This is a genomic window from Flammeovirga aprica JL-4, from assembly GCF_012844305.1.
GTDB classification, from domain to species: Bacteria; Bacteroidota; Bacteroidia; order Cytophagales; family Flammeovirgaceae; genus Flammeovirga; species Flammeovirga aprica.
The window spans coordinates 1-41,703 of sequence record NZ_JABANE010000077.1 but is presented as its reverse complement, the minus strand read 5'-3'; the positions used below and the strand labels follow the sequence as shown (position 1 = coordinate 41,703).

Below are 41,703 nucleotides of genomic sequence, written 5' to 3'. Positions count from 1 at the left end.
TAAACCCTCTTACTAAGTAAACCTCCTTCTTGGAATATTACAAGTAATGATTGATATACAAACCTAAGGTTCAGTCATGGTGCACGAAATTTTTGAGCCATTTCTTTTGTTACAGTACTTAAAGTACTGATCGCATTGTTAGGTAAGCTTTAAATTATCTGTTTTACAAATGCTTTTGGTAGTATTCTAAAATAAATAAAGTCGTTTTATCAGTCGTTAAGTGGTTTACAATCAGTTTCATATTGAAAATGTTGTATACAACTTGAAAACTACTTCAATCCTACTTCATTGAAATAATAGCAATTTCATTTAAAACGATGTCTTAATAGTGTTTATGAAGCATCGATGTAGTACATAAAACCCATGTATTTGCCCCAAAAACAAAAGGTGTACGTCAAAACTGCTCAAAATGAAGAATTGATTGCTGTAACTCTAGTAGTACTAAAATATTATTTTCTTCATTACGCATCTGTTAAGTTTGAGTCATAAGGTTAGAACAACTATCGCCTTATTTTAAATGAGTTTCAATGCTCATTCTAGCTATGAAATTTAGAAGTCCATTTCACCGGATTTCTAGTTTGTATTAAATGAAATGAAATAATCAAAATTGAAATGAAAAGACTAACGTTACTTTTTTTTACTACACTAGTAGTCTTGGGTGCGTATGCTCAAAATTGTCCACCGTCACATCCTTATGAAGCATGTGGAAGATGCTGGGAAAGTGCATCACAAGCTCAATCGGGAGGATGTAATGAAACAAATGAGCCAGATAATCCTCCTGCAGCACCTTCAAATTTGGTGTCTGCTTCAGTAACAACAACTTCAGTAAGTATTCAATGGAATGATAACAGTTCTGATGAAGAAGGTTTTGAAATTTATAGAAATAACAGTCTAGTAGCTACAGTAGGTGCTAATGTTACTTCTTATACGAGTCAAAACTTATCAAGCAGTACGACCTATTCTTTTGAAGTATTAGCTTACAATGGTAGTTTAAAATCGTCAAAATCAAACACACTTCAAGTAACAACGGAAGAGGAGCAAAGCACAGCTCCTGCAGCACCTTCTAATTTGGTGTCGACTTCAGTAACAACAACTTCAGTAGGTCTTCAGTGGAACGATAACAGTTCTGATGAAGAAGGTTTTGAAATTTACAGAAATAACAGTTTAGTAGCTACAGTAGGTGCTAATGTTACTTCTTACAACAATCAAAACTTGTCAAGCAATACTACTTACACTTTTGAAGTGTTGGCTTACAGTGGTAGTTTAAAATCGTCTAGATCAAATGCGCTTCAAGCCACGACGGAAAAAGATGATATTCCTGTGGATGAACTTGGCAATGTTTCACTTTCATCTAGAGATGAAGGTAATGGTTGGGTAGTTGAATGGAACAGCGTAACTAATGCGACAGCTTATTCATTAAACATCACAACAAAAGATGGAAACACTACACTTTCTAATGATAATATTGTAGTAACAGGACTTTCTTACTCAGAAAACAATCCTACAGAAGACATCACTTATGTTTACACGCTAACAGCATCGAATGCTACAGCAACGAAACAGTCTAATCCTGTACAGAAAATCAGATCAAGCTGTAACGGTGGTACGGCTGATGAACAAGGTAAAGTTTCTGGTAAGTTTACACCTAAGAATGGAAAAATATTAATGTTCTTAGGACAAGACAATAACTCTATCGATGAGTATGTAAACACAGGACAGTTCCCAGCAATTGGAGGTTTCACAAACTATACAAACATTTATGATTTTGCTGGTTTGGAAAACATCAATAATTATGGAAGTGGTGATATGTGTATTCAATGTGGTATCGATAAATACCCTTCAGCAGCGGTAGCGATTGGATTATATATGGTTGAAGACAATGATGGAAAAGGAGAAGATCATCCAAACGGTTTGACTGATGTGGTCAATGGTGTATATGATGCATCTATTGATAAATTTGCCAACTTTGCGAAAGCTAACCCTACAACGCCATTCTTCTTAAGAATAGGTTATGAATTTGATGGGACATGGAACTTCTATGATCCTACAAAATACATCAATGCTTACCGTTATTTAGTAGACCGATTGAATGCACAAGGCGTTGAAAATGTAGCGTATGTATGGCAGTCAGCAGCTTATGGTTTTACATATAATTCAAACCCTATTGATGCATGGTATCCAGGTGATGAGTATGTGGATTATATCGGTTTGTCTTTCTTCTTCTATGATGAAGGTTTCAATGGTCCAAACTTACAATTCTTATTGGATATGGCGAGAAACAAGCAAAAGCCAGTGATGATGGCTGAAGTTTCTGCTCAGTATTATGATTTTGATGAAAATACATTCACAACTTATGACAACCCTGGTCTAAAAACACCAATGACCGGTGAGGCAATGTGGAATCAGTATTTTGAAGATCAATTAAAGCCATTTATTGAAGGGAACGAGGATGTGATTAGAGCTATTTCTTATATCAATGCAGATTGGCAATCACAAGAACAATGGATGTGGCCCGATGCAGGAAATGGATATTGGGGTGATACAAGAGTACAGCAAAATCCTTACATAGCACAGCAATGGAACAGCTGGATTACATCAGGTCAGTTCCAGAATGGTGATGCGAACTTATATCAGATTTTAACAACAGGAGATTGCGGAACTACGACTCCACCTCCAGTAGAAGGAGTATTACCAGGGATTCCTCAAAATATAGCAGCAAGTAGTAATTCATCGTCGTCTATCAATGTAAGCTGGTCATCGGCTAGTGATGCGGAAAGCTATGTAGTGAAATATAGTGTGGCTTCAGGCAACTATACAGATTCAGTAACTACAACTTCTACTCAGACAACGATCAATAACCTCGAGGCTGAAACGAATTATTATGTGAATGTGTACGCGATTAATGCAGAAGGCTCTGGAGATTTGGGTACAGAGACTTCTGCTACTACACAAGCAGTACCTGTTCAAGGGGATAAAATTGAAGGAAAATTCACACCTAAAAATGGAAAGACAATGCTGGCAATTGGTCAGGATTTAGCAGCAATGTCGGGTTACAGAGAAGGTAATATGCCTGAGCCTGCAGCGGCCGTTGCTTATGTATCTTTCTTTATGTTGACGCAAGATAACTACGGTATCAACTATGGTGCGACAGGTATGGACAATGATGGTAATTTTACGGATGTAGATACAGACTGGGGATCAGGACCATTGAATGCATCAAGTACAGCATTAGGCTGGGATCAATCTGCTTTGATTATGGCAATGTCAATTACAGAAAACTGGAATCTGAATGGATTGCAAGGTATTGCCAACGGACAATACGAACAGCACATCGATAAATTAGCTTTATTCTGTAATACTTTCCCTGATAAGAAAATCTATTTAAGAATAGGTTACGAATTTGATGGTCGTTGGAATTCTCAAGAAACTGCAGGTGGTAACTATCCGGCAGGGTATCATAAGCAAGAAGAATACAAAGCGGCATGGCGTCATATTGTAGATGGTATGAATGCAAGAGGAGTAAATAATGTGGCGTATGTTTGGCAATCATCTACTTCACCTGTTGATGATGTATTGGACGGTTACTTCGGTTACGATGGAAACTTAGCAGCCGCTAGAGAAGACATTTCAGGTTGGTATCCAGGTGATGAGTATGTGGATTGGTGTGGTATTTCATGGTTTATTTCACCAACTGAAGCATCGAACTACTTCGGGTTTGATGATGTGCCTAATCTTCCAAATCAAGATGATTTAGCAGATGAAATGCTTGCTTTTGCGAGAGAACACAATAAGCCAGTGATGATTGCAGAGGCAACTCCTCAAGGATATGATTTAGAAATTTCAGAATACGATCCTACGCCAAGCATGATATCAAGAGCAGCGACAGGTTATACTTACGAAGGTGCCAAAACACTTTTCACAGAAGGTTTGAGTGCAGCAGAAGAGCAGTTCGCTCCAGGTACATGGTTTGGTAATTATGATGCTCAGGAAGCATGGGACAGATGGTTTACTCCATTCTTAGATTACATTCATGCTAATGATGATGTTATTCGCTCTGTCACTTATATCAATGCCAACTGGAATACTCAAGCAAAATGGGCAAGTCCATACGCTGAAGGGTATTGGGGTGACACAAGAATTGAAGCGAACCCTGCTATTAAAGCCTTATGGTTAGAAGAAACAAACTCTGATTTCTGGTTGCTAGGAAGTCCGTCGATTTCAAGTGAATTGTTTGATGATGCAAGCAATGCAAGGGAAGTTTCATTAAAAGAAGAGCTGGAAAATATAGAGGTTGTTCTTTATCCTAACCCTGTTCATCATACTTTACGCATTAAAGGAATGAAGGAAGTACCTACTATGCAACTGTACTCTTCTCAAGGAGTACTGATGAAAGAGCAGAAAGGATATTCTATTGATGTTTCACAAATGACAAGCGGTCTTTATATCCTGAAAATCAACAATGAGTTGATGAAAAAAGTAATTATAGAATAGTTGTAATATGAATTACATATTAAAATAATCATAACTCTCCATGCATATTATTTGTATGGAGAGTTTTTTCTCTATATCTTAATTAAAATTAATTATGTACTATGTTCTGTTCTAATAATTAGCAATTGAAGTTAATCGAAACCCTTCACAATTTTTTAAGGGACGTCCGTTTGATCAACTTACTTAGCGTACGATGAAATATTACTTATTAACAACTTGTTTACTCCTCTTTACGGCTTCAGTATTTTCTAAGTCAGTAAACCCTATTAATGGTGTACCTATTATCACCAAAATTCCATCTTCCATTTATAATGCAGGTTCACAAAATTGGTCTATTTCCCAAGGGAGCAAAGGCTATATGTACTTTGCCAATAACTTTGGTTTATTAGAATTTGATGGTAAAAATTGGAATACACATAAGCTCAATCAAGCCAATAGTAACCTTCTTTGTGTGAAAGCAATAGATAAAAGGGTGTATGTAGGCGGTCAGAAAGAGTTTGGTTATTTTGAGGCCGATTCACTAAACAAACTTCACTATAAATCACTTTCAGAAGATCTGCCTCAGGATATTGAGTTTGATGAAGTATGGAATATTTATGGAGGGAAAAACGATGAAATTTACTTTATCTCTCACGATTTTATTTTCTATTATGATCATACAAGAGTCACCGCTATTCAAACTAAAGAAGCCACTCGTTATTCCTTTTTCATCGACGATTATATTTACTCCTCAAGTGCAGAGTTTGGAATAGAAAAATTTGTGCCTTTGTCTCAGCAAAGAATCAAACTGACAAATGCATCTTTGCTCAAAGGAAAAAATATCAGAAAGGTATTAGAATACTCTTCAAGCAAGCGTCTTATTTTTACATTGGAAGGGGAAATCTATAAAGAAATCAATAATGTCATCTCGCCAATTGCTCAAGAATTATGGCCTGTATTAAAAAATGCCATGATCAATACAGCTTTAGTTTTACCCGAAAAAAGAATTGCAATAGGCACCCAAAACGCAGGGATTTATATTATTACTGAAACAGGAGAAAAACTGGATCATATTGTCACCGATAAAGGCCTCACAGATATTATTGTCTATGATCTTTTTATAGACAAGCAAGATAATTTATGGGTAGCTCACCGTAATGGGTTATCTTATATTGAATTGGAATCGCCTTTCAGAATGCTCAATAAATATGCAGGAATTGAAGGTGGAGGCTACACAGCTTATAAGGATAATGGAAAAATCTACTTAGGAACTTCCAACGGGTTATATGAAAGCCGTTTAACGGAAGAAGGGGTTTGCTATCATTCTATTCAAGGGGGAAGAGGACAGTCTTATTTTGTAGATAAAATTAATGATGATGTTTTTTACGGACAGCATTTAGGGTTGTATGCTATCAAAAACGGGAAAAGTACCTTAATCAATGATCAGATTGGCGCATGGAATCTAATACAAATAGAAGATAACCGTTATCTGCAGGGAGCTTATAATGGCTTATTCGTATTGACGAAAGAAGCGGGAGGATGGAAGAAGGAGAAATTAAAAGATTTTCATGAATCATCAAGACTAATGTCTCTTGATAAAAAAACGAATACACTATGGATCAGTCATGGTTTTAAGGGTGCCTATAAATTGAAAATTGATTTCGAAACGAATAAGGTAACAGAATTAAAGCACTACGGTCAGTCTGAAGGGTTTTATAGTGATGTCTTGATCAATCTCTTTAAAATAAACGGAGAGCTCGTTTTTTGTGGAGAAAGAGGCGTTTTTATTTATGATGAAGAAAATGATAAGTTTAAACTGCATAGTCTATTTACCAAGTTATTAGGTACAGATGAGAGAGTGTCTGCTATGTCAAGTGATTTTGCCGGTAATATCTATTATATTAAAAATGGAAAAGTAGGTATGATCAAAAATATTTTGAGTAACTCACCTATCATTGAAGAAAACATTTTTGGTAGAATCAACCACTTGGTAAGTGATGATTTAGAGCAGATTATACCAATTGATAAAGACCATGTGCTCATTACAGCCAAGGAAGGATTTATAGATTTCAACCCTAGATATCAGAGGTCATTTATTGAAAAAGTACCACTTTCCATAATTTCTTTTAATAGCTCAGATGGTTTGGAATCTCAGAATGAATACAACCCAAGAAAAAAAGGGGAAGTCATAGAAATACCTTATGACAGAAATACAATCAACGTGGAGTTTGTAGCTTCTTATTACGATGGAATGCACTTTAATGAGTACGAAACTTACTTGCAAGGTTTTGATAAGCAGCCTAATGAGTGGACAAAAAGTAATCATGTAAAATATACAAACCTTAAAGAAGGAAATTACACACTCATGGTCAAAGGTAAAAATATATATGGTGAGGAAAGCGCTATGACAGCAATTCAGTTTACTGTACTTCCTCCATGGAACAGAAGCGTTTATGCCTACATCGTCTATGTTTTACTGATTGGATGTTTAATCTTTGTACTTTTCCTTGCTTCCCGTTGGTCTTTCTTGAATAAAGTAAAAGGTCTTTTAGGAGAGAAGCAGATGCAACTTCATAATAAGGATATTGAAATTCAGGTTTTAAAGGAAAAGCAATTACAGCAGGATCTTGAACATAAAAATAAAGAGCTTGCGCTAAGTACAGTGCATCTCACGCAACGCAATGAATTACTCAGTAATTTAAAAGAAGACCTGCATAAAATTCTAGAGAGAATCAATAAAGGGAATTTCTCAAAGGTGCGTACTTATGACTCATTGGAGATTATCATAAAGAAAATAGGAAAGGACCTTAATGATGAAAAAGAATGGTCCCGTTTTGAAGAGCATTTTAATTTATTACACAGTGATTTCTTCAAAGTATTAAAACAACAACACCCTAATCTTAACACACAGGAATTAAAAATTTGTGCTTATATCCGTATGAATATGTCTTCGAAAGAAATGGCAACAGCTTTAAATATTTCACTGAGAGGAGTAGAAACTTCTCGTTATCGTTTAAGAAAAAAGCTGAATTTAGACAGGCACGAAAACCTTACAGATTTTATAGAAAACATCACCAAATAGGGGCGGTCTTATGTGACCGCCCAATATGGTTCAAAGCAGTTGATTTTGAACACTATAATAATTCTGTAGATAATGAAAAGCGGGTTGAAGCACAGACTCAAACACCTCATCATCATCCATAGGAATATATACCTTAGAAGCTTCCACTTTACCGTTCCCTTTCAATAAATAATGGTAGTTGACTTTATGTTTCACGAGATCATAAAGGTTCGTGATCGTATGCTCTTCAGATTTACAGATTTGATGTGCAGGAATGTTTGAAAAGAGGTTTTTTAATTCCTCATTCGCCATCAATTCATAATACAAGGTCAATAAAGCAACTTGCTCATACAGTGTGCCTTTTCCCATTTTCCATAACTTATCCACCTCTTGATCTTCCAAACTGTTATTGATCGTAAAGTCAGTTTCAGTGTTTATTCCCAATTGCAAATAAAGAGAATCAATATGAAGCGGAGTATTGTTACTGACAAAATGTTGTTGAGTGATTTTACCTAAATGAATGTCCTCTTTCATTTGAGCCGTTAATAATAACAGTGGAAGGACCGCCTTTTTATCTTTCAGCTCTTGTTCCATTCTGATATAAATTCCCTTTGCCACAGAAGCGCCAATAAAATGATTAGAAGCGATCAATTCAGCCCCAAAACGATTGTCTTTGATATTTCTTATTCCACCAGAACGAAGTACTTGTTCGTCATCCCAAATCAACTGTTTCAACCTTGGACTGTCAGTATTTTTATCTCTGAAAGCATTCATTTTTTGAAGATGTCTTAGCGAAAGAGCTTCACCATTGGGGCCAGGAGCCTCATTGTCACCAAATACTCCTTTCCAGTGACTGCTTGTACCCCAAAGCGGTTTTGGATGTGCCTCACCATGACATCTGAAACATTCTTGAGGTGCATCATGCACTTTAATTTTGGCTTGAGAAAAATCCACTTGAAAAAGCTCCCAATTACCCGTTTCCTCATTGAGTTCTATTCCATCTACTTTCTGATAAGTGGGGTCATCAAGTTTGGAGCTTATATTAAAAAGCAAGTGTCCATCTCCACCAAAAAGCACTATACGTGGATAGTCCAGATTGGATTCACCCAACGCTTTGGTGTGTTCCACCAGTGAAAAATTCTTACGATACACCTCTGGTAATTCAGAGATCAGATCTTCAATAGAAGTGATTTTTTCTTCCTCAATCCATTGCCTGATGTCACTTAAGTGTATTTGTTGTTGTGTTTGATATTTTTCATCAGAAAGCACACAGTCCTTTGCTAAATTCTCCTGAATAGTATTTTTCTGAATTTGACAACTTCCCATTATAAACGGGATCAATCCGAGTAATAATTCCTTTTTCATACTTTAATCTAAGAGGAAAATCACAGAAAAAAGACCGACTAAGTGACCGACAAACAATGACGTATTTATTTTTGAAATTTTCTTGTCATTAAGAAATTAAAATTCTTTGGAGTAAGAATGAAGACTTTAGTAATAAGTGTAAAGTGTTGGTAGGTAGTGTTTTATTGAGTTGTAGGTGTAGGTATGAAGTAGAAAAAAAAGTGAAAGAATGACTCCAAAGTAAAATTATGAAGTAGCTGAAAATTTAATATCCCCATTGCAACCTACTTATTTCGGGTATCTCAAAACTTAAAAATGAAGTGAAATGAAAACAGTTAATTCTATTCTACTACTACTATTTTCAATGTTGATGGCAGGGTGCCATACGGACCACCAGGAAGAAATTGCGCAGACGGCCTCTAACTATAGAGTAAGTTGTCCGCCATCGCACCCGTATGTGGCATGTGACCAATGTTGGGAGAATCAAGCTCAAGCTGAATCAGCAGGGTGTACAGATACAGGTTCGTCAGAAGAAACAACTGTGCCTAATGAAGGTGAAACAACAGCATCAAATAACTGTCCTTCTTCACATCCTTATGAAGCATGTGGTCAGTGCTGGGCAGATCAAGTGCAAGCTTTTAGTGCTGGATGTACAGAAGAGCCTCAAGAAGGTGGTGAAGACACAGGTTCTGGAAATGAAGGAAGCGGTAATCTTAATCCTAACAACACCACTTGTGTAACTCCTGTAGGAAACGGCAACGATGGTTGTTTGAACTCTGACGGTTACTTTGTTTCTCGTGATGGAGTAGTTAGTGATCCTGAAAATGCTCGTTTGGCAATTATTGATATCGAGATCAATCTTGGAATTGATATTGACGATCAGTTTATTGAAATGTGCGGTTACCAAGGTACAGTACCGTCTATCAACCCTACAATTACGGCCGCAGATGCTAAAGTGTACTTCAAAGCATTAATCGGTGAGGAAAAAGCACAATGGTTAATCGAAGACCTTGACACAAACGGCGATGGTATTCTAACAAGAAACGAGGCTAGTCAAGCCAAAGGTTCTGACCCAAGACAAGTTTTAAGAACTGGATTTGGACAAGAGAATGGTTTAGCAACAGACGACATTTTAGCTTACATCGGTTTATACCTTGGTGATGGTGCTATCGATAAGTACGCCGGTGATTTACTTCCTGAAGTACAGGAAAACTTAGCCAAATTCACTAGAACTTGGCAACCAGAAGTAATGAATTCAAATGGACGATATAAAAACTAACTAGAATAACACGGTCATAAGGTCATATAATGTAAAGAGGATTTGACCTTAACGTAAAATCACAATCTATCATTATTTCCCCAATTGTTCTGCAGTTGGGGAATTTTTTTTTGCCCAAAATTTGGATATATCATATTAATGTTCTAATGTTGTAGTGTAATAGTTAATTAGTACACTAAATAATTAATGAAATGATCAGTATTAACAACCTTACTTTCGGGTATTCAAGAAGGAAAATTTTATACGATAACCTTGATTTAGAGTTACAGGAAGGGAATATATATGGTTTATTAGGAGAGAATGGAGCAGGTAAGTCAACGCTATTGATGTTGATTGCAGGATTAAAAAGACCACATCATGGTACAGTAGATGTTGGAGGGCATTACGCTGCAGATGCATCACCGGAGTTTTTAAGAGAGGTCTTTTTTATTCCAGAGGAAATGACTTTCCCTAATATCTCAATTGAAAGTTATGTAGGTGTGATCGAACCTTTTTATCCGAAGTTTGACGTTACGGCATTTTTCGAAATGATTTCAGAATTTGGTTTAACACCAGATATGACACTTCACAATATGTCATACGGACAAAAGAAAAAGGCTTTAATTTCATTGGGATTAGCAAGTAATACACGTTTGCTTTTAATGGATGAACCTACTAACGGTTTAGATATTCCTTCTAAAAGTCAGTTTAGAAAATTAGTAGCCAAATATATGTCAGATGATAGAGTTTTTCTTATTTCTACTCACCAAGTAAGGGACTTAGAAAGCTTGATTGATCCGATTGTGATTGTAGACAGTGGCAAAGTAGTTTTTAATGAAACATTAGATAGTATTACAGAGCAATTACTTTTTACTACAGCAGATAAAGTAGAAGAGGAAGATGTGATTTATTTGGAAAAAGGAATTGCAGATGACAAGGTAGTAGCTAAAAATACGTTAGGGGATATCAGTAGAGTAAATCTCGAATTACTATTCAATGCTGTATTAAGCGAGAAAAATAAAATGGCAGACACATTATCAACTTCATTAAAAACTAAAAATCACCATGGAATCTAAATTTAACGTCAGAAGAATTACAAACCTTTTAAGATATGAATTGGTTTTATCAAAACAGCCATTGTTAATTGGAATATTAGGTGTAGCAGCATTTATTTTAGCCATCAGTGCAATGGCAAGTAGTGTAGAACCAAGAGGTTTGGTAAGAGCAGATACAATGAAGACAATATATATATTAATGATGTCTTTTGGAGCTGCTATCATTACAAGTTTTTCTTTTCACAGAATATCTACGAAAGGAGGTGCAATGAACTATCTGTCATTACCTGCATCTCGCGAAGAAAAGTTTTTAGTGATCTTTTTAAGTACATCTTTTATATATCCGTTAGTAGTAACATTAATATTCCTTAAAGTACAAGCAATAGCAAAATTAGGATGGATGATGACTGGAGGGGAGTTCCAACTCTATAACCCACTTATTATCAATGATTACGAAACGTTGAAATATGTAACACTTGCTTATTTTTCTATGCATGCTTACTATTTCCTAGGTTCAATTTTATTTAAAAAGTACTCATTCCTAAAGTCTACGGTGGCCTTTTTTGTATTGACATTTGTGATTTGGTTAGTAGGAGTAATTGTTTTCTTCTTAGTTGTAGGAACAATAGAGGCTCAGAATTTTAGTTTCCAATTCAATGATGAAATCATACTTGAAAAACTAGGTTTTATAGGTCAGTCAGTCATAGTGCTTATTTTCTTAGGACTTTGGGCGTTGTCGTTTTTGAAATTTAAAAAGAAGGAGGTGTAATATGGAATTTACCAGTAATAAGGCTATCTATTTACAAATAATGGATCTCATTTGCGAAAAGGTATTGAAAGGTACTTGGGGAGAAGGAGAGAAAATTCCTTCGGTAAGACAGCTGGCTGTGGAACTGGAAGTAAATCCAAACACAGTGGCAAGGTCTTACTCCTCACTCCAAGACGATGGAATTATCTTCAACAAAAGAGGAATTGGCTACTTTATCTCAGAAGAAGCATCTAAAATGGTGCAGAATGTAGAAAAATCAGCTTTTATGAAAGACGATGTCCCTGCATTCTTCAAGAAGATCCAGCTCTTAGGGGTCTCTTGGAAAGAACTATCAGATTTATATCAACAATACGAACAGCAATAAGTTTTCTACTAGTGTCAAATAAAAGAAAACATTGTGTCAGATTAATTTAAGTGTCAAATTAAAAACTAACTCACTATCAAAGGCCTGCTCATACTATAAATGAGTAGGCCCATCAAAAAAATATCAAAGTCAAATTAATACATTTATAGCTAACTAATTTAATAGTAAATATGATCAATGGAATGTTAATCACACAGGTTGTGATAGCCTTTTATAGCTTACTTTTATGCTGTATTATCTATATGGCAGTAACAAAAAAAGAGGTTAAAGTAACGAAAACTCGAAAGGTAGTAACGATCTCAACAGCCATAGTACTAGGTGTAGTGATGGGTGCTTTAAGCTCACTCCCACTTTATTTCTTAATCATCGCACCTTTATTTTTCAGCCTCTAATTCAAAAGCAAATGAAACTATTCAAACTCTTTTTAATCACATTTTCAGTAGCAACATTAGTAGTTGGAACTGGGTTTACATATTTTATTTATGATCATTTTAAAATAAATGATTTCGAACTCGATCAGCTGACCGTTCTAGATAAAAATGGGGAGAAAAAAACAATTGGTGAAATTCGAAATGGGAAAGCAATTCTCCTCAACCTCTCAGCAGCTGGGTGTACAGGATGTGAAATTGAAAAGCCTGCTTTGGTCAAGCTCTACAACAAATCACTAGAGTTAGATGATTTTATGGTTCTTTCTATTTCGAACTCAGACCTAAAGCACCAAAAGAAATTTTTAGATAAAAAAGGGCATATATTAGAGTACGCTCAACTGTTGGATTCTGCAAAATTAGGGAAACATCCAGTGCCTATTTCCTTGTTTTTCAATGCAAAAGGAGAACGTGTGAAACAAATATCTATCGGTAATAATTGGGACTCAGAAGAAGTATTAGCCTATTTTATCGAAAACAAATAACAGTAACAGAAGTTATTATCTATGAAGCATAAAAATTAAATTAAGCAATATATTGACACCTCACAGATGATGTTTGTGGGGTGTTTTTTTTAGGAAGGTATAGTATTGATTTAATATTACTTAAGAGTTAAATGTTAATATTTTTTTGGATTGATTTTATTTTTAAATGTATTATTAAACTTTAATACTAGGTTTGAAAATTTTTTCTTCAAAAGAAAGTTAATAACAAAGTTTATATTTGTTTTGTTATGAAAAATTTTCATTCCCAAATAGGATTGTCTTATTGTTAACTTAGGTTAATGAGTGGTAATGGGTAGTAAAATTAACATTTCATGTTCTAGTTTTGCACCAATATAAAATTGCAAACTAAAATAATGAGAAGCTTAATTGTACTTTTGCTATTCTCTGTAAATCTATTTGGGCAAACTTGTTTTACAAACTATACTAATTTACAGAAAATAGAGATAAAAAATGCTGGAACAATTATTAATGATTACCAATTAAAAATCACTATTAATTCTGAAGAGTTAATCTCTCAAGATATGATGAGTAGTGATGGTAGTGATATACGTTTCAAAGATCAATATGGAAATATACTTTCTTATTGGATTGAAGATGGCTCAATTAATACGAACCAAACAAATATTTGGTTAAGAGTCCCCAAAATAGAAAATGGAAGTAATCCAATCTATTTTTATTATGGAAACCCACATGCTGTTGCTCAGTCTAGTGGTGAAAACACCTTTCTTTATTTTGATGATTTTAATTTATCCTTTCTAAATCAAGAAAAATGGGATACCTCTTGTGCTACGTCTGATGCTAACTTCCACTTTAATAATGGTAAAATAGTAATAGAGGGAGGTAGTGATAATCAACCTTCAAATTTATCTATTTTACAATCAAAACAGAGTGTCAACATCCCATGTACACTTGAAGCCAAAGTAGATGGAATATCCTTGACGGGAGAAAGTGTGTTTGGTTTTAAATCAAAATATCAGGAAGGGCTTGTAATTGGAGCTAATGCAGAAACAAGCTCTGGTTTTATCAAGAGATATACAGATGATGAGTGTTTAACTGAAGATATTAATTCCTCAGGCCGATCTGTAGTTGGGGATAATGTTTGGAAATTGACTTTTGATGGAAGGCAAGCTTCCGGAAATATTGGGGAATCATTACTTTCTAATTTGTCTTCTACTTCTACTATCTCTTCTTCTTCAATTCTTCTTGGTTCTACAAAAGGTAATGCAAAAGTGATTGTAGACTATATTTTTGCAAGAAGTGAAGAAGTTGAAGGTATTACTATAGTTTATAATCAAGCTAAAAGCTTAGTTTCAGAAATAGTTGGGAATTTAGAATATTGTCAAGGACAAAATATTCAAGTGTCTGTTCCACAAATTGATGGAGCATCATACCAATGGAAATTTAATTCAAACATAATAGTTGGAAACTCAAATCAGTTGAACATTGCAAACTGTAATTTGAATCATGCTGGAAACTATAGTTTGGAAATAACTTTGGAGGATAATTGTATAATTACTAAAGATATATCATTAAGTGTTAGTTCTTTAACAGATAGCGGTGTATTGACAGGCAGTAATAGTATTTGTAGTGTTGATATGACCAAATATCAATTAGAGCTTAATAATTATGTAGGTGAAATTAAATATTGGGAATATTCAGAAACAGGGGATGCTCCTTGGATAAAAATAGATAATCAGTCTGCAATACAAGAATACAAAGGATTAAAGAAAACTCAGTACTTCAGAGTCTTCGTGGAAAGTAATAGCTGTGAAGGTAGTTATTCTAATATTCAAACTGTAGAGGTATCACCTATTGCTATTGGTGGTGATATTTTGGAAGTTTCAAGTCAGTGTCCAGATGAAAATTCAGGAACTTTAAACCTAATCAATTATCAAGGGGATATTTTAAGATGGGAGAAATCTTTAGATAATATTACTTTTTCACCTATACCGAATGTTACCAATACATTATCATTTACAGATTTGCAAAAGTCAACATATTACAGAGTTGTAGTTGAGAATGGAGCTTGTGGGAGTGTATATTCTTCTGTAAGAGAAGTGAATGTAGAAAGTAGTCCAATTACTGAATTTGATGCAACAGAAGTTTGTGAAGGCGATCCAACAGTTTTTACCCCAGATCTAATTTCAAATGATTACACTTATCAGTGGGATTTTGGCAATGGAGCTTTTTCGTCTTTAAACAAGCCTATTCATTTATATGCTAAAGCAGGACTATACAAAGTACAATTAACATTAACTTCGAAAAATGGATGTTCTTATAGCACTGTGCAAGATGTAATTGTAAAAACAGTACCAAAAGTTTCATTCAATGTAGGAGAAGTATGCGTAAATGAAAGTACAAATTTCTCTAACACTACTTTTTATGATGGTACATCAACACTTAGCTATTCGTGGGACTTTGGTGATGGTCAGACTTCAATAGAGGAAAACCCCTCACATACTTACTCTACACCTGGAGTTTACCAAGTAAGCGTGTCAGTTACAACAGATGATGGATGCTCAGCAGTAGTTACAAAAAATGTTGAATCTTTTCCAGTGCCTGAAATTGATTTTATTGTAGAAAATAGCTGTTTTGGAACACCTCTAATTATTAAAAATCTATCATCTGTTCAAGATGGTACCGTATCGTATAAATGGTATCTTAATGATGCTCTAGGTTCTGTTTCCACTTCTTTTGACCCTGTTTTTAATACCATTCCTTCAGGAGAATATGAAATTGTGTTAGAAGCAACATCGACTAAAGGTTGTGTGAAGACAATGAAGAAGCTGATTAATGTCTATCCACTTCCTACTGCTGATTTTGTAAATACAGAAGTTTGTATAGGTAGTGTAACTTCATTTACAAATCAGAGCAGTATTGATCAGAATATTTTTACGACATCTCTCCATTATTCATGGGATTTTGGAGATGGCTCAGTCTCAATAGAGGAGAATCCAACACATAAGTATGAGGCTTCTGGTTTGTATAAAGCAAAGCTCCAAATCACATCAACAGAAGGGTGTGTAGATGTTTTCGAAAAATATGTAAGAGTATGGGATACTCCTGTGTCAGCTTTTAAGCAGGAAAATGTATGCTTAGGAAATCCGATGCTTTTTACAAATCAGTCAAATACAAGTTCAGGAAAACTGACTTACCTATGGGATTTTGGAGATACTAATACAAGTACTTCTTTAAACCCAACACATAACTATGCGGCATCTGGGAAATATACTGTGATTTTGGAAGTTACAAATAGTAGCGGTTGTAAAGATTCTTATCAGCAAGAAGTAATAGTTAATGATCAACCTGTATCAGATTTTACATTTTCAAACGTATGTATTGGAAGTGAAATAGAATTTATTAATGAAAGTTTCGCTTTAGTAAGTGGTGTCAAAACAGATACCCCCTCTTCATTTAGTTATGAATGGAATTTTGGAGATGGAACAATTTCCAGAGAAAAAGATCCTCACCATCTTTATAAAAAATCTGGTTCATATACAGTGGAATTAATAATTAAAAGTGATGAAGGCTGTGAGTCATCTTCTAAAAAGGTAGTTAATATTTATCCAGAGCCAACAGTTGATTTTACTTTCACAGAATCATGCTATGGTGTAGCAACTCAATTTTATAATAATTCTGCTATTCAATCAGGTACGCTTACATATTCATGGGATTTCGGAGATGGCGTGACATCATCTGATAAGAACCCGATTCATACTTACTTATCACCTGGTAATTATGATGTGAAATTAGTAGTACAATCAGAATTCGGATGTGAAAAAGAGCTGTTCAAAGAAGTAACTGTAAATCCATTGCCAGTTTTAGATTTTATTGCACAACCTGTTTGTGATGGTCAGGAGATGGTATTTGAAAACTTGTCAACTATTTCTAATGAGGGAGAAATAACAAGCTATCAATGGAATTTTGGCGATGGAACGAATTCTATTGACTCAGCACCACGAAAATTATATACAAAAGCGGGGAAATACACGGTTACCTTAAAAGCAACATCTGATCAAGGGTGTTTCGAAGTTTTTTCAAAAGAAGTGGTAGTGAAGGAAATACCTGTGCCTGATTTTGAAGTTAAAAATGTCTGTTTTGGAGAAGCACATCAATTTACGAATACATCATGGAACATAGAAGGTACAGCAACGTATTTATGGGATTTTGGCGATGGAAAAACTTCTACAGAAGAAAATCCATCAAATACATATGTAGGTACGGGGTCTTATGAAGTAAGTCTAACAGTTACATCAGAAGGAGGCTGTACTACTGTTCAAAGAAAAATGATTGAATCTTATCCAATACCTGTCATTGATTTTACAGTTGTAAATAGTTGCGTTGGTGCTTCATTGATAATTAAGAACCTTTCAAAAGTAAAGGATGAAACGATCTCTTATAAGTGGTATCTTAATGATGCATTGAATTCAACATCGACTTCTTTTGATCCAAGTTTTAATGATGTACCATCTGGGGAGTATAAAGTTACATTGGAAGCAGTATCTAGTTATGGATGTACTGAGAAATTAACAAAAACCATTCAAATTTACCCTAAACCTATTGTTGAGTTTACAAACTCAGAAGTATGTATTGGTAACCCTACTTTATTCACAAATCAAAGCAGTATAGATCAGAGTATATTTACAACCACTCTTAACTATTCATGGGACTTTGGAGATGGATCAGTATCGTCTTTGGAAAACCCAGTACATGAATATGAAGCTTCAGGATTATATCAAGTAAAATTACAAGTGACTTCTGCAGAGGGGTGTGTCTCTTCTTTTGAAAAATATGTTAGAGTTTGGGATACTCCAGTAGCCGCTTTTACACAAGAGAATGTTTGTTTTGGTCAGACAATGATCTTTACAAATCAATCAAATACAAGTTCAGGTCAACTATCATATGTATGGGATTTTGGGGACGGAAGTTCAAGTACTTCTTTGAACCCTACTCATCAATACTCATCAACGGGTAGGTATACTGTGAGCTTAGAGGTTACGAATTCGAGTGATTGTAAAGATATTTATCAACAAGAAGTAGTAGTTAATGATCAACCTGTTTCTAGTTTTTCGTTTACGAATATTTGCATAGGAAATAAAATGGCGTTTATCAATGAAAGCTATGCAGAGATCAACGGAGAGAAAATCTATACACCATCATCATTTAGTTATGAATGGGATTTTGGAGATGGTACAACATCATTAGAAAAGGATCCTCAACACCTATACACTGAGTCAGGTGCTTATACCGTAAAATTGATTACAAAGAACAATGAAGGGTGTGAATTGTCGTCTCAATATGTTGTGAATGTCTACCCAGAACCTAAGGTTGATTTCACTTTTACGCAACCTTGTTTTGGAGAGGCAACTCAATTTTCAAATAATTCTACCATACAAACTGGTGTGATGTCTTATTTATGGGATTTTGGAGATGGAATTACATCTACAGACTTAAGTCCAAATCATATTTATAGTTCACCAGGAGCATATACTGTAAAATTAGTTGTTCAGTCTGAATATGGATGTGTAGCCGAGGTAGACCGAGAAGTGAATGTGAATCCATTACCTGTATTAGACTTTACTGCACTTCCAGTGTGTGATGGGCAGGAAATGATATTTGAGAACCAATCAAGTATCTCAAAAGATGGAAAAATAATAACTTATCAATGGAACTTTGGCGATGGTACCAATTCAATTGACGTGTCACCGCGTAAAACTTATTTAAATACTGGTAAGTACACCGTAGTATTAAAAGCGACATCTGATCAAGGTTGTGTAGAGGTATTTAGTAAGGTTGTTGAAGTAAAAGAGGTTCCAGTACCAGATTTTGACGTTGTAAATGTATGCTTTGGTGAAGCGCATCAATTCAATAACATTTCGTGGAACATTGATGGTACTGCGGCTTATCTATGGGATTTTGGAGATGGTAAGACTTCTACGTTAAAATCACCTGAACATGCTTATGACATTCCGGGAGAATATAGTGTACAATTGAAAGTAATAGCAAATGAAGGGTGTTTCGATATTATTGAAAAACCTGTAATTACCTATGGTTTACCAAAAGTGATTATTAGTGATGAAATAGAAATTAGTCAAGGTTTCTCTACACAACTAACGGCTACAGGAGGTGTAAACTATTTATGGTCTCCTGCCACAGGATTGAATAATGCTAATATTTCAAACCCTGAAGCATCACCTAAAGAGACAACAACTTATAAGGTAAGAGTGACTGACAAATATGGATGCATAACAGAAGATGAGGTGACAGTATATGTCAAAGATGATTTCCGTTTATTTCCTATGAATGTTGTCACACCTGATGGAAATGGGAAAAATGATACATGGATTGTTGAAAACATTGAAAGATACCCTGAAGCAAAGGTCCAAATATTTAATCGATTAGGTGAAAATATATATACAACAACCAATTACAAAAATGATTGGGGAGCGGTTCAAGGTACTGATATCTTACCAGATGGTTCATATTACTATATAATTACTTCTGAAAATTTCCCCAAAGTGTACAAGGGAGCTATTACAGTATTGAGAAACTCAAATAATTATAGCTCTCCACAATTTTAATAAGCATTCTATTCAATGAAAAAGTATTTAATTATTATTATAATATGTGCTTTAGTGGATCTAATTCCTGTGAAACTACATGCACAGCAGGTTGATACCTATACTCATGTCTATGATAACCTTTACTTACTGAATCCTGCAGGAGCGGGTGTTCAGAAAAAAATGAAAGCTGAAGGTGTTTATAAACGACAATGGTTAGGGTTACCTAATGGACCGGAAGATATAACGTTTAACATTGATGGTTATCTTTCAAATGAAAAAATTGGTTTGGGCGTTAATCTATATAATAGCGTAACAAATATTTTAAAGAAAACAGGAGTAGAACTAACTTATGCATATCATATTCCAATTAATTTAGACCATAATTTATCATTTGGTCTTTCACTCGGAGCAAAAAGTTTTTCTATTGATTTTTCGGAAATAAAAGCACAAGATTATTCTGACCCTACACTTTTATCTCATAATCAATCAAGGACTAATATTGATGGAAGCTTTGGTATTCTTTATAACTATAAAAAGAATTTGAATATTGGTTTTACAGCAAAACAATTATTTGGTAATGAGATCCTTTTTGAAGATCAGAAGGAAGAAAAAAGTCTGACTCATCGCTTGGTTCGACACTATTTTGCTCATATTGATTATAGTATGGCTCTTAATGATTTTTGGACAATGAAACCAATGCTGATAGTCTCTTCAACAGAAGGTATGCCCTCTAATATAAGTGCAATTGTTTCTGTTAAATATCAGGATTTTTTGAATTTAGGTGTGACTTATAGAAATCGCTCAGGTTTTGGTTTCTTTTCAAAAGTAATTGTGGATGATCAAATAGGTATCGGTTACGCTTATGAATACCCTACCACAGAGTTATCTGCTGTGAGTTCTGGTAATCATGAAATAGCCTTAAGTTATTTTATATCTAACAAAAAGAGTAAGAAAAGACAAAAAGGGAGAAGGTTAACACAAGAAGATGAAATAATTCTGACAGAGCAAGTAGATCAAGCTTCTCAGGAAGTAGAAAAGGCAAAAGAAGCTCATAAAATAGCTCAGGATAGATTAGTTGAACTTGAGGCAAAGGTTGAGAAACTTCAGGAGCTAAATAGCGAACAAGCAGTAGCACTAGAAGAGGTTAAATCGGAGTATACTGCAGAAGCACCAATAGAAACAATTGGGGTTGATGCGAAATATTATACCGTAATAGGAACTTTTGGTAAGTTGGAATTTGCTAAAGAGTATCAAAAAATCGTGAGACGTGAATTGAAGTTCCTTACAGTAGTTGTAAAAGTTCAAACTCCCTCAAACAAAACATATTTTTTTGTAGCTAGTAAGGAAACAACAAATTGGGGTGAAGCACAGGATGAAGTGAATAGGTTGAATAGAGAAGTTAAAAGCAAATTGATTTCGGGTACTCCGTGGGTGTATTTAAAGGTAAATGAATAGAATGAGACTTTTATACCACAAAAATATTAAGGAACTACTTCTTGTTTTATTGGTTTTTTTATTAAATCCTAAAATTACCTTGGCACAATTAGTACCGACCAACATTAATATAGAGACAGCAGCGGACCAATTAAAAGGATCGCCATTAGACTCTATCACCATAAATGGAGGTGTGAGGGGGAATTTTACAGTATATTCAGCCGATGGAATTGAGCAAAGAAGGGACCCTATAAACTGGCAAATTGGTGCGAACCTTTCTGTGAAAACAAAATTTTTCACTGTTCCTTTTTCAGTGCAACTAAGTCATCAGCAACGAAATTTCACACATCCTTTTCAGCAAGACTTTAATCAATTTGGTTTTAGTCCAACGTATAAAGGGGTCACACTTCATCTAGGCTATAGGAGTATGAATCTTTCAGAATTCAGCTTAGCTGGTACACAATTTTTAGGTGTTGGACTTGAGGTGAAAAAGAAAAATTTCCCTGTTAATTGTTCATTGATGTATGGTCGTATCAATAAAGCATTTGATGGCACTGAAGAACAAGCTCAGAATGTGTCATCAGATCTTGCTGTTTATGACCGTTGGGCTTATGGAGGAAGAGTGCAATGGGGTAATAATGATAATAATTTAGGTGTTTTACTTTTTAAAGCAAAAGATGATATTACATCTATTACGCCTGAGATGGCAGTTCAGCTTGGAGCAAAACCAGCAGAGAATTTAATAACCGAAATACAAGGAAAAAAAACATTCAATAAACGTTTGACACTAGCTTTTGATTATGCATTCAGTGCTTATACTAGAGATATAACCACTGAAGAAATTACGATAGATAACTATTCTTATTTAAATAATTTGGGAGGATTATTTTCTCCAAGAGCTTCTTCTGATTACAATCACGCTTTTGTAGGTGAAGCTTCGTTAGCTTTTGAAAAAATTAGATGGAATGTAAAGTATAGAAACATTGGTCCAAGTTTTAGGACCATGGGGTCTCCATTTCTAGCTAATGATTTAGATGATATAACATTAGGTACTAATTTCACTGTTAAGCAACGGTTTAATTTTGCTTTCAATGGAGGTTTACAACGTAACAATTTAAGGGAAACAAAAGCATCACAATCTGAACGTTGGATTGGAAGTGCAAATGTAGCAGTAAAGGTCTCTGATCGTTCAAATATAAATTTTAACTTTTCAAATTTTTCTACTTCTACACAAAGGGTGGTTTATGCTGAATATAATCCGCAAACAGACATGGATTCTTTATCCTTTCAACAAGTTACTCGTAATGCCAACTTGAGTTCTTCAATAGGATATGGAAAGAAAATACCAAATAATTTAAATATTTCATTGGGGTATCAAAATACATTTGATTCAGATGGCGTAAATGCCACATTTTATAATTTTAATATTAATAATGTTCTTCAATTACCCCTTTCCGGTACTCAAATTACAGTTGGAGGGAATATGAATAGAAATGAGTCCGATCAATTAGTAAGAACATTACTGGGGCCATCACTTTCTGTTTCACAACCTTTTTTCCAGAAAAAATTAAGATCTACAATTACATTTTCTGGACAACAAGCTCATGTAGAAAATATAAAAGAGAGTGAGTTTTTAAATACTAGGTTGGCTTTTTCATACAATCTTTTAAAGCAACACCGATTTTCACTGTCCACATCTTATTTAATGAGAAAAGGGTATGCGGTGAATACGCAGTCTTTTAATGAAATCAGAACAACATTTACATATTCCTATAATATTAAACTAAAGTAACAATGAATAGCTATTCAAAAATCAATAAAATGCTATTACCCTTACTATTTTTAATGTTGTGGAATAGTTTGGAGGGGTGGGCACAACAACAACCTGTCAGAGCACAACTTTTTTTAAATGCTCCTTACAGTTTGTACTTAGAGGATTATTACACTATTAATACATCAGGTATTCAAGCAAACTTGACATTAAAAGATACTTATGAAGAACAGCGTGAAGTTTATTTAAGTTTAAGAATTGAAAGTACTACAGTAAAATTAGAGACACCCTTAGGTTTTGTCCCTCAGACATCTATTATCCTTTATCCTAATACTGTAGAGACTTTAAATGGAGATCAACTCTCAGAGTACTTTCAATTAAGCAATTTAGTAGTTTCTGGTCCTCAAGGAGCAAGAGTAGCTTCATCGGGAAGGTTACCGGAAGGCTTTTATAATTTTTCAATTAAAGTAATTGATAAATTATCAGGGCAAGTACTATCTAATGAAGCTATAGCTTCGGCATGGATGCAGTTAAGCGAACCACCAATGGTAACTTCTCCAATGAATGAGTTACTTATTGATCCTCAAGACCCACAAACTGTACAGTTTTCATGGCAAATGACAGACATGATGCCAATGGGAGCTACCGGTATTGAATACAAAGTATGGTTGTATGAATTGACAGATGAAACGATTAGTAACCCAGCTTTAGCAATTTCAAATAGCAAGGCTTTACCTATTTTCGAATCTGAACCTATAACGCTGAATAATTTTACCTATGATATTTCTATGCCTGATTTAGAAAGAGGTAAGGTATATATTTATCAAATACAAGCTTATGACGTAGGTGGTAGAGCATTATTTAAGAACGCGGGAAAGTCAGTAGTACAGTGGTTCCGTTATGGATATCCTGAAGGAGGAATTATAGAAATTACTAAACCTGAAAATGAAGCCTCTTTGCCTCTAAAAGGTAAAAAGAGTTTTATTTGGTCGGCTACTGATAAAAGAATCGAAAATCAGCCATTTAATTATAAAGTCACAATTGTAGAAGTTAAAGGGGAACAGACAGCCGAGGAAGCGGTACTAAACAATCCTGTGTGGTATTCTAGTCAATTTCCAACTATGCGATCAGTTAATGGACATACTTGGAATTTTGATGAGAAATTGCCGGGAAAAGAAGTGAAATATGCATGGAAGGTAGAGTGTGTTTCAGGGGCACAGTTGGTGGCAGAAAGTGAGCCTCAATTCTTTTATGGACCACCTGTAATGGAGAGTTTCAAAATAGGAGGGCATGAAGTGAAAGTAGTTGAGGTAAAGAATAAAGATACGAACCATTTCTCAGGTACAGGTACACTTAATGTGGGAGAGAATCGTTTTGTAGAAGTTGAATTCAATGATTTATACATGAGAGATCCAGCAGGTATTGGTCGCTGGTTCGTTCAACAGGGAGAAATTTATTATGACATACCTGAAGACAGTTGGATGTCAGAATTTGAATTGTCACCTTCGGAAGAAGAAAGAAATGGAGTTTCTTATTTTAGAGCCGATTCTTTAAAACTGAATCCAAAGGGTTTATATATCAAAGGTAAAATGGATTGGCCCTTTCCACTTGCAAACATTGGAAAGTTTGATGGTTCCATTCAGACTGAAAAAGGATGGTTGATTTTTAATAATTTTTTACCTCAAGGAACGCTTCAATTTTTGACGGAGGAAAATGATCTTGAGTTGTTAGATCCAATGAATTTTGGGTTTAGATTTAGATATCCTTCTGTTGCATCTATTTTAGATAAAGAAAAGTATAAAGTATCACTGTTTGGAGATGTATTATTACCTGATAATTTAGATAGTGAAACGGGAGGAAGAATAAAAGTTCCATTTGCAGGGATAAAGCATCCCTTTTCGTTTGACTTTGTTGGAGAGTTAGAAAAATTCAGAGCTTTAAATGGTAGTGGATTTTGGATAGAGCCAACTTCTATACATATGGACCTATCAGAACAGGGATCACATGGGAAATTTGCAACTGATAAACTTTGGAAAGGTATTTACATCAAAAAATTTAAATTACATGCTTTCCAACGAATTGACCATAAAGATAGATTACGTATTGATGAAAATATTATTGTTGAAAAAGAAGATGATGATCTCACTGATGCTTGGGTAACCGGTACAGGTTTACATCTTAAATGGGAACAGTTTTATAACGACATTATTTATATGCATGGTTTTAAAGGTAATTTAAAACATGCTTCTTTGACTGTAGATAAAGGTCTTTTTAAGGCAGGTGAGGTAAATGGTGAAATTTTGTTACCAATTTTAAGTGAAGAAAAACAGTTTTCATTTACCATGAACTTAAGTGGAAGTGGTTTTAGAAACGGAGCTTTTGATGATCTTGATCAACAAGTTTTCACTATTAATAAAGGCCTTAGAGAAACAGAACTGCATTTAACTGTTCACAAACCTAAATTTTCTGGAGATGATTTTGTCGAAATGAGTCTCGATATTGATTGGCCAGAATTAAGTGCTAAAATTAAAAATGTAGGCAATTTTAGAATCTGGAGTAATTATGCAATTGGTTTTCTAGCTCCTAATGGAACAGGAGCACTCACAAACGTAATTAATACTACATTTGATAGGTATCCTATGTCTATTGAAGGAGTAGGAGTTGGAACAAGTGAAGGGGTTTATGCTATTGGTGTCACTGCGAAAGTAGTAATGGGCGATGATGTAAGTGGTAAAGATGGAGCACCTAGTGTAAATATATACAGTTCTACTCATTCTAAATATGCCCCCAAAGTACTGGGGAATACTGATATAGATTATAGTATTAAATCTCCTGAATTAGTAATAGAGGAGAAGAAATTTGAATATGAAAAGGCCCAAAAAGAATTAGAAAGTAAACTTGCGGAAGCTAAAAAAACAGCATTGGAAGGGATTCCTCAATTACCTGAGATAAGAGGCCAAATTGATGTACTTGGAAGCCTTACTGAAGCACAAGAAGAAGAAAATTTACAACAGGAAAAACTGGGCGGAGTTAGGGCATTATTGAATGATCAGCAAAGAGAAATCTTTGATGAGATTGTCGCTGCTATGGTTGATGAATTGACTAACCCAATAACCAGTAAAATAGATACCGTTGCTGGTCGGTTAGAAAGAAATGTAAATAACAAAATCAACAAATTAGTAAAAAACCAGACTCAAAAGCTAAATGTTCATATAGAATCTGTTGTATCGAAAATCGGAGGTGAGGTGAGTATTGTTGTAGAAAACACATCACCAGTTGATATTAGTACAGATATAGAGGTCATTATAAAAGGAGTTAATAGAGGTATTCAAGCCCATGTTACAAATTCTTTAGTAGATGCAGTACGTGAAAATGTGCAAGATTCTATCACTCATTTAGCAAAAACTGTTTTTGCTCTAAGGGTCAATAATAAAATTAGAAGTCTGTCTCATCAAGTAGCTTTGTCTATACTCAACGGAGCAGTTGATACAAAAGCCTTAGAGGATTCTATTACTCAGGGGGTTCCCAATATGTTGGTGGATATAGGAAATGATGTTTTACAAATGGCATCTCCTCAGAACCTCGGTCGGATGATTGAAGGTTTAGGAAAAGATGCTGTTGGTAATATGTTGGATCCAGATCGATTGTGGAATGAGATTCAAACCCAACTTCTAGTAGTCGTGAAAAAAGAGGGCTTAAATCAACTTAGTAACGTCGCTACTGAATCAATTTCTTCTATTGTTCCTGGTGATTTACAAATGGATGTCCCTTTAAACTTTAGTGGATTTATAGCCTCGGGTGATATTTCTGATGTAGTAAGTTTAGATTCAATGCCTATTCATTTAGAGTCTGCCGCATTATTGTTGACTGGCATGGTTGGATACCGGCCTGATGATGAAACGTATGGGACAGTTTTCATGGGAGATATTACGCTTATCGTTAGAGAGCCAGAAGAGTTTGCTATTAGGGGGGCATATATTAATGGACGTAAAGATGGACAGAGTTATTGGTTTGCTCAATTACAAACTGAAGATCCTGATAAAAAAGTAGGGGCACCTTTAAGTGAAAAAGCAAGTCCTTTAAAGAATCCTATCAAGTTAGGGTTTGTAAATATTGTGGCTGCATCAGGTAGGGTGATGAAGAAAATGGCAATTGGAGATAATGGGTTTCCAGTTCCAGATTTTACCAAAGATATGTCTGCTGCAATACACTTTATTGTACATGATGGCAACTCCTCAGGAGGTTTAATGAAACTTGAGGTGAGAGGTAAATATGATGTGGCAGCCAATGGAGATTACGTCATTGAGTTTGAAGGGGCGGTAGCTATAAAGAGTAGTGGAGGGGAACCTGAACCAAGTGAAAGTGCCTTTGCTTACGGAAGAGTAGAGATCCGCTATAATTCAGCAAAAAAACATTTTTATGGTTTTGCGGAAGCTTCTGTTAAAGGTCCCGTGTGTGCTTATGCAAGTTTACTCGTAGATACACAGCCGGGGAGATGGAGGGTTGCTGTAGGTACATTAGAAAAACCAGTAGTATTTACGCCAGGCTGTGTAGCCTGGGGAGTAAGAGGTTTTGTAGATGTAGATCAGGAAACGGCTGAATTTGGTTTTGGTTTGCAGTACAGTGTTTATGCCTATTATAGTTTTGGTATTGGTATAGCCGATGTAGGTATTGAAATCGATGCGGGGGTTGCAGTAGATGTTTTCGCCAAGATTAGATACAAACCTCATTTTGCTTTGATGAGAGCGGGGGTACAAATAACAGCTTGGGCAAAAATTGGTGTAGCAGTTAAGAAAAAATGGGGATCGACCAGTAGGTTTAACCTTATTGATATAAAAGTACAAGGCTTAGTTTACCTTGAATTTGAACCAGCGCCAACAAAAATGGTTGGTAAAGTAAATGGTCATGTTAGAATTTGTGGCATTGGAGCAGGCTTTAATGCGAACGTTGATATGACTATAAGTTAATTTTTTTAATCTAATTATTCTAAATCAAATGAAATTATCTAATTTTTTGATGTTTCTAATATCATTACTGGTGGTGTTAGGAAGTTGTACAAAAGAGGAAGAACGTCAAGAAGCTGTCTCTCCTTATTCTATCTCTGATTTATACATTAAGTCGGCGTCTTTATTTAATGATGGTAATGATTCCTATCGTTATGAAATGCAAATAGATTCTCTCAATGAAAATATTTCTATTGCATTACCTTTATTGAAATACGAAAATGACCTGGAAGATATAGGAATTCAATTGACAACAAATTCTGATACTGATGTTTATACAACTGATGGAGATTACCTTGGTAACGTAGATGTAAAACTTTTCTCCAGTGACATTAACTCTGATACTATGAGCATAGTGCTTAAGCACAGAGATGATGAAAATTTAAGTAGAGTTGTTCAGATTACAATTCGAAAAGGAATGAATGATGAAGGGAAAATTTACGGAATATCTTTTATAAATGATAAAAACCCAGAGCTTATTGAGAGTGAAATGGATTCTGTTATCACAGATAGCACAAAAGTCTATTTTGTTAACTCTATCTTAAAAGGGAAAAGTTTTGTTCCTGATTTTCATACCTCAAGATTTGCTTCTGTATTTATTGATGGTGAGGTATATACAGAGGGAGAAACATTGGATCTATTTTCAGAGCGAAAAGTGAAAATTATTTCTGAAGATCAATCAGATTCAACCTCTTTTACACTTCAAATACAACCCTATTTAGAACACTTTGAGTTGGTGACAGATACGGTTAGAGCTGCTAATATGGAATACTTAAAATTCTTGATCAAATCAAATTACCCAGGTAGGAAATATTTTGATGTGAAACTTTCAGATAATAAAGGGGTTACAATAGAAAGTGAACTTTTAGCAAAACCGGGAGCTACTACTGCATCGATCTATTTTTCAACAGAAGATTTTATGAAGTTTGATGGAAATGGCACTTTGAATCTTCAGGTTGAGGACGGAAAAAATGGAGAGTTTACACTAACCTCAGATATTTTTTCAATTTATACAGTAGAAGACCTAAAAAATATTTCGTTAATAAGCGGAGACTTTATTCTAAAAAATGATATTGAGGTAAATGAGGAATTTGATGATTTAGAATTGAATGGTTCTCTTGATGGAAATAATAAAACAATTACTAGTGATATCAAGGGAGAACTATTTGCCAGAGCAAGGATAAAGTTTATCAAGAACTTAAATCTCAAAAATATAAATAATAATACTGAAGAGGATTTTGTTTTTGTGAGTGTTACTTATGGAAAAGAGGATGCCTACTTTGAAAATATTAAAATATCATCAACTGGATCTGCATTTTTTACCTATCAAGCCCATGATATTAGCAGAGTGTCAGATATATCTCTGGAAAATGCTAGATTTGTAGGAACTTTTAAAAATGATCCCTATTTAATCGAAAATATTGATTTTACATATCAAAAAAGCTATAAAATCTCTAGTTTTTTTAGTATATATGATGATCATAAAACAACTATAAATAATGTTTCTGTTACTATTAATGAGGGTGATTCTTTGGTAATGAGTTCATTATTTGGAAGAATAGTTAATGATGAAATATCAAATGTTAATATAAAAGGGAAAATAACTATCACAAATTTTTTGATTTCAGGGTACAATCAAACATATGGAGCAAAGATAAGCAATATTACTGTTTCTGAGTTAGGGTCCCATGGAGATTTTATATCTCTTTTTTACAATATAGGTAATAGTGTAATTGATAATATAGAGATTGGGAAGATCAGTACTGATAGAAGAACTTATTATGGGTTATTTGCTAATGAAATTGAAAATTCTTCGATTTCAAATATTTATTTAAATGTTACAAATATTGGTACTGAATCTCGAGATTGGTGGCAACTCTATTGGAAAAGTAACATAATAAACAAAATTAATAATGTATCAATTGACAAATTTGAAATAGAAGTATCTCTTCCTGAATTTCATTCTAATTTTGTTGAGACTTCTTCAGGAAATTCGGAACTTAAAAGAGTAGCATTTCACGGAACAGTAGCTAAAAGCTATTTTTTAAGACTAATAGAGGATGCAAATTCTGATGTGAAGTTATCAGATTCTTATATGGCTTTTGACGTTGGGTTATACTCTGCTTTAAAAGCAAGAGGAACGGTTTGTCTGATTCAAAACGTATTTGTTAATGCAGATGTTAGACATTGTTTTACCACAGGCAGTTATACACATGTAGGAGATTATAACTATTATACAAGTTTGATCAATAATGTGAGTGATGAAAATAGTGGTAGTTTAGATGGTGGACAAAACTATACTACACTTTCTGCTTTACCTGTCGCGAACCGTCCTGATGGTGTGAGCGGTTTTGAGTCGCTTGCAGAATCTGATTTGAAGAAAGCAACCTCTTCATGGATTCCATTTAGTGGCTATGATCCAGCAATTTGGGATTTTGGTACTAGCGAAGACTATCCGAAGTTAAGATAATCTAGAATTATTAAAAGTACTAGTGTAAATACTAGGACAAAAGAAATGAAGAATTAAGAGGGAAGAATGAAGAATTATGGTTCTTATTGTGGGGTTTAATAACCACCATAAAAACCATTTTACGAATCATAATTCTACATTCTTAATTCTTCATTAAAAAAGTTCCATTTCTTTTGTCCTAGTACTTAAATGATATTTTCTATATCAAAAAGTCATTTACGCTGGTATTTCCCGTTCCAACTAAAACACAAACAAATTCATGCGTTTAGCACAACTTATCCTTATACTTCTTTTTGTTCAAACCACCTTTGCACAGCAAGTAGTGGTGAGAAACAAACCTTTTGATGTTGGAAAGGTGGAGGTGAAATGGTATATACCTGCCATTAAATCGAAAGCAGGAACCAAAGTATTTAGACAACAACAAGGAACTTCTAATTGGGAACTGCTTACACCCGAATGGATTTTAGGGGATACCTCTTTGGTAAAACCTTTAATACAGAATGACCCCAATATGGAGTTTTATACTGATATGGCTACTACTGATATTAAACTTGACACCTTAGACGGAATTGTATGGGGAAATATGTTGGTACAATCATTTTACAATGATCAATACTGTAAGTTGTTAGGGATTTACTATAAAGATAATAATGCCATTGAAGGGCAAACTTATCGCTATAAGGTCGTTGAGAACAAAAGCGGAAAGTCACAATTAATTGGTATTTCTGAATGGGTTACGGTAGGAGAATATCAAAAAGGGGTAGCTGTAAATGAAGTAACTGTAGAGCGTAAAGAGAAAGAGCTGATTGTCAATTGGAAAGTTGAAGAAATGCGTTTTTTCGGAGTTAATATTTATAGAAAAGATCTTGATAAAAACCATAATAGAGAAGAAAAGTTGACGGATAGGCCCATCATGTTATCAATGTATGAAGATAGCTTAGGAAATATGGTTTATCCAGATGAATTTTATAATGATGCCGATGTAAGAGAAAATCATACCTACGCCTATCGTGTGGAAGGTATTGATTTTTTTGGACAGCCACTCAATAAGTCTAAGGAAGTGGTGATAACAATGAAAGATGAAACCCCTCCACTTCCTCCCTATAACTTACGTAAAGGCAAAGTGGTGGCAAAAGAAGGAAAAATCACATTTAACTGGGAATTAGAAGAAGATGCTGATAGGGAAGGAATGAATATTTTTAGAAGTACTGATATAGAAGGCCCTTTTGAAAAGGTAAATAAAAGACCTCTTTCTAAAAATATATTTGTATTTAGTGAGCATTTAACAGAAGCAGGATTTTACTATTACTATACGCAATCATTTGATAAAGCAGGTAATACAGCCAACTCATTGCCAGTAATGATACAATTGGATGATATGATTCCTCCTTCCACTCCAAAACAATTACAAATACAAGCCGATACAGGAAAGTTTGTACTTTCTTGGGCTCCTAATACAGAAAACGACCTTAAAGGGTATTTGGTTTTTAGAAGTGCAAGTGCATCGGAAGATAATTATGTATTACTGACACCTTCTGCTATAAAAGAAACGAAGTATTATCAACGTATGCCCAAGAATGTAAAAACACCATATGCTTTTAAAATTGTGGCAGTAGATACAAGTTATAACCGAAGCCCATACTCTAAAATAGTAGAAGCAAAATTGCCAGATGTGACGCCTCCTGAAGCTCCTTATTTATTAGATGTGAAAGAAGTGGATGGACGTCTTTCTATACATTGGCAAGAAAATACAGAAGAGGATCTTTTTGGTTATCATCTTTACAGAAAAGAAGCTTCAGAAACAGATTTTAGGCAGTGGAATATAAAACTTATCCCAGCTCAAAGTTTCCGTTACCTTGATGGAAGAGTGGAAGAAGGAAAAGTATATGAGTATTACTTAAAAGCCGTAGATTTTGCCAATAATCACTCTAAAAGATCTGAAATATTGAGTGGTCAAATAGCACCAGAAAGTTTATCTGAAAATAAAGTGGAATTGAAGGGAGTAGCAAGAAAGAAAAAGGGAACAGCAGAATTGCAATGGTCATCAGAATTACTAACTAAGGCAAGAGGTGTTATGGTATATAGAGGTTCTCAGGAAAATAATATAAAACCTATTTCTGGCTTATTACAGACACATAACTTTAAAGATAAAATTAATAATAAATCAACTTATATCTATCAACTCAGAATTTTCTATACTACTGGAGAAGTGGTGATGTCAAACAAATTAAAACTAGATTTCAATGAAAAATAAATTAAATATCTTAAGCATAGTATTGTGTAGTCTTCTACCATTTTATAGTCATGCACAAGTTGTAATTGGTCAGAACACGGAGAATCCTGATGCTTCAGCTGAACTACAAATTGAAACTAAAAGTACTCCAGCAGATGTAGGAGGATTGATCTTACCACAATTAGAAGATAAATCATATAACATTTTTTCTGAATCATGGGGGAAAGAAATTAGAAAGGGATTGTTACTTCAAAATGGTGGTACAACAAATATATTAAAGTTCAAAGGAGCTACAGGACAAGTAAATTCTGATGCACTTTGGGATATTGTTGATCCATGGATTACCACTAAAATTAATGCTAAAGATTATAAGTTAGATTTTGCAATTAACTCACCTTCATCTTTAATGGTAGGAGGAAATTTTACTTCTATTGATTTAAAAGGAGCATTTTTAACAGGTGCTAAAAGAATTGATAATGCAACATTAGGTGTTACTCCAATTGGGGGCATCATTATGTGGAGTGGAGCAATTGGTGATATACCCGATGGTTGGATTTTATGTGATGGAAAAACATATAGTAAAATAAACAATGCTGGAAATGTACAAAGTGGTTTTACGGCACCTGATTTAACAGGTCGGTTTATAGTGGGATATGGTGAAGATAATGGAGATAACCTAAAGAAGAAACACTATGATTCTAAATATGCTAAGATGAATGAAGTAGGAGGAGAAAAAGAAGTTCTACTAGAAGAAGCACAAATTCCTGAACATGACCATAATGTTGGTGTTACTGTAAATGTAACAGAAACAGATCTTTCTAACAAGAATCTTTATGTAGGACAGAATGGTACAGGGTATCCAGATGGTGCAGGTGATAATACTGGCGAAGGAGGAGGACATGCTTATGTACGACATACATATAATTTGAATAGAGGTAGGCATAAACACTCTACAACTGTTAGTGTAACAGAAGATAAATATGGTAAAGGTCAAGCTCACGAAAACCGTCCGCCATTTTATGTTCTTGCCTTTATCATGTACACCGGTGTAGTACAATAAAAAAGAAGAGAAACAATTTCTCAATAAATGCTTAAATCAACTATTCACATGAACAAGCTTATTCTTATCTCTTTATTGATGGTTTATGCCTCTCTTACAGTGAAGGCACAAACAAGTATTGGCATCTATGGCAAAAGTAAATTGTCAGTAGATCATGGAAGTGAAATAAACATTACAGGAGATATAAATTATGATGCAGATGATATAGAGGGGCATTCTGGTATAACACTGGCTGAAGATGGAAAACTTTTTATTGGCGGAAACATAAAAGTAGCAGAAGGTGATACTCTATTTTCCAAAGCAAATGAAAATAGAAGTGAGCCAGATAAAGAGATATCAGATATAAAAAAGGCCATTACTTTTTATGGAAATAAAGACAGTAAATTAATAGGAAATGTGTTTATACATTCTGCTATTATTGATAAAGAAGCAGGCAGAAATGTATATGTAGAGGGAAAGGATCATGTGAATATTGGCTATACTGTAGGTTTTAAAAATGGGAACTTTGTTTTCCAGAAAAAAACTGAAAATGGTTTTGATGTCTATCCTCAATTGACATTAGGTGAGGCCGCAGGTGACGAAACCCAAGAAGTAGATCAAGGAGTAGTAATTAATGAAGATACAGACCATAGATTTAAGGGAGATGGAGAGTCTCAAATCTTAAATTATAGATACATTGAAAACAATAAAGACAAAACAATTAATTTTGCAAATTTAGGTTTAGTTGTAAGTCAGGCAAGTGATTATAGCAATGATGCTTTTGGAGATGCAATTGGTAAAAGAGGATTTAAAGGAGAAGAGGCAGGAAAAGGGAGTATCAATAGGAACTTTGAGCTGGAAAGGGTAGAGATTGACCCAGATATTCGAACATCCAAAGAACCTTTTTCAAGAATTGAGTATACCTATTTTAATGAAGAAGAGTCAACGGCTTCTAAAGCAGAAAACCATACTGATTTTGACCTTTGGACTTCTACTGACAATAGACAGATATGGCGTAAAAATAATGTAGCATCTGCTGGCGGAATAGTGGAGACAGAAAAAGTGGCTTATTTCGATAATGATGCAGGAATCCCCCTAAGCACAGGTTCTACTAATGTATTGACTGTAGGTGTAAAAGATTGCGGTGAACAATTTATTGGAGGTGCATACAGTAGCTTAACCGTCAAAGGAGTGTGCCAGGGGAATGCTGTTACTATTGGTGTAACTGAAGAAGAGTATTCTGGTTATGAATACAATTGGTACATGAAAGATGTGACCACTGGGAATTTTGAACGTATTGAAGGTGTAGGCAATGTGACTACTATTGATACAGGAGAAGGAGAGTATAAAGCAATTGTTTTTAACGCACAAGGCTGTGAGCAACAAATTGAATTTAAGGTTGAAACGAAAGAAGCTCCATCAGTTTTTAATAGGGATGGTGGTATAGAAAACCAGATCCTGATTACGTCTTCCGAAGGGTATATTCCAGAAGGAAGCACCACGCCTCCTATTTTTATGGCTGGACAAACTGTAAATTTTTCAGCCTACTTTGTAGATGCGAATACAGATAAAAGTGATTTTGAATATTTTTGGGATTACGGAGATGGCACCACTTCCGAAATATTTTCCATTAGTCCTTCTGCGAGCATACAGACATCTTATCAATATTTGAACTCAGGGACTTACACACAGAAACTTATAGTAAGTAATAAAAAATATGGGTGTGTTACTTCTATTGATCAAAAACTAAAAGTAATAATACCTCCTACTGTCACCTTCCAAAACTCAACGTTATCGCTTTGCGAAAATGAGCTTTTAATAGTTACACCACAAATTGATGATACATCTGTAACTGAAGGAGGGTTAGGGTTGGCACCAGATTCCTTTGTTTGGGAAAAAAATACAGGAACAGTTGAAGCTCCTGTTTGGTCAATACAAACCAGTTTAAATGCAGATAGTAAAGTACTAGAACTAGAAGATCTGTCAACAGGAATACATATTTTCAGATTAAAAATACAGAGGACAATCGAAGATGGGAAATTACTTTATGAGGTGATTTCTGCTCCAATTATTGTCACCTATTACCCTGTGCCGATTATAGAAGATCTTCTTTTTGATCAAACTCAGTTAACTGCAGGAAATACTTTAGAGTTTTCTCCTTCTATTCGTTATTCTTCTTCATTGTCTGAGCTTCATTATACATGGACGGCATCACATAGTAGTGGAGAACAGAAAAATACTGAAAAGGTTACTTATCAATTTGAACAAGCGGGTACGTATTCTATCACATTAGAAATCAGTACTTCCCAAGGTTGTAGGTATGATTTCACAAAAGAGTTTACAATTTACCCTTCAATAGAAGCAATCGCTATTTCCCCTAACGGAAGAGTTTTTTGTGCTAATACCAAAATATCTTTTGCCAATACAGTTCCATTAACTCCATTAGAGGGAGCTTTTGAAGGAGCCGACTATCAGTTTGAGTGGTTTGTGGATGAAGTAGCATTGGGAAGTACCGAAAAGTTTGATTACACACCTGCATCTGTGGGAAGTAAAACAGTGAAATTAAAACTTAGCATTGTAAAAGGAGAGCAAGTTTTAGGTTACAAAGAAACTACAGCTACTGCCCAGATTGAGGCGAACGGAAGTGCATCTTATACTTCTAATCAATCAAAGGAAAGTATTTGTTATGGAGAAACCATTGAATATACTATCAATAATTTTGATCCAGCGAATACCTACTACTGGCTAGTCAATGGTGAGGAGAAAAAGGTGACCAATAAAGAGTCTACATTTAGCTATACTTTTGATAAAAAAGGAACCTATGAAGTAAGTTTGTATTATAGTTCTGCAGCACAATGTAATTCAAGTGCATATAGTACTAAAGTAAATGTAGAACCTCTGATACAATTACCATTACAGTCTAACAGTATATCAATATGTGGAACTTCCTATACTCTTGACCTATCTCTTTTAGGAACGCTATCTATACCAGAAAATAGTGTAATCGAGTGGTATAAGGGCCCAAATGATACTGGTGAAGTAATTGGAACCAATACTCAATTAGAAGTCACTTCAAGTGGGGTTTACAAAGTGAAAATTACATCACCTGCAGGGTGTGAGGCACAAAGTTCATATCATGTGCAATTACATCCGACATTGGACGTGGATTTAGGAGCAGATAGAATCATCTTCTCTTCAACTACTTTACAATCCAATGTGTCAGGCCAAGAATATAAATGGTATAAAGATGACACTTTTATCAGTGGAAATACTACAATTCAAGTAAATGAAACAGGAGTTTATAAATTGGAAGTCATCTATAATGGATGTACTTGGACAGATGAAGTAGCACTTACTTATGTGACATCTTCACCCGTATCTCTACCTCATCAATATCAATTATGTGACAAAGTAACATTAGTTCCAACTGTTGAGGGAGCACAACCTTATACTTATTTATGGAATACGGGGGCTGTGACAGAAACAATTGAAGTAAATAAAACGGGTATTTATACTCTAACGGCCTCAAATACCATAACAGGTCAACAATTCCACCTGCAAACAGAAGTGATCGCATTGCCACCAATTACACCAAATGTTACTCTAAATTATACATGTGCATCAGAAGGTGTTCAAATTGAAAATAATACAGTTTATTCTTCTCCATTGTCATTTACTTATAAAGAGGGTGACGACTGGAAAGAAGTAGATAGCAATACACCTCTACAATTGGAAGCAGGAACACATCAATTGCATTTTAAATTCACCAATACTTATGGATGTAGTGAAGAGTTAATGCAAGAAGTGACAATTGAAGATTGTCCTTCATTAGCCTTGCAAATCAACGAAGGTTGCATAGGAGAGACTACTCAGTTTTCGGTGCAAGGTATTACTGCTGCATTAAAAAATGTAAGTTATCAATGGGATTTAGGTGATGGAACAAGGTCTCAGCAGGAAAATCTTGAATATGCTTACCTGCAATCGGGAAATTATGATGTACAACTTATAGTACTTGCAGAAGTAGGAAATCAAACAAAGACTTATACATTACAGCAGCAGGTTCAAATTCATGAAGACCTTACGCCTCAGTGGGCTCCATCACTATCACTGTGTGCTGATAATTATACACTTAATGCTCCAGAAGGAGGCACTTCTTATGAATGGTTTAATGTGACAACAAACACTACTTTGTCAGAAACGAATCACCAATTGAAAGTTACAACCTCAGGTACCTACCGTGTTACGGTAACGAATGAGCAGTGTAATTTTACAAAAGAAATTGCATTACAGTTGAATAGTGAACTTAAGCCTTCGTTGGGAGAAGATAGAGTTTTTTGTGATAGAACTGAGCTGGAGGCCGGCTATGAAGGGTACGAGTATTTGTGGTCTAATGGAGCTACAACACCTTCTATTGCAGTTGGAACCTCTGGATTGTATTGGGTTGAAGTGACAGACCCTGTCAATGGATGCAGTGGCCGTGATACTGTAAATTTGACCCTTCAGAGAACTCCACAAGTGGATTTAGGGGCAGATAGAAAATTATGTTTTGGTGAGACCGCTACTTTAGATGTTGGTTTATCAGGATATAATTATTTGTGGAATACAGGTGAAACAACCCGACGTATCGAAGCGAGTACTTCAGGTTTATACAGTGTAGAAGTTTCTAAAGAGGGCAATGAATGTGCTACAACGGCTTATGTTTATGTGGAAGTACTACCACAAACTACAGTTGATTTTGTGTATCAGGATGTATGTTTGGGTGAGGCCATTCAATTTTCAACAACTTCAACAGATCAATTGTACTGGGACTTTGGCGACGGTACGAATAGCTCTATTGCATCACCTTCTAAAACATATAAAAAGGAAGGAACCTATACTGTTTCTCTGACAGCAACAAGTGAGAATGGATGTATTGCTTCTCAGTTTCATCAGGTGAAGGTTTATAAGCGACCTGAAGTTGATTTTGAGTTTAAGGTTAGTTGTGATAGTTATCAGGTCCATTTTCAGGAGATTAAAGATCCAAACTCAGTGGTTACTTTTGCATGGGACTTTGGCGATGGTCAAACCTATTTAGGAACACAACCTTCACATCAGTATAGTACTTCGGGTAATTATACCGTTACCTTAACACCGCTTACTCTTTCAGGTTGTGATGGTGAGACTATTGAGAAAACAATTCAGATCCAACCTGAAATTACAACGTTATTACCTTCTACTCTTACAGTTTGTGCAGAAGAATATACTTTTGATCTTTCAGGTACGCCTTATGTGATTTTGTGGGAAAATCACCTCACTACACCACAACGAACGGTGACTCAGACCGGTACTTATTCTGTACAGCTGACAGATCCAGTATCAGGATGTTCTTCGACACAGCAAGTGGAGCTAATATTACATCGTCCGCCAGTGATTACCTTCCCAGAGACATTGGAAGGTTGCAGTCAGGTACATATTACATCAGGAGTAAGTAATATGACTTATTTCTGGTCAACAGGAGAAAATACTTCAGATATCACAGTAACAAAAAGTGGTACTTATACATTGATGGTGGTTGATGAAAATGGCTGTTCAGCCTCACAGTCTGTTGAAGTAACAGTGCATACTCCTCCAGCACTTCAGCTTCCCGCCTCTATTAATGCCTGCCGAGGAGAAAGAGTGGAGTTAGATCCCAAAGGCGATAGTAACTTAAGTTATTTATGGTCGGATGGATCAAGAGCATCATCACTTATTGTATACAGCAGTGGAGATTACTCCGTAACAGCAACAGATCAATATGGATGTAGCTCTACAGCACAAGTCAATGTACAGTTCAATGAAGTACCTCAACTGGAACTGCCCACTTATCTGTCAGGTTGTGGAAGTGTAATTATAGATCCTAATTACTATGTAGGTGACTTTTTATGGTCTACTGGTGAAACTGATAAATTTATCACCGTTACAGAAACAGGTGACTATAGTGTTACGGTTACTTCTCCGGGTGGATGTGAAGTACAGCAAACTGTTCGTGTAGAAATTGTACCTACTCCTTCTTTAGACCTTGGTCCAGATCATCAAATTTGTTTCGGAACATCTACCATCCTGGATGCAGGAGAAGGAACAGACTATTACTGGTCCAATGGTACAACAGCAAGATATTTTGAGGTCAGTGAAACAGGACAGTACTGGGTCAATGTGACAACAGCGAACGGCTGTACGATCAGAGATGAAGTCTTTATTGAAGTTGGAGATGATATTCATCCTCGATTAGGAGAAGATCAATTGCTTTGCCAGGACGGAAGTATCTTGCAAACCACAGTACCTGAAAAAGAGGGACGTACTTTTGAATGGAACAGTGAAAAAGGTGTTTTAAGTGATCAGGCTTACCTGGAAGTGAATGAAGCAGGTAAATACTGGCTGACGATCCGTGATGCCTCAGGGTGTTCTTCTACCGATACGGTAGAAATGCTTATGACAGACAAACAAATGGTAGCGAAGTTCTTAGTGTCTACGGTGGTCCATCAGGGGGAGCCCGTTCAGTTTGTGCAGGTTTCATATGATGATCCTCAGTCCTTTTTCTGGCAATTTGGAGACGGTGCCACTTCAGAAGAAGAAAACCCCGTTTACCGTTATTTCCAGACTGGTGATTATACGGTCACGATGAGTACAGATAATGGTATTTGTGATGCGGTCACTTCCAAAGTTATCACGGTGATAGACCCTAATGAGATAGATAATGCCCGTCAACCAGATAATGAAGAAGAAGGAGACGCACCGAAGCTGGTAGAACTTTTAGAAATTCAAACCGCAAAGGTATATCCTAACCCTACCTCTTCTTATGCTACCCTAGCAATTGGGTTGTCTGTGCCAGCCCGTGTAGAATGGAGACTATTGGACCTTCAGGGTAAAGAATATAGGCACAAGGTGATTCACGCTTTAAATGCCGAACAGCTGATCGATCTTCAGGGTATGCCAATTGGTGTTTATATCATCCATATTATAACAGGTCAAACCTCCAAAACCTTAAAATTAATCAAGAAATAATATGTTGAAAAGGTTCAAAATATATCTCACAGCATTCTTCTTTCTGCTCAGTATTTCGGTGCTTGGTCAGGAGGAAGAGCAACTTCTAGAAGGAGAAAACCTTCAGGAGGTGAGTAATGCCACTCAGGAAAGTGTCGCTAAACTAAAAACCCGAGTAGAGCAGATTCTTAACTTCTTTGCCATGTACTCCGCCACCTACGCAGGAGAACATGACGAATACATCAATCAGCTGAAGGATAATCTGGTTCAGAATGAGAATATCCATGAGGCTTTCAAGTCTTTAATAGAAGAGATTTCTCTTAGCGGAGGTATGCTGGAGAAGGCCGTAAGTGATTTTAATGGACAAACGGGACTTCATCTTTATTCTATTGGTGAAATAGAAGAAGCTTTTGCCGACGATAAGTTTTCTACATTATTCAATCGACTATCCGCTTCGAAAAATGTGTATTATAACAGCCCCGCTTTTATCCTACACGCCAAAGTATCGGGCAATAAAGCTTCCGGCTGGTCCGCAAGCATCAGTATAGAGACGCAAGGTATTGATGCGAATGCCTTGGCAAGTGTAGGAGGGAAAGCCGAACTGGAGAAGCTTTATAACAGTCAGCTGGCATCGGTTTACAGAGAGAGAAGTTCAGTCCGTAAAGCAGTACGAAATACCTTGATCTATGGTTCCAATGAAGTAGCCTCCAAGATTCAAACAGCTTTTCACCCCAACCCTTATTTCAATGTCAACGGAGAAAAGTACGGTTCAGGATCAACAGTGAAATTGTTTAGCCACGGGGGATCGGTTCAAGTAGAATTACTGGATAAAGACCTTAATGGTATGAAAGTCAAAAGATGGACCGGTGCCTTAGGATCTACCCACAAAGATTCTTCTTATGTGGCACGGATCGACACTCAAAATCCCGGACAGCTTCA

Annotated in this window: 17 protein-coding genes; 16 read left to right on the top strand and 1 reads right to left on the bottom strand. The window is 35.3% G+C overall.

Annotation, left to right across the window (positions count from 1 at the left end; genetic code table 11):
- Positions 1 to 612: 612 nt before the first annotated feature.
- The gene (locus HHU12_RS23135) at positions 613 to 4,491 is read left to right on the top strand and encodes a fibronectin type III domain-containing protein (RefSeq protein ID WP_169659117.1); all 3,879 of its coding nucleotides are present in this window, start codon (positions 613 to 615) and stop codon (positions 4,489 to 4,491) included.
- Between the two features lie 193 nt (positions 4,492 to 4,684).
- Complete coding sequence (locus tag HHU12_RS23130; protein ID WP_169659116.1) at positions 4,685 to 7,552, top strand: triple tyrosine motif-containing protein; 2,868 nt, start codon at positions 4,685 to 4,687, stop codon at positions 7,550 to 7,552.
- 30 nt (positions 7,553 to 7,582) lie between these two features.
- Here HHU12_RS23130 and HHU12_RS23125 read toward each other — a convergent pair whose 3' ends face one another.
- Positions 7,583 to 8,896 (bottom strand): hypothetical protein, encoded by a 1,314-nt coding sequence (locus HHU12_RS23125; protein WP_169659115.1) that lies wholly within the window; start codon positions 8,894 to 8,896, stop codon positions 7,583 to 7,585.
- Between the two features lie 304 nt (positions 8,897 to 9,200).
- On the opposite strand from HHU12_RS23125, the gene HHU12_RS23120 reads away from it, so the two are divergent.
- From HHU12_RS23120 to HHU12_RS23050, 14 genes are all read left to right on the top strand, one after another.
- Positions 9,201 to 10,154, top strand: a complete 954-nt coding sequence (locus HHU12_RS23120; RefSeq protein WP_169659114.1) for an EF-hand domain-containing protein — start codon at positions 9,201 to 9,203, stop codon at positions 10,152 to 10,154.
- 191 nt (positions 10,155 to 10,345) lie between these two features.
- Positions 10,346 to 11,209, top strand: coding sequence for an ABC transporter ATP-binding protein (locus HHU12_RS23115; RefSeq protein WP_169659113.1), 864 nt, complete (start codon positions 10,346 to 10,348; stop codon positions 11,207 to 11,209).
- Entirely contained in the window at positions 11,199 to 11,957 is a 759-nt protein-coding gene (locus HHU12_RS23110; protein ID WP_169659112.1) for a hypothetical protein, read from the top strand. Before HHU12_RS23115 ends, HHU12_RS23110 begins: the two co-directional genes overlap by 11 nt.
- A 40-nt stretch (positions 11,958 to 11,997) precedes the next feature.
- A complete protein-coding gene (locus tag HHU12_RS23105; protein ID WP_240971084.1) occupies positions 11,998 to 12,321 on the top strand; it encodes a GntR family transcriptional regulator in 324 nt (107 codons plus the stop codon).
- Positions 12,322 to 12,724: 403 nt separating this feature from the next.
- Entirely contained in the window at positions 12,725 to 13,231 is a 507-nt protein-coding gene (locus HHU12_RS23095) for a TlpA family protein disulfide reductase (protein ID WP_169659109.1), read from the top strand.
- A 374-nt stretch (positions 13,232 to 13,605) separates the two neighbouring features.
- On the top strand, positions 13,606 to 19,833 hold the full coding sequence (locus HHU12_RS35850; protein ID WP_169659108.1) for a DUF2341 domain-containing protein: 6,228 nt from the start codon (positions 13,606 to 13,608) through the stop codon (positions 19,831 to 19,833).
- A gap of 15 nt (positions 19,834 to 19,848) precedes the next feature.
- Positions 19,849 to 21,270, top strand: a complete 1,422-nt coding sequence (locus HHU12_RS23085; protein ID WP_169659107.1) for a PorP/SprF family type IX secretion system membrane protein — start codon at positions 19,849 to 19,851, stop codon at positions 21,268 to 21,270.
- Position 21,271: 1 nt separating this feature from the next.
- Positions 21,272 to 23,041 carry a hypothetical protein gene (locus HHU12_RS23080; RefSeq protein WP_169659106.1) on the top strand — a complete coding sequence of 590 codons (1,770 nt, stop codon included), beginning with the start codon at positions 21,272 to 21,274 and terminating at the stop codon, positions 23,039 to 23,041.
- A 2-nt stretch (positions 23,042 to 23,043) separates the two neighbouring features.
- Positions 23,044 to 27,987: a hypothetical protein gene (locus tag HHU12_RS23075; protein ID WP_169659105.1), complete on the top strand. Its 4,944-nt coding sequence runs from the start codon at positions 23,044 to 23,046 to the stop codon at positions 27,985 to 27,987.
- A 28-nt stretch (positions 27,988 to 28,015) separates the two neighbouring features.
- Complete coding sequence (locus tag HHU12_RS23070; RefSeq protein WP_169659104.1) at positions 28,016 to 30,493, top strand: hypothetical protein; 2,478 nt, start codon at positions 28,016 to 28,018, stop codon at positions 30,491 to 30,493.
- A 259-nt stretch (positions 30,494 to 30,752) separates the two neighbouring features.
- Positions 30,753 to 32,747 (top strand): fibronectin type III domain-containing protein, encoded by a 1,995-nt coding sequence (locus HHU12_RS23065; protein ID WP_169659103.1) that lies wholly within the window; start codon positions 30,753 to 30,755, stop codon positions 32,745 to 32,747.
- Complete coding sequence (locus HHU12_RS23060) at positions 32,737 to 33,786, top strand: tail fiber protein (protein ID WP_169659102.1); 1,050 nt, start codon at positions 32,737 to 32,739, stop codon at positions 33,784 to 33,786. The genes HHU12_RS23065 and HHU12_RS23060 overlap by 11 nt, the downstream gene beginning before the upstream one ends.
- Positions 33,787 to 33,834: 48 nt before the next feature.
- Positions 33,835 to 40,785 carry a PKD domain-containing protein gene (locus tag HHU12_RS23055; RefSeq protein ID WP_169659101.1) on the top strand — a complete coding sequence of 2,317 codons (6,951 nt, stop codon included), beginning with the start codon at positions 33,835 to 33,837 and terminating at the stop codon, positions 40,783 to 40,785.
- Position 40,786: 1 nt separating this feature from the next.
- On the top strand, positions 40,787 to 41,703 hold a 917-nt coding region (locus tag HHU12_RS23050), incomplete at its 3' end, for a hypothetical protein (protein ID WP_169659100.1).

What these genes read in the sequence shown, in the direction of transcription:
- HHU12_RS23135 (WP_169659117.1), top strand. Translation starts at nt 613, where the DNA reads ATGAAAAGACTAACGTTACTTTTTTTTACTACACTAGTAGTCTTGGGT.
- HHU12_RS23130 (WP_169659116.1), top strand. Translation starts at nt 4,685, where the DNA reads ATGAAATATTACTTATTAACAACTTGTTTACTCCTCTTTACGGCTTCA.
- HHU12_RS23125 (WP_169659115.1), bottom strand. Translation starts at nt 8,896, where the DNA reads ATGAAAAAGGAATTATTACTCGGATTGATCCCGTTTATAATGGGAAGT.
- HHU12_RS23120 (WP_169659114.1), top strand. Translation starts at nt 9,201, where the DNA reads ATGAAAACAGTTAATTCTATTCTACTACTACTATTTTCAATGTTGATG.
- HHU12_RS23115 (WP_169659113.1), top strand. Translation starts at nt 10,346, where the DNA reads ATGATCAGTATTAACAACCTTACTTTCGGGTATTCAAGAAGGAAAATT.
- HHU12_RS23110 (WP_169659112.1), top strand. Translation starts at nt 11,199, where the DNA reads ATGGAATCTAAATTTAACGTCAGAAGAATTACAAACCTTTTAAGATAT.
- HHU12_RS23105 (WP_240971084.1), top strand. Translation starts at nt 11,998, where the DNA reads ATGGATCTCATTTGCGAAAAGGTATTGAAAGGTACTTGGGGAGAAGGA.
- HHU12_RS23095 (WP_169659109.1), top strand. Translation starts at nt 12,725, where the DNA reads ATGAAACTATTCAAACTCTTTTTAATCACATTTTCAGTAGCAACATTA.
- HHU12_RS35850 (WP_169659108.1), top strand. Translation starts at nt 13,606, where the DNA reads ATGAGAAGCTTAATTGTACTTTTGCTATTCTCTGTAAATCTATTTGGG.
- HHU12_RS23085 (WP_169659107.1), top strand. Translation starts at nt 19,849, where the DNA reads ATGAAAAAGTATTTAATTATTATTATAATATGTGCTTTAGTGGATCTA.
- HHU12_RS23080 (WP_169659106.1), top strand. Translation starts at nt 21,272, where the DNA reads ATGAGACTTTTATACCACAAAAATATTAAGGAACTACTTCTTGTTTTA.
- HHU12_RS23075 (WP_169659105.1), top strand. Translation starts at nt 23,044, where the DNA reads ATGAATAGCTATTCAAAAATCAATAAAATGCTATTACCCTTACTATTT.
- HHU12_RS23070 (WP_169659104.1), top strand. Translation starts at nt 28,016, where the DNA reads ATGAAATTATCTAATTTTTTGATGTTTCTAATATCATTACTGGTGGTG.
- HHU12_RS23065 (WP_169659103.1), top strand. Translation starts at nt 30,753, where the DNA reads ATGCGTTTAGCACAACTTATCCTTATACTTCTTTTTGTTCAAACCACC.
- HHU12_RS23060 (WP_169659102.1), top strand. Translation starts at nt 32,737, where the DNA reads ATGAAAAATAAATTAAATATCTTAAGCATAGTATTGTGTAGTCTTCTA.
- HHU12_RS23055 (WP_169659101.1), top strand. Translation starts at nt 33,835, where the DNA reads ATGAACAAGCTTATTCTTATCTCTTTATTGATGGTTTATGCCTCTCTT.